The organism is Paenibacillus sp. FSL R10-2778, assembly GCF_038593035.1.
Taxonomy (GTDB): Bacteria; Bacillota; Bacilli; order Paenibacillales; family Paenibacillaceae; genus Paenibacillus_AQ; species Paenibacillus_AQ odorifer.
On sequence record NZ_CP151956.1, the window covers coordinates 1095624 to 1153294 of the forward strand.

Below are 57671 nucleotides of genomic sequence, written 5' to 3' on the forward strand. Positions count from 1 at the left end.
AACCTTATTATCTGTTATTTATTGCAGCGTTTTTAATCTACTCATTCTCCGATAACACGCTGTCGACGGTCCAATTTATTATTCCGTTCTGTTGGTACCTGAACTGCCTGTATCGATCTTCACAGCCAACCGATTCCCCACAAAAAGAAGTGATACGATGAGTCAAGTGAATATGTTCGATGTCAATTTTGATAACTATGATTTCATGGATTTGCTTGATTACATTGATAAAACCATTCAGGAGAGGAATCAGTCTTATATCCTCACTTGCAATGTAGATCATGTGATCAATCTTCGTAAGGATAAAGAATTTCAAACGGTATATTCGAAGGCAGGCGCAGTTGTTGCTGACGGAATGCCACTGATCTGGGCATCCAAAATGCTAGGCAAGCCGCTTAAGCAGAAGGTATCCGGCGCGGATCTATTTAATCGATTGGGCAACGCCTTTGAGCAAAGGAAGTACCGGCTGTTCTTCTTAGGCTCAGCTGAAGGCGTGGCGGAACGGGCAGCGATGAATTTGAAAACAGCACATCCCGGAATAAATGTGGTTGGCTGTTATTCTCCATCCTATGGATTCGAGCACAATGAGGAGGAGAATGAACGCATTATAGAAATGCTGACAGAGTGCCAGCCAGATATCGTGTTTGTTGGTGTAGGAGCACCTAAGCAGGAAAAGTGGATTTACCGCCACTATACCTCTTATCAAGCTCCGATATCGATCGGAGTGGGAGCGACCTTTGATTTTCTGTCAGGCTCAGTGAAACGAGCGCCTAGCTTCATGCAAAAAACAGGGTTCGAATGGTTCTGGCGGCTTAGCCAGGAGCCGGGCCGGCTCTGGAAAAGATATCTTGTGGACGATGCACAATTTCTACTTTTATTACTTAAGGAACTGCGTAAGCGGGATAAGGTGAAGGAAGGAGGCTTGGAATGAGTGTATTTACGCCCCCATCACTTAGGTTCATCAAGACAGTTGGATTAATAGGGGGGACTGCTGCTGTAGGTGTCTCTCTTCCGCTGATCATCGGCTTCTCCAGTGCGATGCTGAGTTCATCGAACAGTCTGCAGGGAGCCATTCTCTCAGCCATCCTATTCCCAGCTTTCTTGTTAGCTATACTTAGACCGAAAATGCTGGTTGCTTATACCTTGCTAATCTGGGCCGTAGCTCCAGAGCTGCGCCGCATTGCTGACTGGTCAGAAGGAGTGTATCACTCTGTATCCTTGCTGAGCTTAGCTCCCTTGTTAACCGGTGTAACCTTGATCATTCCGCTGCTGAAGGAGATTCATAATATTCAAAAAGCCTCCACGCGGATCATGTTAATGTTCGCAGTTGCGCTGGGTTATGGTGCTTTAATCGGTCTGGCTAAGAATGGCATGGGTTCAGTTTATGACTTAGCGAATTATATTGTGCCACTGCTGTTATTGCCGTACTTTGCCGTCACGAAGTTCAAGCCGAAGGATATCGATCGGTTGCTTACCGCTTTTGCCAATATTGCAGTCCTAGTAGCCATTTACGGGATTGTTCAGTATTTGACGGTGCCACCTTGGGATGTGTTCTGGATGAAACATGCGGATATGATGTCCATCGGAAATCCGTATCCATTGGAAATCCGAGTGTTCTCTACGCTGAATTCGCCCGGACCGGCTGCAACATTCTTAGCGTTTGCTTTAGTTCCGATGATACTGGAGAAAAAATGGCGGGGAACATTGCGCTGGATCGGCGTTCTGCTAGTTGTAATCTGCCTGCTGACTACTTTGGTACGTGCGGCATGGCTGATACTCCTGGTGATGCTGCTCATGTACATTGGAACCTCTCCTTCTAAGGGAAAGTGGAAAACCTTGATCCAATTAGTTTTTGTGGCTGCTGCGTTGTTCTGGGTTGTGCCGAAATTGCCTGGTGCCGAAGGACTGGTTGCTCGGGTAGAGACACTTTCTTCTGTTCAAGAAGATCACTCTTATAATGAACGGCTAAGCTTATGGCAAAACATGCTGCCGATGGTTGCCGCCAATCCAGTAGGTCAGGGAATTGGTAGTGTAGGCCAAGGGACTAAGCTTGGTAATGACGGCGAGCTTGGAGAGTACGGAATTATGGATAACGGAGTTATCGCTTTACTGCTTACCTTTGGTGTTCTGGGTGCTGTTTTCTTCTTCGGAGCTTTAGGCGCAGTTGTCAAACAGATATTCGCTAGAGTAATCAGCAGGGACCAATTGCAGCCCTACGCCCGACTTGCGTTAGCTACTTGGACCGGTGCGATTGTCAGTCTAGTTTCAGATAATGGGTTTCCCGGACTCAAGGGATACTTAATCTGGATGCTGATCGGTCTTGGCCTCAGCGCAAGGGAGATTACTCAAAGTAGAAGGAAGGGAACACCGTATGCAGCAGTTGAATGCAAAATCTCTCCCCGCTAGAACAATCTGGTCATCTTTTAGACTGTTCGCCAAGAGCAAGGACAACAGCTCGGCAGCCGTAAAAACTATGTTTGTCAGTGTCATGATCCTATTGATTAACATGTTAACTGGTGTACTGACCGCACGTTATCTTGGACCGACAGGTCGTGGGGAACAGACGGCAATGATTAACTGGTCACAGTTTCTGGCGTTTAGCATGAGCTTTGGCATTCCTTCAGCTCTCATCTATAACGCTAAGAAAAATCCGGAGGATGCCGGAGTGCTTTATCGTATGGCATTGCTGCTCGGTACCATTTTTGGAGTCATAGCGATGATTATAGGTATCGTGGTCTTGCCTTATTGGCTGAAATCCTTCAGTCCGGAGGTCGTGACCTTTGCTCAGTGGTCTATGATTCTGTGTCCGATTATAGTGATCTCTCAAATTAACAATGCAGCTTTTCAATTCAGAGGCGAATACAAGAGGTTTAATTGGATTCGCTATCTAGTGCCGTTGCTTACACTGACGATGATCGGGATATTGATCGCGCTGGATCAGATGAATCCATTTACAACTGCAGTTGCCTATCTTCTTCCGGGAGCGCCGCTGTTTATCGGAATGACGATTTCCTTGCTTCGTACCTATAAGGTGAAGATGAGAGGGGCCTATCAGAATTTAAAAAGATTGTTTACTTACGGACTTGGTTCCTACGGCAATGACTTGCTTGGCAATTTCTCTACCTATATCGATCAGATCGTAATTGCCGGTTTGTTAAGACCTGCTGATTTGGGGCTGTATGTAGTGGCTGTGAGTCTATCACGAATGGTTAATTTTTTCTCAAGCTCAATTACGATCGTGTTGTTTCCTAAGGCTTCTGAGCTGTCCAAAGAACAGGCAGTTGAGTTAACATTCAAAGCCTTCCGAATAAGTACGACCTTCACCATGCTTGGCGGAGTATTCCTGATGCTCTTAGCCCCTTTAGTAATTCCGTTGATGTACGGCAAAGACTTCAATGCGGCATTAACCGTGTTTCGCTTATTGCTCCTTGAAGTGACCATTAGCGGAGGGACGATCATTCTGGCGCAGGCCTTTATGGCGTTAGGCAAGCCAAAAGTGGTTTCGATGCTTCAAGGTTTCGGCTTACTTTTGGTTATCCCAATGTTGTTCCTGCTCATCCCTAAATTTGGCTTACTCGGAGCAGGAATAGCGATGTTGTCATCAGCAATCCTGCGATTTTTCTTCATTGTTCTCAATATAAAGTACACCTTAAAAGTTAAACTTCCGCGGCTGCTCATTACCCGGGAGGACATTCAGTGGATGAAGACGACGATGAATTCTTACATTCGCAAGAAACCTATGGATATGAATGGATAATGCGAAAGATAAAGGAGGAAACCTTCATGGATTCAGTAAAAAGCGTGGTAGGCGGCCAAGGCAATTATCCAATATCGGCTGTCATCATCGCTCAGGATGACGAAGTTCGAATATCTAAGGCCATACAATCCTGCAGGTTATTCGCCGACGAGGTGGTTGTGATTGACGGAGGCAGCAAAGACGGGACAGTACAGCTTTCTGAAAGCTTGAATTGTCGTGTATACGTCAACCCTTGGCCCGGATATGCGAAACAGAGGGAGTTCGGAGTAGAACGCGCGGTTCATGATTGGGTCTTCCTTATTGATACTGACGAAGTGGTCAGCGACGAGTTGGCCGCGAGTATTCTTGAACTGAAACCGGGGCTTATGGATCAATCGGTTGCCTATTCTATCTACCGGATCGGTGATTTTATGGGCAGATGGCTGGATCGTGGCGAATATCTAGTGCGCCTTTACAACCGCAAAGCGTATGGCATTCGAAATAGCTTGGTGCACGAGATGCCCGAGGTCTCTGAAGAGCGAACCATACGTTTGACAGGAACCCTCTGGCATTATGGTTACCGCAGTATTAACGATCATGTGGCACGTTTCAATAAGTACACTGACTTGGAAGCTGAAAGTGCGTATGCCAAGGGCAAACGATTTCGGGTCAGTCATCTGCTGTTAAGACCACCAGCCCGTTTCCTGCAAAAGTATTTCTTACACGGGTTGTTCAAGAAGGGAATGTCAGGTTTCGGAGTATCCGTATTCTGGGTCATGTATGAATTCATGGTCGGCTTCAAGCATTATGAATTAATTAGATCGGGAAAGCTGACTCAGCACAATGCGAAGACGAGTCAGACCGAGAAGGAGAATAAAGGAGAGAGAAGCTATGCCGTACAGTGACGGATTGAACATTATGACGACAGGCCTTAGCTGGCCGTCGCTACAGCCGGGTGGGCTTAACACGTATTTCAAATCCGTTTGCGAGCAACTCTCCTCACGTAATCGGGTGCATGCGCTGATTTGCAGTCAAGAGACGCCTGCTACCCCTGAGGAATTGATTATTCACAATGCCGGAGATCCAAAAGATGGGATCTGGAAACGTAAGGATGCTTTCCAGCGTAAGGCGGCCGATCTGATGGGAGAGGGCAGTGGCCGTATAGATATTTTATACACTCACTTTGCTCCTTATGGTATTGGTCCAGCCCTGGAAGCAAAGAAACGTGGGATTCCTGTAGTGATGACTTTTCATGGCCCATGGAATGAAGAAATGAAAATCGAAGGCCAAGGCATTAAGCACCGGGTCAAAACAACCATCGCCAAATCCATTGAACATAGAGCCTATAAGCTTGCGGATAAGTTCATCGTGCTTAGTGAGACGTTCCGCGATATTCTCCATAAGCTGCACGGAGTGCCACTACACAAAATTATTGTGATTCCAGGCGCAGCTAATGTGGAACGTTTTATCCCCGCTACGAATCGATTGGCGATTCGCCGAACCTTGAATTTACCTGAGGGAGCAACAACCGTGCTGACTGTCCGGCGGTTGGTCAATCGGATGGGACTACTCCAGCTGCTTGAAGCCTGGAAGCAAGTTGCGGAGCGATTCCCGAATGCAATTCTGCTGATTGGTGGTAAAGGGCCGTTGCGGGGGGAACTGGAAGAAAAGATCGCCGACTATGGCTTAAGCAACAAGGTAAGGCTGCTAGGCTACATTCCTGATCATGAACTGGCCTCTTATTATCAGGCAGCGGACATGTTCGTGGTTCCCTCACAGGCATTGGAGGGCTTTGGTTTGATTACCGTTGAAGCCTTATCTTCAGGATTGCCAGTGATGGCTACACCGATTGGCGGCAATAAGGAAATTTTGCAAGGCTTCCGGCCGGAGCTGCTATTTAAGAGTTCAAGTAGCGATCACATGGCTGAAGGCATGATCCATATGCTTAGCAATCGAAAACTGCTTCCGAGCCGGGATGAATGTAGGGAGCATGTACTGGAGAGATATACCTGGGAGCATGTTACGGATCAAGTAGAATCCGTGTTCCTACAAGCTTTAGGAGAGGAGGTGACCACGTAATGCTTAGAGTGGCCTATATAGATCACACTGCTAAATGGAGTGGTGGAGAAGTTGCCCTGTTTAACATCCTTACCCATATTGGAGAACAGATCGATCCCCTGGTAATCCTGGCTGAGGATGGTGCCCTGGCTGAACGGCTACGAGAAAAAGGGATGGATGTCCGTATTATTCCGCTGGATGAGAGCATCAGAAGTCGTGGTAGAAATGCAGTCAACTTGGGAGCACCTGCTGCAGCCTTCAAGCTGTTGGCTTATGGCCGCAAGCTTGCGCCGCTTTTAAAAGCGGAGAAGGTAGATTGCGTGCACACCAATTCCCTGAAATCTGCATTATACGGAGCCATCGCTGCAAAAATAGCGGGCGTTCCATTGATCTGGCACATCCGGGATCATATTGGAGCTCCTTATTTAAAGCCAATCGTTGCCAAAGGTATTCGTTTGCTGTCGCGTCTGCTCCCCAATGGAGTCATCGCAAATTCACATTCTACGCTGAATGCTTTGGAGCTGCCGCGTTCCAAAAAAACGCTGGTCGTATACTCCGCTTTTGCTAAAGCGATTGGTAATGGAATCGGTATGCGGGACCAGAAGGATTTTAACGTACTGCTAGTTGGTCGATTGGCGCATTGGAAAGGTCAGCATATTGTGCTGGAAGCCGCAAAAAGCTTTAAGAATGAACCTCGTGTGAAATTCTGGCTGGCCGGAGACGCTCTGTTTGGAGAAGAGGCCTATAAGCAGGAATTGCTGCAAAAGATAAAAAACGACGAGCTTACTAATGTAAGCATGCTAGGGCATGTGGATGATATCCAAGGCCTTATGAATACTGCTGATTTACTGATTCACACTTCGGTAACTCCTGAGCCTTTTGGCCAAGTTATCGTTGAAGGAATGGCAGCGGGATTGCCGGTGATCGCCTCCAATGAAGGCGGGCCGGTAGAAATTGTAGTTCAAGGTGAGACAGGGCTACTGATAGAGCCTGGTGACGCGGCGATACTGGCAGACTCCATTAAATGGATGCTGGATCACCCAGAGGAAAGACGGCGGATGGCGGACAATGGGATGAAACGAGTGAAAGAGCATTTTGTTATCGAGAATACGGTCAAGGACATCGTTGACTACTATAAAGGTTTGTTGGCGGGCACCTGACAGATGAGATGACGCGGTAATTCTGAAGATGATGCTCCATAAAACTTTGAGGATGATTCACATGAAAATTGCGATAGCGCACGATTACTTAATCCAAATGGGCGGCGCGGAAAGAGTGGTGGAAGTCTTTCATCACATGTATCCCGAGGCTCCAATCTACACAACGGTTTTTAACGGAAGCCGCCTTACTGACAATCTCAAAGATGCGGATATCCGTGCCTCCTGGTTGCAAAAGATTCCCGGGGTAAAGACCAATTTTAAAGGGGTGCTGCCACTTTATCCAATGGCCATCCGTGATTTGGACTTTCGCGGTTTCGATATCGTCCTGAGTTCCAGCAGTGCTTTTATGAAAAGTATTCAAGTTCCTAAACATACGTTTCATCTTTGTTACTGCCATACGCCTATGCGCTTCGCATGGGATTATGACACCTACATGGAACGTCAGTCGAATTCCGGGCTGTTCAAAAAAATGCTTAAGGTATACATGCAGCAGCTCAAAACGTGGGACCAACGGACTTCCAAAAATGTGAATCAGTTCGTAGCCAATTCTTCAGTAGTGAAGACGAGAATTCAGAATTATTATCACCGGGATGCAGATGTCATATTTCCACCGATTAATACAGCCCGGTTTACAAGCTCTTCTACCATTGGTGACTACTATTTAATTGTCTCCCGGCTTGTTTCCTACAAGCGGATTGATCTGGCAGTAGAGGCTTTCAATCGTAACGGTCTTAAGCTTTATATCGTAGGGGATGGACCGGATCGCAAGCGTCTCGAAGGCATGGCTAAGGATAATGTATCGTTTCTGGGCCGGCTAGAAGATGAACAAGTAACTGGAATGATGGCACAGTGTAGAGCATTTATTTTTCCAGGAGAAGAGGACTTTGGAATTACACCGCTGGAAGCGAACGCTGCAGGAAGACCGGTAATTGCTTATCAAGCAGGTGGGGCACTAGATACTATTATTCCTTATGTAAATGGTGTGTTCTTTCAGCATCAAGAAGTGGAGGATCTACTTAAGGCTATTTATGAGGTAGAGTCCTACGCTTGGGATATCGATCAAATTATGGAGCACGCACGTAAATTCGATGAGCAGGCGTTTATGGTTAAGTTCAAGCAGTATGTTGAGCAGGCGTACGTCAATTTTCTAAAAGGAGGATGATTATATGAAGCTGACAGTAATCGGTACTGGGTATGTGGGTCTTGTATCTGGCGTGTGCTTTGCACTGGGCGGACATCATGTCATCTGTGTGGATAAGGACGAGGAAAAGATTAAAAAGCTGAAACAGATGGAATCGCCCATCTATGAGCCGGGAATCGAGGAACTGATTGAACTTAATCTTCGTGAGGAACGGTTATCTTTTTCTGCAGATCTTCAAGCGTCGGTGCGCCGTTCAGATATTATCATTCTTGCTGTAGGTACGCCATCATTGCCTAACGGTGAAGCAGACTTAACCTACATTGAGGGTGCAGCCGCTGAAATCGCCAAAGCGATGGAAGGGCACAAAATTATAATGACTAAATCTACAGTTCCAGTAGGAACAAATGAAAAAATCTCTCAAATGATCTCTAAGTATACCCAACATTCTTTTGATATCGTGTCTGCACCTGAGTTTTTACGTGAAGGGTCAGCGATTCGCGATACCCTCCATCCTGATAGAATTATCATTGGCCTTGATAATCCAGAGCTGGAACCAACGATGCGCGAGCTTCATAAGGGTTTCACAGAAAATGTATTTGTAACAGATATACGCAGTGCTGAAATGATCAAATATGCTTCGAATGCATTTTTGGCCACGAAGATTTCTTTTATTAATGAGATCGCCAATATTTGTGAAAAAGTGGGAGCTGATGTAACCGAGGTAGCACAAGGAATGGGTATGGACCAAAGAATCGGGTCATCCTTCCTGCAGGCTGGCATCGGTTATGGAGGCTCCTGTTTCCCGAAAGACACTAATGCACTCATTCAAATTGCGGGCAACGTCGATTACGAATTCAAATTATTGAAATCTGTAGTCGAAGTGAACAAGGGACAACGGTTTATGATCATCTCCAAGCTGCATGAATCACTTGGCAGCCTGCGCGGTTCGACAATTGGGATATGGGGGCTTGCTTTTAAGCCTAACACTGATGATGTCCGCGAAGCTCCAGCCAGAGAGATTGTTGAGGCACTGGTGGCTGAAGGGGCAACAGTCAAACTATATGATCCAATCGCAGCTACAAATTTCAGGCAGCAATACGATCATCCGCAGCTTCGCTGGTGCAATCTGCCAGAGGAGGCGGCTGAGGGCAGCGATGCCGTATGCCTCTTGACCGATTGGAGCCTACTGAAGGACATTGATCTGCATCAGCTGGCGAAAAGCATGCGCAATGGGGTGCTGATTGATGGACGCAACGTGTATTCCAAGGAGCAAATCGAGGGTACCGGCCTCGTTTATCATTCTGTCGGTCGCCCGCAGATGGGTGGATTGAGCGGTTATTCTGCTAGTGTAGCTGGAGCGGTTTAATCGAAGTTATATTGATTGAACTTGTGTTTTTTCTATTTAGGGATGAGCCGTGACTCCAGAGAATGTTTGGACTTCCAGCCGCTGTTGTCTGCAGATTTCCTGATTTTAACCGCTGATAGCGGTAGAAATCCGCAGACAAAGGCGGACGCTATCGCTCTTACAGTTCCAAAATTCCCCTCCGTCACTCCGTTCCCTTATCTTAAGTTTCTAAGCAATTTATAAAGTTAGGTACTCTGATTATATACCGCAGTAGCATTTGTAGTTGTCATTGTCTCTGTCTCTGTGGTGGCAACTAGTCTTGCTCTTGTAGTTGCAGTTGTTCTTGCAGTTGCAGTTGTTCTTGCAGTTGCAGCTGCCTCCCCCGGAGCAGAAGCAAATCTTTAGAAAAACGTGCTTGCTTCCGGCTGGTACAGCCCGGTACGCACGGATCAAGTATTAAGAAGAAGTTGGTTAGGTTAAGAACGGAAAGGGAATTTGGAACTGTAGAAACGGAGTGTTCGCCCGAAAGATTTCCGTAGGAAAGCTAGCTTCGAAAGCATATGCTATCCTCGGATTTCTACCGCGAGAAGCGGTTCAATAAGGAAATCTGAGGATAACAGCGATCGGAAGTCCAAAATCCCTTGGAGTGGTTTCTACCTAACAAATTTTTTTAGTGCATCCGCTCGAAATAAGGCTAAGTGGAAGCTGACGTTTTGATAACAATTCAAATATGCTCGATTTCCATAATTCAAGGAGGGTTCATTCTATGAAAATGGTACTTCTATCAGGCGGTTCAGGTAAACGGTTATGGCCGTTGTCCAACGACTCACGTTCAAAGCAATTTCTAAAGGTACTTGAAAGCCCTCAAGGTGAACCAGAATCCATGGTACAACGTGTCTGGAGACAGCTGGAGGAAGCAGGGATGGCAGAATCATCTTATCTGGCCACCGGCCGTGGCCAAGTAGAAATGATACAAAGCCAACTGGGAAGTCATGTGCCGATTATCGTTGAACCGGAGCGTCGGGATACTTTTCCGGCTATCGCCTTAACAGCTACCTATCTTTATTCAGTGGCAGGTGTTTCTCCAGCGGAGACGGTAGCAATATTGCCTGTTGACCCTTATGTAGAAGCATCTTTTTTCGATACCATAGCTATGCTTGAGGGGACCATGCTGGAAAGTGGAGCAAATCTGGCTCTTATGGGTGTTGTTCCTGAACATGCCTCAGAGAAATACGGATATATTATTCCTACCACCGAAGAGGCGGGGGAAAATGGTTTTATGAAGGTGAGTCACTTTCAAGAGAAACCTGACCGCATACAAGCAGAACAGCTCATCGAGCAAAATGCCTTGTGGAATTGCGGAGTGTTTGCCTTCCGCTTAGGGTACTTGTTAGATATTTTGCAGCGTAAAGGGTTGCCTTTAGGATATGAAGAATTGCAGAAGCAGTATAAGCTATTGTCTTCCATCAGTTTTGATTATGAAGTGGTGGAGAAAGAAGAACATATTGTGGTGCAGCCGTATGATGGATTCTGGAAGGATCTTGGAACGTGGAATACGCTGACAGAGGAAATGAGCAGCAAGCATGTAGGAAAAGGTTTTGTGACGGCGGATTCTGAGGGGACTTGCTTGATTAATGAGCTGGACATTCCGATTACGGTAATTGGTGCGAAGGATCTGATCATTGCGGCTAGCCCGGATGGGATTCTAGTTACCCATAAAGCTGAGAGCCCACGGATTAAAGAAGTGCTGAAGACCTTTGAACAAAGACCGATGTACGAGGAACGCCGTTGGGGTCATTACAAAGTTATTGATTATGTGAAATATGATGAAGGCAATGAAGTGCTGACCAAACGGATTTTTATATCCGAGGGGAATAATATCAGCTATCAATTACATCGCAAGCGTAGTGAAATTTGGACAATCGTCAGCGGCGAAGCAAGTATTGTGCTGAATGAGAAAAAACATAATGTGAAGGCTGGGGACGTGGTACGTATACCGGAAGGAACGAAGCACGCGATCCTTGCTTTGACGGATGTTGAGTTTATAGAGGTACAGACGGGGTCTGAATTAGTAGAAGAAGATAACATACGTATTACTTTAGACTGGAATGATATAGAACTACAACAATTCATTTCATAGGTCTAACCTATCTATTTAACCAATTCAAAATTTCTTGAAACAGGTAAATTGACTCAATTATCAAAAAAAGTCATAAAAACACTAAATATATCATTAATTGTCGTCGATACTTACGGTAAGAGAGATTATTTCTCTTAAATTGAAAAGGCAAACCTATCGAAAGGTAGGGACGCAAAGCTATAGGGCCTTCGAAAGAGTGGCAGCCTGGCTACCGAAAGGGAGATTATTTTGAAAGCTTACCGTACGTATCGATTGTTTGGTGCATTTCTGTCACTCGTCCTGTTTCTGACTGCACTTCCGCTTGCTGTTGGAATTTCGCCGTCTGTTGTCATAGCTGCTTCAAATTCTGGAACGCCAGTTACCCCAGGTGCCTCACCTGAAGCCGTAAAGCTGCTTAACTATTTTTACTCGATCTCAGGAAAAGGTATTATTGCCGGTCAACATGACTATTTAGAAAGTCCAGATGAAATTAACAATATGCTGAAGGGAACCAGCGGACAATATGCGGCTCTTCACGGTTATGAAATGGGTGCGATCAGTGGTCAGTCCGAAGCAACGATGGCTTGGCAACGTCAAAATGTGGTGAACAGCGCCATCAACTGGAATAAAGCGGGCGGGATCGTAGCTATGACTTTTCATGCTAACCTGCCGGGCACCTCTTATGACTGGGATAATGTGAAAAAAACACTTAGCCAGAGTGAGTTCGATAGTTACGTTACACCGGGTACCAAGCAATATAACAATCTGATCGCTGAGCTTGATAAGGTGGCCGTCTCTTTAAAAAGCTTGCGCGATGCCAACGTTCCGGTGCTTTGGAGACCCTATCATGAAATGAACGGGAACTGGTTCTGGTGGGGGAAGAAAAATAACTTTTCTAAACTATGGAATATTATGTATGACCGTTTTGTTAACGTTCATAAATTAAATAATTTGTTATGGGTATGGAGTCCGAATGCTCCCAATGTTTGGTCAGATCCTTATGCGCTAACTTATCCAGGTGCTGATAAAGTAGATATTCTGGCAGCAGATATATACGAAAATGATTACCAGCAAAAATACTATGACAGCTTATTGAGTCTAGCCGCAGGCAAACCGATTGCGATCGGGGAGAATGGTGAAATGCCTAATCTGGAGAAGCTTCAGCAATCGCAAAATAAATGGACGTATATGATGAGCTGGGGAAAAATGCTTTACGAGAATAACAGTGCAGACACAATCAAAACATTTATGAATAGCAACTATACCCTGACCAGAGATAAATTAAATACTGGTCTGGCACCGACACCTAGCGCCGCACCAGCGCCGGCACCTTCCGAAGAAGAGGGGGAGGCAGCAATTCCTCTCGCGAAGGGGCTTGCAGGAGAGTATTACAACAACATGCAGTTGTCGGGAGCAGCAGCTCTTAACAGAACTGATGCAATAATCGATTTCAATTGGCGGCAAGGCTCGCCGGATGCCGCCCTCGGGATTGATCGGTTCTCCATACGTTGGAGCGGTAAAATCAAGCCATTATATAATGAGCAATATACATTTTACACTACCTCAGATGATGGTATCCGTGTCTGGGTGAATGGGGAATCCGTGATTGATAGTTGGACTAAGCAAAGTGGTACTGAGCGTAAGGGCACTATAACGCTGAAGGCTGGCCAGCTATATGATATCAAGGTGGAGTATTACGAGAATGAAGGCGATGCGAGAGTCCGCTTGATGTGGGAAAGTGCTAGTCAAGCTAAAGAGACAGTTCCAGCAAGTGCACTTTTTCTTCCGGATGTCTCCTGATTGATGAAAATTAAAGGTCGATCCTTAGTGGCTCTGCGTTATTGCAGAGCTACTAAGCTATAGTCCTCATTAGGTCAGAAGACGATTGTCCGATAACAGGTATGTTTTTAACACCTGTGGAGGCAGTACAGCTACCGAAAGGAGGATTTATTTGCGTAAATATTATAAGAAAAACAGATTGTTGTTTACTATGTTACCGGTGTTTATTATTTTTTCCTTGCTGCCTTGGGGAGAGGTTAAAAGTCTTCCGAAGGCTATGAGTGTTTCTTCCTCTCTACCTCCGGCTATACCAAGCAATCCTTCGGCTTCTGAAGAAGCCAAGCAACTGCTGAGTAATTTGGTAAATCTACGTGGCAAAGGGATCTTGTCCGGCCAGCATGATTATCTAGAAAGTCCAGATGAACTGGTTCATAAGCTGAAGAATACTTCGGGACAAAATGCTGTTCTACATGGTTATGAATTAGGGGCGATTAATAATCAATCCGAAGAGACGATCGCAGAACAGCGGCAAGCTGTTATAGACAGTGCAATTGAATGGCATCAAGAGGGTGGCATTGTAGCCATGACCTTCCATCAGAGTTTACCGGGAACCTCTCCAGAGTGGTCCAATGTAAACAGAAGTCTCAGTCAAGAGAAATTTAATGCTTATGTTACACCTGGGACAGCTCAGTATAAGAAGCTAATCTCAGATCTAGACGAGGTTGCTGGATATTTGGGTCAGCTGCGTGATGCCGGAGTTCCGGTCTTATGGCGACCTTACCATGAAATGAATAGTGGTTGGTTTTGGTGGGGGAAAAAGGACAATTTTTCAGAGCTGTGGAGTATTGTCTATGATCGTTTTGTAAACACACACAAGCTAAATAATCTACTGTGGGTGTGGAATCCGAATGCGCCGAATGAATGGTCAGATCCATATGCTGCATATTATCCCGGTGGGGATAAACTCGATGTTCTGGCTGCGGATATCTACAATAACGATTATAAACAGTCCTACTATGAGGATCTGCTCGCATTGGCCGAGGGTAAACCTATCGGAATCGGGGAGAGTGGGCAACTGCCGAACCCGGATGTATTAACTGAGAAACAAAATAAATGGGTCTATATGATGACCTGGGGAAAATTACTGACAGAAAATAATACGCTACAGTCAATTAAAAGCTTTATGAAAGACTCGTTTATAGTATCAAGAGAGGACTATGTTCTCACAACAGGAGGTCCTTCGATAGCACCCGTAACTCCGATAACCCTAACGGGTTTAACTGGAGAATACTATAACAATACTGATTTAGAGGGAGAAGCGGTACTTATCCGCAATGACCGTAAGATTGATTTTAATTGGCATGGCGGGTCTCCTGCCTCAGAGATAAATGAAGATCACTTTTCTGTACGCTGGAAAGGGAAACTCAAACCCAAATTCAGTGAAAAATATACGATTTCGGCATCCTCTGATGATGGAGTCCGTGTCTGGATTGACGGAAAGCTGATCATCGACAATTGGAAAAATCAAAGTGCAACCCTTCATAAAGGAAGTATCCCGCTCACAGCCGGAACGCTTTATGATATCCAAATTGAATATTATGAGAATGAAGGAGATGCCAATCTTCGTTTGCTATGGGAGAGTTCCCGCCAGAAGCAGCAGGTAATTCCACAAGGGGCATTGTTCCTTCCTTAATCTAATGAAATGATAGGGTAAGACATTCCGGAAGAAAGAGAGGACCTATGGATGGGAATAACGAGGAGAATATCTAATAGAAAAAATAAGATATCTGCAAACAAACCATTACTGTTATTACTAAAATTCGCCGCATTAACCGTCTTGTTTCTGTTGTCTGTCTCTGTCTTCGGAACGAATAGGACAAACGATTATAAGGTAGGTGCCAATATACCGAGACTATCTGCAGGAACTGATGCTGCAGCAGAAATACCGGATGGTACTGTGATCTGGAATCTGGGACAACATGATGGCTCAGCAGCTGAATTCGCTGCGAGTGGCACTTCTGGCAGCAAGAAGGAATTTAATGTTACTTCTTCGGTGCTCAAATCATCGGCTCTTCAGAGCTTGCCTGCAGGCTTGAATGGAAAGACCCAGCCGGAATTAACGATCACCTATCAGCTAAATAAGATCCCGGAGAATGGGGTCTTATTTAGCGTAGGTATTCTGGATGCTTATAAATCCGTGCCGCAAATGAGTGTGTTCTCCAATCATCAATTGTCGGGGATCATTCAAATTGCGGGCGTTGCTGGCACAGAAAGCGAATATAACTTTCAAAAGACCTATGAATTATATATTCCCAAGGAGCAATTGAAGATAGGAACGAATGAATTGAAGCTGCAAACGGTTCGCTGTTTATATTGCAGTGACAAAGAAGACGAATATTCCTGGTGGACTTGGGATAATCTCCGTTTAGAATCTCTTAACGCTCCAATTTCTGAGCCTATCCATGGCAGCTATACACTGACGGGAACAGTAGTGAATAATAAACAATTTTATTTCGATGAAGGTGCAGTTACGCACTTGCCTTATGTTATCAAATGGCTAGGGATGGCTTATAGCGGGAATGTGATGCGTACTAGCTGTGCCAGTGATGTCGGGAGATCCTGCTCGGATATGATGGAATATTACAAGGTATTGCAGGATTACAACATGCAGGCGGTTGCTTTGTATTTGCATACTGGTGATATTAAGCTTAAGGCAGATGGATCGTTGCCTGCTGACGCGGAGAAAAAGCTGACAGATTATTTTGAGCAATATAGCCCCTATTTTCAATATTATGAGGTAGATAATGAGCCGGGATTATTCAATCGTTCTAAGGCAGTGAACCTGGCGATTGCGGACTGGCTGAATAAAAAGGGCAAGCAAATCGCGCCCCATTTACAAACTGTTGCTCCGGGCTGGGCATATTGGCCGAGCTACAGTGAGGATTCTTGCGGTAATCAGAAGGGAACTGGGAAGGAATGTGGAGATCCGGATGGCTGGGAACGTGATCCAGAGCAACGTATGGAGCTGGAGAAGGTTACGGATTTGACCAATGGACATTCCTACGGCGACTCTTATATTTTTAGTAATGGAGGAAGCTTTACTGAGAATTTGAAGACCTTCACTGGTGCAGACAATGGACTCGGCAAAAAAATGCTGACCACTGAATTTGGTACCTCGGACAGTCATGTGGATGCCTATCAATACGGGGCAACGGAGCGGACAGCGGCTGTATTCGACCGGATCATGCGTGCACATATTGGTTATGCGGATATGTTTGTGCAGCATGCTGCTTTTTTTAAGGATTTCAGTTTATTCAAATACGGGTTTAATTTAGAAGAGCATGATCCGGCGACCACAGAGATTTATTATACAAAAGAAAATGAGGATTCACGTGTCAGCATCATGAGAAGGCTCAGTCTTGCCTATGCTACACATGGAGCTCCGCTAACTTATCAAATTGCCAACAAAGATGTGTTAGCCGACAAGCTGGTATATGTTCGGGCCGTGGATACTTCTACATTGAAGCCTCTTGCGGGAAGCGGAGCGACCTCAAATAAGGTGCTGGTTAATTTCGTTAACTTTGAATCTACTCCACAAACTGTGAGTGTAAATGTGACTATGCCGAAAAACGGGGTGTATGAAGGGGAACGTTTTGGAAACGGGGATACGTATGAAAAAGCAAGAAGTTATGTAACAGGTAAAAAGGCTACTCCTACGTTAACCTTTACGGAGACCCTTGCTCCAGGTGAGGCTGTGCAGTATATTATGCAGCCTTCCTCTGAAGTAAAGCCGTCGGCACCTAAAGGATTCAAAGCCGCAGCAACAAAAGGTTTAGCTGTAAAATTAAATTGGTTGGAGGCACCAGGAGCAAGCTATGAGCTGCTTCGCGCTGAAGGTAGCGGCGGGGAAATGAAGGTGGTGGCCACCGATGTGAAGCTTACAGAATATACGGATCATAATTTACGTGAAGGGACGTTATATACCTACGCGGTAAGGGTATCCGGCTCTAATTTACTGTCCGATAAAGTTCAGATTACAGCCACTGGACTGGTTCCTCTGGATCGTACTAAATGGAAGGTATCCTCAAATGTGAATACGGCAGCATCAGCTCCTAGTCTGGCTATCGATGGGGATCGGCGCACGCGCTGGGATACGGGAAAACATCAGGTTTCCGGTGAGTATTTTCAGATTGATCTGGGTGAAGCACATGAAATTGAAAGAATAGATTTGGATAGCACGTTATCACCGTTTGATTACCCAAGAGACTATGTAGTCTATATTTCTGACGATGCTCAAAACTGGAAAAAACTCACGTCTGGTAAAGGTACGAAAGAGCTTACTAAGATATCCTTTTCTAAAGTGAAGACGAGGTATGTCAAAATTGTGCAGAACGGAGCCGGCGGGAATTATTGGTCTATTCAAGAGTTACAGGTGTACTCCAGAGAATAAGCAATTATTTGAATTTATATAACTGTTAATAGAGCATACTAAATAACCTCAGCGGGATCATTCTCCCGCTGAGGTTATTTTTGTGCTTTAAATAAAATGGAGGCCTGACATATAAGGTAAAGGGATTGCCTCTGATTCCCCCAAGGAATCAGAGGTGCGAAGCGGCCTCGCTGGATCAAACAGCAGCGAGATCAGCTCCTTGTCGTCGTCCACAGACGACAAGTCGAGGCTACGCTTGAGGCATACTTCCGTCTGCCGCAAAAGCGCTTCCCGGTCTGCGATGCAGACCGTCCCGCTGTTCGCGCCGGCGCTTAAGGAGGCGCCGGCGTCCCGCAGAAGCGCGAGCAGGCTGCGCTCCTGCCACGGCACAGGCACTTGCAGCGTGCCAACGCCGCCGCACAGAGCCGCCTTGGCCAGCAACGCCGCTACCGCTTGCGGCTGGCCGGCCCATTCCACCGCCGTCGCTGGGCTCGGCGCCGGCACATCCGCCGCGGGCACAGCCATCGCGGCGAACCCCTCGATGCTGCCGTCCCGCACGGCTACGAGTGAGCGCTGGGACAAGCCCAGCACACCCGCGTAAGCCTCGGCATCCAGCAGCAGCGCCAGCTCACCCGGACTGTACACCTGTCCGGCTTCGCGTTCATTCAGCAGCCGGTTGACGGCGAAGAAGTCGCCCGGCTGCATTGGCCGCAGCGTCCATTCTTCCCCTGCTGCGGCAGCAAGTGCGTGAGCCGAGCTTGCGTTCAGCTCGGCCAATTGCGTACCGCCGAACGGTACGCATCCCGCTCGGGTATACAGCGAGCGGTCACCCGAGACAAAGATAAGCGATGCGCCGGCATTCGCAGCATGGGTCTGGCATAGCTGTAGAAGCTGACCGGCTAGTCCCTGTCCGCGATAAGCAGGATCTGTGCAAACCGCGCCGATGGAGAACACGTTCAGGAGAGCTTCTCCAGTGCGGATCGTGGAGGGCACTAATCCCATAAAAGCAGCGATGTTACCGTCTTCGGCAACGGCTGCATAAGAGTGAGTGTAACCAGGGCTAAAAATCAGCGGAAACAGCTCTTTCATAGAAGTGTCGCCAGCTTTACGAAAGATGGAATGGGCTAGAAGAGCGGCTTGCTCCAGCTCCGCAGGTTTAATTAATCTCAATTGCATATACAGTCAGCCTCCTTATATGTAAATACGAGTAGGGTAGAAAGGAATTATTTTAAGTATAAGCCCCAGCGGATGAAATCTTCAATCCTGCTTATATTATTCAATGTCTCAAAAGGAGGTGGATAAGGGTAATAACGTACATAAATAAGGAAGCTTATATTTTAAGCTAGAAGCGAAAGGGAAGTGAATAAACGGTGACCCAACTTGCAGATAATATCATATTATTGCTGGCAGCTCTCTTACTTGTAGGTGTGTTTTCCACCAAATTCTCCACTAAATTTGGAATGCCAGCTCTAGTGCTTTTCCTTGCTGCGGGGATGGTACTGAGTCAATTTATCTTTTTTAACAATGCTTCCTTAACACAAATGGCCGGGATTTTTGCGCTGGTTGTTATCTTGTTCGAAGGTGGGATGCAGACTAGTATTAAGGATATCAAGCCTATTATTCGGCCGGCATTATCCTTATCCACGGTAGGCGTATTGTTAACGACAGCTATCGTTGGGGTGTTCGCTAAGCTGATTCTTGAGGTGTCATGGGCAGAAAGTTTTCTGTTCGGAGCTATCGTGGGTTCGACTGATGCGGCTGCGGTCTTTTCGGTATTAGGCGGTAAGAATATTGACAAACGACTGACCTCGACACTCGAAGCGGAATCAGGCAGCAACGATCCTATGGCGGTATTTTTGACAGTATCGCTGATCGAATGGATTCAGCATCCGGATATGGCGATATGGGGACTTGTGCTGTCCTTTATATGGGAGATGGCAGTTGGTTTGGTGATAGGGATTGTACTTGGTAAAGTCGCAGTATATCTTATCAATCGAATTAACCTGGATTCTACGGGACTTTACCCGGTATTGGCAATTGGATTTGCTGTCCTAACCTACGGCTTATCTGCACTCGTTCATAGCAGCGGCTTGCTGGCTGTCTATGTAATGGGTCTTACCCTTGGCAATTCCGAGCTGATGTATCATCGAACCATTATGAATTTTAGTCATGGCTTTGCTTGGATGATGCAAATATTTATGTTTATATTGCTGGGTCTACTGGTATTTCCACAGGAGCTGGCAGAGGTGGCTTGGCAAGGTATATTGCTGTCCGTCATTCTGATGGTTGTGGCAAGGCCAATAGGAGTGTTTATAAGCTTGCTCTTTTCCAGATTCTCTATTCGTGAAAAAACACTAATTTCTTGGGCCGGCCTGCGCGGAGCCGTTCCAATTGTGCTGGCAACCTATCCGCTGCTAGCTAATCTTCCCCACGGCCGACTGTTCTTCAATGTGGTATTCTTCGTCGTGCTGACCTCAGCAGTGATTCAAGGAACAAGCATTTCACCGCTGGCTTCCCGGTTGAAGCTGGTGGGGCAAGAGGATTCAGCACAGCCATCCCTGATGGAGCTGGTCGCCCTTGGCAAGACGGATTCCGAGTTCAATCACATAGGAATTGAACCTTACATGCCCATTGCCGGGCAGAAAATCTCCGATATCGGACTGCCAGATGATATCTTATTTACTGCTATTATCCGGAATAAAAGCATTGTCACCCCCCATGGCAGTACCGTCATTGAGCCAGGGGATACTGTATATGTCTTAAGTCCAAAGAGCAAACGCGATGAGATGAGGGCTTTTTTCCGGAGTCAGAAAGGGAAGACGGCGGAGGAAAATATATCTTTGATTTAAGTCTAGAAAGAGGACGTTATCCAGAGTGTGACAGAGATAATAGGCGTTATAACAAAAGTTATGCTAGAATCGGCAACATGCAAATCTTCAGAGTGGTTGCAAAAAGCAAAAGGATGTGTTAAATTGTATATAGATTTAGAACGAGTCTAAATACAATATGATAAATTAACCATAGGAGGTTTTATTAATGAGTACACAACTAAAGAGCCAAACTGAACTGCACGCTGCTTTGAACCGCCAGACCGCGAACTGGTTCCTGCTTGGGGTAAAGCTTCATCATTATCACTGGTATGTTAGCGGATCCCAATTCTTCACGCTGCATGAGAAGTTTGAAGAACTCTACAATGAAGCTGCTGGTTATGCAGATGATTTGGCTGAGCGCCTGCTTGCTATTGATGGACAACCTGCCTCCTCTATGAAACAATATCTGGAGCTTTCCGATTTACAGGAAGCTCGTGGCGGCGAAGATGCCAAGGGTATGGTAATGGAGCTGGTTAGAGACTTTACAACTGTTTCTAAAGAACTGCAAGCTGCGATTGCTACTGCAGAAGAACTGGCTGATCAACCCACTGCGGATCTGCTGATTGGTATTAGAAGCAGCATTGAGAAACATGCTTGGATGTTGAATGCTTTTATCGCCTAAGACAACAGTCTTATAAAGGATAGAACCACAAAGAGCGCCTGCGTATAGGATACGCAGGCGCTCTTTATTTTGCTGGTGGTTTTACTTCTGAACACAACTATTTAATAAACACACCCCCGAAGGGGACTACCTCGCGTAGAAATCGTTTAACAATTCCATCATCGTTATTATCTCTTTCGAATCGGCGGTTCTGACGTCCTGCCTGAAACAGCACAGGCCCGTGACCTGTCATCTTCCAGTGATAGCTCATATGCTGGCTAGCCAAATGGTTGCCGTAAACGGTAAGCTCCAGCTTGGCATTCTCAGGGTAAGCAATAATGCTGCCTGCATCGACATAAAGGGGGTTGGTTGGATGCAGTACAGCTTCACAGACCGTACCCTCCGTCAGTATACCGATCATGCCATTGCCCGAAAATTTCACCTTTACAATATCCCGTGTAACGAGCACATTCTTCATGCTTAGCACTCGGGTCTCCAGTGAAATACCTATACTGTAGAAGAAGAGATGCTTAAAGTCGTACAGCAGATCGCTTTTGCCATCGAGCTGCAGGATTTTTATGCGATAGCCTGGTGGAAGGGCTGCAATGAAATGGCACGGGCCAGCCATGTCGGAACGAATCAACTTTCGCTTGCGGTATATGCCTTTCACATCCATAAATCTGTCTGCTCGTCCTGAGGAAGGACCTTGATAAGCGATGATTTGCTGTGGATGCAGGACATGAACCTCTTCCTTCTTTCCAAGGGTGAAGGCTACGGCTTGTCCGCTCCCACTGTCGCTTTCATCTTGGATATCGATGTTCATAGTTCATCTCCCTCATGCTGTGACTGTTATCTTCAATAAATACGTAAGACTAACGCAGACGGTCGCCTTTTCGAGAACGGTGAAGCATGCTGAAACGAATGAAACGAATCAGTATAAAATAACCTAGGATTAGTCCAATCCCTGTAAAAATAGTCACTTTGATTTTATGATAATATTCTTCGCGTGCCGTCCGGTCATTTTTTAATTCATCAACCATCTGTGTCAGTTGGCGATTCTGTTCCTGCAGGTTTTCGTTCTGTATCCGGTAAGCTTCTATCTCTTGCGTGGTATTCGCGAGCTTATCTTTTGCCTGCTGAAGCTCTTCAGCGGTTTGCTGAAAACCTTCCTTTAATTCATTCACTTCGTTTGGCAGCTCGGAGAAATTTTTAACTCCATTATAGATATCACTGAATATATTAGCTTTTGCTACAGGAGCTGGCAGGCATACAGTAAGCGTCAGCAAGAACAGGAGCGAATATAACAGCTGTAGATATGCTCGGGATTTATGTTGCTTCATCTATATAATCACCACCCAATTTAGGCTTGTAGTTCTTTTATTTTAACACAGCTTGACAGCTTCTGACAGCGTACGCCATGGGACTGGTAATGCTTATAATGAAAGTAATTTTTACCTCCTTAAGGTTTTCGTTTACTCATTATTAAACACGATCAGTCCGTGATTATCTCGATTGAGAAGAGGTACTATTTATCGTATACTTTGGACGAAAGGGGCTGCTGTCGATTGAACAAATGGCTTAAAACAATATTGCTTCTGATCGGATCTGCTTTTTTGACCAGACTGATCCCATTTTCATCTTTGTTTCGGAATTTAGACACGATGATTCATGAATTTGGTCATGCGCTGATGACCTTGTTGCTGTCTGGTAGTGTGCTGAGGATTGAATTATACGCAGATCATAGCGGTGTAACCTATTCAGCCATTCAAGAAGGGGGTAAGGCAATATTAGTTTCCCTCTCAGGTTATCTGCTAGCCTCCTTATTTGCACTTCTGCTCTTCTATTTATACAGTAAAGGACGCCATGATTGGGGCCTTATCTTAGCTACGGGTGTGGCGTTGATTATGCTCCTGCTATACGTACGAGGAAGTTTTGGCATGATGTGGTTGGGCGGATTTATTGCGCTAAATATTCTAATGCTGGTGGGTTGGAAGAAGGCCAGTAAATATTATTATTTGTTATTGGCCTTTTTAACCTTGGAGGAGTCTGTAATGGGAAGTTTATTTCTGGTATACGCGGCTGCTGTATCCCCGACCCGTGCAGGAGATGCCAGTAATCTGGCAAGAATGACCCCCATACCCGCAATATTTTGGGCCACACTGTTTTTTATATTTTCTCTGTTGTGTGCCAAATGGGCACTGGGACTATTTTTCAAGCGAGAGCGAATGCAGACTAAATTAGGGAGTCGATGAGAAAAAAACATAAAATTTTCGTCATAAAAAGACAAAAGGGGTTGTTTTTACAAGAGTCAGTCTACTAAGCATGTAGAATGACTCTTTTTTTGTCGATAATATAGAACCGAACATACATTCCATGACATGGAGTTGTCCGCCATTATTGGTACATTAATAGAAGACCCAAAAAAAGAAAGAGGTGGAAATAATGATAGAAAGTATTCATCCCGTATTCACATGGAGTCAAAATCGTATTTTTGCAGGCGGCAATCGTAAGGTTATTTTGCTTGTCGAATGGAAAGGGAACATACCTGCAGAGCACAGCCGACCCAGCAGTTATAAAGTGGTTGCGCGTGAAATTGAGCTGCGGGTTTGGCTTGAACCCCATGTAACTTTTAAGCGTTCGTATGGGTGTGAGTTTGAAGTCGGTGAAGGCAGATCGCTACTTCTTAAGCTTGGCAAAATAAAAACGGGGCAACGAAAGTTTATTGCTTTGGAATTCAATATCTCTACTACTATTGCAGGTAGATATGAAGCTCTTTCCTTACAGTGGAAATATAAAAAACCAACTGTAGAGCGTGTTCAAGAGCTTCCAGTAAAGGTTCTTGAGCTAGAATATACCCATCATACTCAGGTTCTGAGTGAAACCTGCTGCTTTCACGTAGAGAAACATCTGGAATTGTTAAAAACAGCTGAAACGATTGAGGAGGCAACTACGTTGCAAAATGAAGGACAACATAGTCAAGCTCATGAAATGCTTTGCCGTCACGCAGATAAATTACTATTACTAGCCGTGCGTTCTGGAGATCCTTTACTACTTAAAGAGGCCGAAATGTTGTATAAACAGATTGGATTCGAGTATCAGAAGCGGGGGAAAACTGCTACTGGAAATTGATATAGGACATACAACTAGAAGATGCATATTGACGAAAAAAGACCTATACATAAATTTGTTTTGTCAGCGGGTTCGGCGGAAAATAATCAGAAGAATTGTAATATAAAATGTGGTAACATAGTAAAAAAGTTCTATCACACTATTACTTTTTTTCATAAAATAATGGGTCTATTTAACCATAAATCAAGGGGAACTGAATATGACAGACCGATTAATCCGACTGATGCGCATTATTACACTTGTTCAAGCCAAGCCAGGGATATTAGCCCGTGAATTGGCGGAACGCTGCGGCAACAGCGAGAGAACGATATACCGGGATATGGACGCGCTTAGCGCCATGCATATTCCTATAACCCACCTTGGACATGGAAAAGGCTATGCTTTTATTGGCAATTTTGCACTTTATCCTTTGGATTGGTCGGAAGAAGAGGCGTCTGCGTTTTCGCAACTACGCTATATTATGGAAGATATTAAACCCGTTCTGCCTATCGATTTTGAAGGCGCTTATGAAAAAGTAGTTGCAGCTGAATACAAGCGAAAGGCGGAGCGGGAAGAAACGATAGAACGTGCAAGAAGAGAAGCAGGTACAAGCTGGTTGGAAAGAAGCGGTGCACAGATGGAGCATCAATCTTTTTTAACACCTATATTGGAGGCTTTATTAAAGCAGAGGAGTATTCAAGCGAATTATTGTGAGAATGCAGTGGAGGAGAAAGAAATAACCATCGATCCTTATTGTTTAGTCCCACTGGAAAATCGTTATCATCTCATTGGATTTTGCCATCATCAGGGTGTTATTCGTACATATCATATCAACGATTTTTCAAACGTGAAGCCACTAAACCGCTGCTTCTCAAAGGAATCATTTGATTTGCAAGCTTTTATGAAGCAAAAATGGTCACTTGACCGCGACAGTTTGCAGGTAGAGTTTAAAGTGAAATTTTCGGAGCGAATCATGGAAGGGCTTAAGAGAGAGGATCTGCCCTATAAGCCGAATAAAGTAGACCGTCAAGCTCGGTGTTGTTATTTTAAAGTCGCGTTGGAACAAGATATTGCGTTTGTCCGCTGGATTAAGAGATTCGAAGAGGATGCTGAAATCATAGAGCCGTTATATTATCGTGAAGTGCTCAGGCAGCAGTTGGAGAAATGGATATCACAATATAAATAAGATGGATTCTCACCTTCAAATGAAATATTCGTTTGCATATATTGTTACAAATCAAAAATTATAGAATATTTCTCTTGTTTGGTGAGTCTTTTTATAATATCATCATACATTAAATAACATAATTATAATTTATAGGGTTGTTATTATTCTCGAATTTGACCTTTGTTCAATTTTATATAGAAGAAAGGTATTCTCAAAATTCATTTGATTCTTAAAAATGAATATATTAATCCGGGTGAGGTTCCTGGGGGAGTGGGTTATCCATTATGTTGAATGTACTTGGCTTTAACGTGAAGAATTAATATCATTCTTGTTAGGTGTCTTTGCAGCCCTATTTAGGGGTGTCAGAGGCATCTTTTTTGTGTGCAAAAAGCCAAAATCATCGTTGTATATTGTCTAATTATAACAATATATAACTAAACATATCCAAACACAACTGTAGTTGTAGAAAAACGAAAAACTGTATGCTAGAATAGCATCTAAATATATACATACGAAATTGGGAGGAATGGAAATGTTTAAGAAATGGGCACTCTCCGTGATGGGGATATTGGCAATCCTTCTGGTTGTGAATTTGTCTGCAGGTTCAGGTGTAGAGGTGCAAGCAGCTACCAAGAAGACCGAAATTATTGTTTCCGCAGCGGCTAGTTTGCAAGACAGTCTGGATAAGATTGCTCTCCTTTATGAAAAGAAACATCCCGATATTGATTTGGTTTTTAATTATGCAGCATCCGGCACTCTGCAAAAGCAGATTGAGCAAGGGGCCCCGGCGGACCTGTTCTTCTCTGCAGGTGATAAACAGATGAATGCACTGGTGGAAGGTGGACTTGTCTCCGATCATAAGGTTCTGCTTAAGAATCAATTGGTTGTAGTTGTACCCTCAGATTCAAAGGTTAAATTAACTACGATTACTCAACTTACGGATAAAGCTTTTAAGAAGGTCGCAGTGGGACAGCCTGAATCTGTGCCGGCGGGTCAATATGCGCAGCAATCGCTGACAGCGAAAAAGGTATGGGATCCGCTGCAAAGCAAACTCGTATTTGCCAAGGATGTGCGTCAGGTTCTCTCTTATGTAGAAACAGGAAATGCCGATGCCGGTTTTGTCTATAAGACAGATGCACTTACTTCAAAGAAAACTAAAATCGCTTTGACGGTCGGTCCACATGTACACAAAGCCATTAATTATCCGGCAGGCATCGTGAAGAGCTCGAAGAATCAAAAGGCAGCTAAGGAGTTGTATAGTTACCTTCAGAGCAAGGAAGCTAATGATATCTTTGTAAGTTATGGCTTCCTGCTTCCTTAAATAGAAATTACGAGTAGAAGCGGGTGGAATAAGGTTGGAAATAAACTGGACTGATTTCTTCGCCCCGGTATGGCTTTCCGTAAAAATATCTGTGATTACCAGCATGATTGTATTCATTTTGGCAACAGCTGCTGCGAAGGCCATGGCAGGCCGGAAGTTTCCTGGCCACAGCTTGGTAGAGACTATAATGCTGCTTCCGCTCGTTTTGCCGCCGACGGTCGTAGGATTTGTGCTTTTAGTTATTTTAGGCCGACGAAGCTGGATCGGCAGATGGTATGAACAGATGACGGAGCAGACGATCCTGTTCACATGGGGGGCAGCTGTTATCGCTGCTGTAGTTGTAGCTTTTCCACTCGTATATCGCACAGTGAAGGCGGGTTTCGAAGGGATAGAAGCAGATCTTGAAGATGCAGCGCGGGCACAAGGGGCAAGTGAACTGCAGGTACTGCGCTATGTCACGCTGCCGCTTGCGGGCCGGTCGCTGGCAGCCGGTTATGTTCTTGGCTTTGCCCGCGGTCTTGGGGAGTTTGGTGCTACCATCATGGTAGCTGGCAATATTCCGGGCCGTACGCAAACCTTACCCACAGCGATCTATGTTGCGGTAGATGGAGGCAATATGACGCTCGCGTGGATGTGGGTATGCTCAATTATTGTTATTTCAGCCGCTATGCTGATGTTTGTGAATCGGCGTTCTTAAAAAAAACACCAGACAGCGATTCTCCGGTTATGGGAGAGTTGCTGTCTGGTGTTTTTGGTTTGAAGCGGGCGGTTGAGCAGATGCTGAGCAAGTGGAAACCCGGCGACTTTGATGCAGCTTTTAGCGCCGCTAAATTTTGATGGAGTCTGTGAGTTAACTGCATTCTATACAGTTATTCGGTCTGCACAAGGGAACGTTCTAGTTTTAATTGTATTCTATACAACTAAAACTAGAAAAGACGCCTATGAGGTAGTAAATCAAAAGAAATAGGTGTACCAAATACAGTTATATACAATTTGCTAGTTGTTCGAAGTAATATAGTTGTACGAAATACAGTTAAACGCTTCTGCAGATTGCTTCCTTCTTCTGTCTGCGACCATTAAGTCTCATAAATTATCGTACCAGTTTCCGTGAGATCATATCCGTGAATGGATCCAAGCTCACTCTGGAAGGCTGGTGAACGCAAAATATCAATCACGGCAGCGATCCATTGCTCATGCTCCGGTTTTTTTATCATCACCAGGTCGTAGCACTCCTGAATCATAGGAATAAAATCAACGCCGTCGACAATCTTGGCGGCTTTCTCGGTGCCGATGGCTACATCAGCTTCTCCCCGGGCCACTTTACCGGCAACTGCCAAATGGCTGTTCTCCTCGTTCATATAGCCTGATAGGCTGGCTGCTGGAATGCCATGCAATCGAAGCTGTTCATCCAATAATACGCGTGCACCTGAGCCTCGTTCTCTATTGATCAGCGTGAGTCCATCCTGCTCTAAGTGAGACCATTCCTGAATACCTCTGGGATTCCCTTTTTGTACGTATAAACCAGCACTTCGGGTTAGCAGGCGAACTACAACATAAGAACATCCGACGAGTATTTTACGGATATAGGGTAGGTTGTATTCTCCAGTATCCCCGTCGAGTAAATGTGTGCTGACAATGTCCGATTCCCCTTTATACATGGCAATCAGGCTGTCTAAACTCCCGGCATAAGAACGAAGAGGACGTTCAGTAGGCAGAGCCCGTTCTAAATAGGTAGCTAGAATATCCAGTGACATATCCTGACCTGTAATCACCAAGCTGTGTCCTACAGCTTTAAGGTGAGGAGAGTGTGCTGGCATTTGAGCTGGATTTGTACCGGAAAAGGCCAAGGGGATTGCTGGTGGAGTCTGGCCCATTATAGTAGTAGGGTTAGCGGTAGACACCCCACTCCGTGTATTTTGTTTGTAAGCTTCCAAATCGGATTGATCCACGCGCATTTGTTTTCCTACACGGTAGGAGGGGAGCTCCCCTTTTTTAATTAGATCATATACTTTTAATTTTGATATTTTTAATAAGCGGGCAATTTCCTCTGTCGTATAGGATGTATTATCGGACATCACAAAAGCCTCCAGAACTTCATATTAGGACAAGACTACCCTATTTTGAAGTCCTGTGCAATTAGGCTATTGTTGTTTCCCAGCCTGCTGTGTACTGGATAATTTGATCAACTCAGAGACAGTGACAAATCGAAAGCCTTTCTTTTCTAATTCGGGCAAAATAATTTTAAGCGCTTCTCTAGTTTGTGACTGCCCGTGCACATGATCATGAAACAGAACGATGTCTCCATTACGTGCATTTCGAATGACCTTGTTCGAAATGCTGTATACCCCTGGGCGATTCCAGTCACGTGTATCTTGATGCCAGGACCATAATATGGGCTTCAAGCCCATATTGTTAGACAGATCTACTAAGGTCTCGTCATACATGCCGCCTGGTGGTCTGAACAGTGAACTATGTTTACCGGAGACTTTTATAATCTCTTCTTCGGTCAATTTTAGCTCCTGCTCAAATTGGGCTTCATTAATAGGTCTTTTAAAATAAACGTGATTGTAGGTATGGTTAGCTAATTCATGCCCCTCAGCAATCACTCGTTTCGCTACCTCTGGATAGGCTGCAATTCTTTTTCCTATCGCAAAAAAGGTGCATTTCGCATGGTATTGATTCAATACCTTTAAGATTTGATCGGTTTCAGTAGGGTCAGGACCGTCATCGAACGTCAATGCAATCACTTTTTGGTTAGTATGTACTTCCCAAATCATGTCTCCTCTTTTCTCGTAGTAGTCGCGGTTTTTGCTTGGACTGCCTAGAGCAGAGTTCGTGAAGCATAAAAAGAGTGTAAGGGTGATCATCATAATTTTGCTGCGAGTTTTCATCATTTCACCTGTTTTTTTTATTTTAGAGTGCTCCTTTTGGGGGTCGGTATATTCATAGTTTAAGTTTTGTATAGACAACCAGTCTTTTTTGGTGCTCTTTCTTCTTTCTACTATCCTTCATGTACAGGTTATGAGATTCATTTTGGCTTCTGATGATTACATAGTTATCGACATGCCCGTTTATAATTAAATTAGCTTTTGTATTTTGATGTGAAAATAGTTATGAAAATGCCTTATAATGAAGTACTATATACAGACATTTGGTTAGGGGGGGGAATATGACACTTATTGAAAAAAGAGAACACCGGCAATATCCGGAGATTACCCGCCTTGAAACGTCGAGAGCTGCTTATGAGCGTGATTATTCACGCCTGATTCATTCGCCTACTTTCCGTAGGCTACAAGGTAAATCACAAGTATTCGGAGCAGGGACGGGTGATTATTACCGTACGCGTCTGACTCACTCACTTGAAGTTGCGCAGATTGCCCGTGAGGCGGCGAAAAGTCTGCTGCGATCGTATCCAGAAGTGGAAACCACTAAGGCGGAGAATCCGGGTCTTGTTATCGATCCAGAGGTAGTGGAATGCGCAGCTATCGCTCATGATTTTGGCCATCCTCCCTTTGGACATAAAGGGGAAGAAGTGCTGGATAATATTTTGGAACAGCTTATTGAAAAGAAAACTAACGAAGCTGCGCTGCAATCAGGCGCAACGGGTGTGGATCGGCTGCTGATCCAGGAGCAGATGAAGCAACGTTATGAGCATTTCGAAGGCAATGCCCACAATTATCGGCTGATTATGTTTCTGGAGAAGCGTGAAAATATTGATGGCCTAAATCTGTCGGATGCTGTGCTGCTAGGCATAAATAAGTATCCTTTTCCCGGCACCTCGCTGAAGAAGGGGATGTACCTGCACGAATGGGGATATATTTCGGAGATCCGCAAAGAGTGGGGAATACCAGCAGGTAAGAAAACGTTGGAGGCTCAGCTTATGGACCTTTGTGACGATATCGCTTATTCTGCACATGATCTGGAGGATGGGATTAAAGCCGGAAAGATTGAAGTGCATGAACACTTTATGCATGATTCTTATATCCAACGGTTAATCGTAGAGAAAATCACCACGCTCGAGGATTTCTTCTGGAAGGGCTGGGAAGAGGAAGGCATTCGCGCGAAGGTCGAGGAAGTGCTCAGTTCATTTCTTCGGGTTTGGAAGGAAAAAATGCCAACCTGTGAAAACGACTATTCCCGCACTCGACGTGAAGTTAAGGCTTATTGGGTAAGTACCTTTGTCGCAAGCTTGGGAGTGATCCAAGATGGAGACTGGAAGAAGGTCACCTTTATAAAGGAAGGAAAAGAAGATGAAGATATGCTGCGGACCGTCAGTGTGCTGAAAAGCTTCGCATGGGTCACTATGATCCGTGATTTGCGTGTGCAGCGGCTGCAGAAACGTAGTGAGTGGATTTTGCGCCGACTATGGGGAGCATTTCTGGATCCACAGACCTCTAAAGCCATTATTCCATCGGATTGGCTGCAGCGCTTTGAGAAAGATCAGAAGCAGGCAAAGCCGATTTGGACTTGGGAGCATATGGTGATTGATTATATCGCAGGGATGACTGATGCTTTTGCAGAGAAAATATATAATGAGCTGTACGGACTGAAAGTCGGCTCGATTTATGATTTGGATTAGAGGCTCTTAGACAAGTAGTCCCTGCTGTTCATTTAGGATGATCTAAATGAACAGCAGGGGCTATTTTTATAAGGATTATTGATTTAAATACCACTCATATGCAGTTTTTTCAAGATTAACCACAAATTCTTCTTTCCCGTCTATATAAGCTCCAATATCCTCTGGAAATTGTTTGGCAAGAGTATCTTTTAAATCTCCGTACTGTTTAACCGCTTCCGGATGTGATCGAAGGTAGTCTCTTACAGCCAGATGACGACCGATATCTATCTTATTATCCATTTGGAAGACATGAACATGATGGGTTCTGCTATCTCCGCCTTTTCTGAAATATCTTCTGCCACTGATACCGAACTCACCCATACATTCATAACCAAGTGCTGTCATTTGCTGGTTGAACCCATCTACAGCTTCGATATTTCGTATTACAGGCATTATATCTATGATTGGTTTCGCTTTGAGTCCGGAAACAGAAGTGCTGCCAATGTGGTGAATATCAACGAGGGCATCAGCAAAGATATCTTTAATCTTCTGAGCTTCTTCGTTGAACATTAGACTCCATTGTTCGTTAAATTCTGTGACCGTGACCTTCATTGCACTAACCCTCTCTTTATGGATAACTTTGGATTTTCTTATTATAGAACAGATGTTCCTGTTTTGTAAAGCTTATTATTAATATTGCCGGTCATAATCAACAAGATTTAGAGAAGGTGTGCCTGATGATAAGTAAGACTTCACATTTTCGGTAAAAATATTAACGATCCGGTCAGCGTATTGATCTGTAATTCCAGCGGAGTGTGGAGTGATAATAACCTGCTCCATAGACCAAAGCGGATGATCCTGCGGAAGGGGTTCGGTCTCAAAAACATCCAACCCAGCACCACGGAGTTGTCCGCGATTCAATGCATCGATCAGCGCCTCTGTATCGGTAGTTGCGCCCCGGCCAATGTTAATGTAATAGGAGCCTTCTTTAAACGCGGAGAAGCTGGTGGCATTAAATAAATGCTTGGTCTCATCGGTAATAGGAAGGGTATTGATGATGAAATCGCCTTGACTTACAGCTTCGGATAAACGATCTGTTGTATAGATTTGATCAAAGTCTGCGACTGGCTTACCGGAACGGCTGACACCGATAGTCTTCATCCGGAAGGCTTTAGCAATTCTGGCGGTTTCACTGCCGATCGCTCCAGTTCCAGCTATTACGGCTGTTTTACCGAACAGCTCGCTTTCACTGCCATCAGATTTCCAAATACGGTTCTGCTGATTGCGTACAGCTGTATGCAAATTACGGGTGAAGAGAAGTATGAACCCGAAGATTACCGCAGAAATAGGTTCGGCATGAACTCCGCTCCCACTGGTTAGCAGGATTCCTTGTTGTTTAAGACGATCGAGAGGAAGCTTCTCAATACCAGCAGACCAGGACTGAACCCAGCGAAGGGAGGACTCGGGGCGAAGGAGTGTATCCGAAATACCTTTTGCCCAGCCAATTACAATTTCTGCTTCTGCAAGCAGCTGCAAATCCGGATTTTTTGCGTCTCCTTGTGTAAATGTATAGCCTGGGGCAGCCGCTTTGATCCTTTCCTGCTGCTGAGATGTAAGTGGTTGTAGACATACTATAGACTTAGTCATGATGTGTTCCTCCTACTTTGTGGTTTAATGGATATGGATCATGTTATAGGTTAAGAATACCAAATCTATTGGAGAAGGTGAAATTGACCATGGATGCTAAAGCATCAGAGAACGAATCAGAACGGCTTTTTTTAGCTGTGAAATTACCTTCTGAGCTGCAAGAAATAGTGGCGCAGGCATGTTCAAAGCTATCTGAAAATTTTGATTTTGCTAAATGGACAAATCCGCAAGATTATCATATTACCCTGCAATTTTTAGGAGATACCCCAAAGGCCAAAATTCCAGATTTAGTGAAATCCTTGAGGCAGACTGCGGGGCAAGGCAGACCCTTCAATCTCTCTTTGGACAAATGGGACACATTTGGTCTTCCAGCTTCCCCAAGAGTCCTGTGGATAGGGGTTTCCGGCGAAATAGAGGCATTAAATCAATTAGCTGCCAGAGTGCATTCAGCGACGTTTCCACTAGGTTTTTCAGGCGAATCCAGGGCCTATAAACCGCATCTTACCGTGGCTCGAAAGTACCGGGGAAAAAATTCATATGATGATAAATTGCTGGAAAATTTACTGAAATTGGATGATGATTGGAACCTAAAAAACTATCAGAGAGACTGGACGATTGATAGTTTTGTGTTGTATGCTACCAGAATGTATGCCATTCCTATGTATGAAATTATTGAAAAGTTTACAGTTTAAAATCGATAATAAAGTTTTCAAAGCTTCCGTTTTCGGTTACATACAATAGGAATGTGCCGTGAAATAGGAGGAATATCATGTTAATTTTTAAACAAAACCGCTATATTGCGTTGCTCGTTGGCGTTATACTAGTGTGTTTCTCTGCCATAAGCTTATTGCAACCCGAACAAGTTGCGGAAGGGAAGATGGACAGGGTGCAGATGGATAAGTTGCAATCCACTAGCCGTGCATCCGTACTTTCTCTTTTGCAAGATGAATCGAAGTCTAGTATAACGAGTAGCATTACGAGGGGCATTACTGAAGTTACACAAGCCAATAAGCTTAATAACACATTCAGTCTTTTAAGTTCCGCTTGGAAACCGGCGAAGGGTGTGGAATGGCTTAGTGTAAAAAAATTAAAACAAAAAAACACAAAAAACACATCGAACGTTTCCATTATTCGGGTGAAGGCTGATGTAGTACAATCCAAGCCAGCTGCGCAAAAAGCGTCGCAATTGGCGGAAACAGCAACAAAGAGTAGTCAGGCGACAGCGAAGACAGTCTCGGCTTCTCAGAAACATCCCCTCACAACATTGTACTTCTCTCGGACAGAGCTATTAAGCCAGGAGCAGCAAAGTAAAGCAACCCGGCGCTACGCTGTATCCGAAGAAGAACTGCTTCTGCTACAAAAAATTGTAATGGCAGAGGCGGAAGGTGAACCGTACAAGGGCAAGGTGGCAGTTGCCAACGTTGTTCTGAATAGGCTGCGGTCAGCCAATTTCCCCGACACGATATATAAGGTTATTTATCAGAAGAGCCAGTTCAGCCCTGTAGCTAACGGGCGTCTTAACCGTGTGAAGCCTAACGATGATAGTATTAAAGCGGTGAATGCTGCACTCTCCGGAGTAAAGGAAGTTCCCGATAATACTTACTTTTTCTTGTCGCTAAAACTTGCACAGGATCTGACCGTACATCATACACAGACTTATGTTAAAACCATTGGCAATCATACTTTTTATAAATAAATTTGGTGGATCTGTGAACCTCAGTGCTATATAGGGTAAACTAAACTATATGAATCTGGAGGTGGAAGATAACCATGAAAATCACTTATTATGGACATTCAGCTCTGCTGGTAGAGACGGGGAACGTAAAGGTTATTATTGACCCTTTTTTGTCAGGCAATCCGAACTCCGGTATTTCACCTGCCAATATTTCAGTTGATGCCGTTCTGCTTACTCACGGCCACTCTGACCATTTTGGAGATGCTGTCGAAATTGCCAAGCAGAATGATTGTCCGATCTTTGCGGTGTTTGAGCTTGCCGAATATTGCCGGATGAAGGGTGCACAAGTAAAGCACATGAATATAGGTGGTAGTCATACCTATGCCGGGATGACTGTGAAATTTACGCAGGCATTTCATTCCTCATCCATTCAGGAGGGCGACTCTTGGATTTATGCTGGACAACCCGCGGGGATTTTGTTGACGATTGAGGGCAAGACGATTTTCCATGCGGGGGATACCGCGCTATTCAGCGATCTGCGCCTCATTGGAGAAAGGAATGCGATTGCCCTGGCAGCTCTGCCTATAGGTGATATGCTAACCATGGGACCGGATGACGCCTTGCTGGCCGCACGCTGGCTGCGGGCGGATAAGGTGATCCCGCTACATTACAATACATTTCCGGATATTGCTCAGGATGGTGCTGATTTCTGCGATCGCCTGCACCAAGAGGGAGTAGAAGGTTTCCCGCTTAAAGCTGGTGAGAGTGTAGAAATTTAAACCAATCCGATTTTATATTAAAAAAAGCAGGTAGCCGGGGGAAATTCCCTGACTACCTGCTTATTCTTTAAGGTGTAATACATACAGGTTCTTCATTACGTGCTTGCGCTCTAGAGCCTCTAATTTCAGTTGCCTCGCTTACGGGGTTACCTAACATCTTCAGAACAGTAGTCGCACAGCTTTGCGGTTGATGTTTATCTGGAGCGAGACGTCGTCTGCGTTGCTCTTCCAGAACTGAATATTCACGAAGCATCATAGTGAACCATTTGTTCACTACTTCCGAGTCGAGCACCTCTGCCAGCCCAAGCTCTACGAAATATTGGCAGTTTTTCTCTTCCTGACCTGGAATAGCTTTATAGAAAAGCATCGGAATTCCTTTGGCCTGACCTTCTGTGCAGGTCATCCCTCCAGGCTTCGTGATCAGCAGGTCTGAGGCATCCATCAATTTATTGATTTCACTGCTATATCCCAGAATTTTAACATTGGGATGATTAAGCAGCGGATTGGACTTCATTTTGGCGATTAGCTTCTCATTGCTGCCCATACAGAACACGAGCTGAATATCATCCATTCTGGCGGTGAGGGAATGCATAATCTCTTTGCCGAACATTAACCCCCAGCCTCCACCCATAATGAGTACGGTTGGGATATCAGCCAATCCCAGTTCCTTGCGCAGCAGCGTCTTGTTGGAGCGTTCCCAGAACTTTGGATGCACTGGGATGCCAGTGACGGTTACTAGCTCTGGAGCGATCCCACGGCCTGTCAGAATGGATTTGACGCGTGGGGTAGATACGAGATAACGATTGACCTCGGAATTTACCCAGCTCCCATGTGCATCATAATCTGTAATTAATGTATACAGAGGCACATTTAATCCACGACGCTTTAGTCTGGAAATGACCGCAGCCGGAATGGGATGAGTGCAGATAATCAAATCAGGCTTTAGCTGTTCGATCACCTGTGAAGCATGTGTATAAAAAATCCGGTGAAGCGCCATTTTAGTCAACGGGTTCAATGATTTATGATATTGTGTCTTATACATCATGCCGACCAGCTTAGGCTGGCTGCTAACTGTTTTGCGGTAAGCGGAAAGAATCCAAGGGGCGACCGTCGGGTTAAGAAATTTCCCCAGCTCGATGACTCGGCACTGGACATCCGGATTCAGCAGCTTTATTCCTTCGGCCAGAGCATAGGCTGCTCCTGTGTGGCCCGTACCGAAGCCTTCCGAAAACAGCAGTACTCTTTTCTTTCGCATAAGTTCACCTGCTACTTTCCTTTTCTATAGAGATGCTTTCCTTCTTCTAATTATACTAGGAAATCTATACTATACTCACATTATACAAGTAAGACGTAAATAGAAAGTTAAAACCCTGCAATAAATAAAAAAATAAAAGGTTCGCCCAAAGTATTGCAAACTAGAAAACAACATGATAAAGTAGTGAATGACCAATTGACCGGATTAGTAAAGTGGTCAGAAGTCAGCGGGAACGATATTTTCTGGAGAAAGGAAGTGTGCACAGGTGGCAGTGGTGGATCGAAGACAGCAGGTGCTTCAGGCCGCAGCGAAATCTTTTTCATTATTTGGCTATAAGGCAACTACAATGGATCAGGTTGCTAAAATTGCAAATGTCGGTAAGGGAACCATCTACACCTTTTTTACAAACAAAGAGCAATTGTTTGACGAGATCCTGCGCGATATGATGATGGAAATGAAGACGATAGCTGAACGGGAGATCAGGCGAGACAGACCTTTCTTTGATAACTTGCATCGTGTGCTGGATGCTCTGCTTGAGTTTCGAAGTGAGCAGGAGCTATTCATAAAACTTTCCCAGGAAAATCGCGAATTCGGTACGCCGCAGGCTGGAGAAGGACTCGAGAAGATCGAGAACGTAGTTTTAGAATATTTAGAACGGGAGGTGCAACAAGCGCTCCAACAGGGAGAAATCAAACCTTGCGATCCCAAAATCGTCTCGGTAGTCATGTTCAGATTATATATTGTATTGACTGCTGAACTGAATAAAACACATACTCCCTTGGACAAGGAACAGATCAAGATGTATTTTCATTTGTTTCTCGCCGAAGGATTGGCACAGTAAGGGTTGATTCAGGATAGGGATGGCGTTCTCAGCATCACTCGATTCGCTTTCCCTTAACAATTCTCAAGATGATTAGGCATTGAAGAAGAGCCGCAAGGCATTTTTTTATACCCTGAATTGACCGAATGGGGAAAACAGTCATTTAGTGTTACGTAATATTTCGCAAACAAAGCATTTTAAAGAGAGCATAAGCTCATAAGGAGAGAACCAGAATGAAATCATTATCCGTATTTACCAAGGATCTTGGCGCAGCCCTTAGAAATCCGAAGGTGCTGATTCCAATGATTGCTATCCTATTTATTCCGGTGATGTACAGCGGATTCTTCCTGAAGGCATTCTGGGATCCGTATGGCAAGATGAATGAACTTCCGGTTGCTGTGGTCAACCAGGATGTCGGCGCTAATTATGAAGGCAAGCAACTACAAGCCGGTAATGATCTTATAGAAGAGTTGAAGGTAACCGACGGCTTCCAGTGGAACTTCGTTTCCCTTGAAGAAGCGGAAGCAGGAATGAAGGACAATACTTATTATATGTCGATCATTGTTCCGGAAGACTTTTCTGCTAAAGCTACTACTCTTATGGATGATGAACCACAGCCGGCAAAAATTATTTATGAGCCAAATGAAGGTTATAACTTCTTGGCTGGTCAGATCGGTGGTACGGCTGTAGCAGAAATTAAAAATAAAGTATCTGCTAAAGTAACAGAAGCTTATGTGGAGTCTGTATTCAATCAGATTACAGAAGTATCTGATGGATTGGGCGAAGCCGGAGATGGTGCTTCCAAGATCGCTGATGGCGCTGGTAAGCTAGATGACGGAGCCCTGAAGCTGAAAGATAATCTACTTGTACTGACAGAGGGTACAGGTAAACTTCAAAATGGTGTAGAACCCCTTACACAAGGCGTGACTGATTTGAATGCAGGTGCTACAGCGCTTAAAACAGGATCAACCACGTTGGCAAGCGGATTGCAACAATTGTCTACTGCACATACGCAACTTCAAGACGGTGTTGCACAAAGTTCTGCCGGCAGTAAGCAGCTTAGTGACGGCTTGAAACAAGCTGTAACAGGTGCTACACAGCTTCAGGCGGGAACACAGTCTGCTGTGGATGGTACTTCTAAACTACAAGCAGGAACACAATCTATAGTTGATGGCAGCGCGAAGCTGGAAGCGGGCTTAACTTCTTCCGTAGATGGCAGCGCGAAACTGGAAGCGGGTTTGCAAGCTTCCGCCGCAGGCAGCACGAAGGTAACTGAGGGTGCTAAAGCGGTAGCTCAAGGATTGCAGCAATTGGCACAGGCTAGTCCTGAGCTGGCACAAAATCCAGCGGTACAGAAGCTGCTGGCAGCTAGTGCAGCCGTGGCACAAGGCAGTGAGCAACTGCAACAAAGCCAAGAGCAGCTGGCACAGGGTGCTACTGCACTCCACAGTGGGCAAGAGCAACTGGCACAAGGTGCAACTCAACTGCACTCGGGTTCACAGCAGTTAGCTGCTGGTGTAACTCAGTTGCATGATGGAGCTAAGCAATTAAATGCTGGTAGCACACAGCTGTTGACAGGACAACAAAAACTGGCACAAGGCGCATCTGCACTTGTAGCTGGTGGCGATAAGCTGAATGCAGGAATGCAACAATTTGGTGCGAAGCTTAAAGAAGCTGCAGCTGGAGGCAGCAAGCTGGCTGAAGGCGGTAAAGCACTTGGTGATGGTACCTCAAAACTGCTTAGCGGTGTAGGCGAACTAGGTTCCGGTATCAGTGCGGTAGCAGATGGTTCGAAAAAACTGGCTGATGGCGCAGGCGAGCTGAAAGATGGTATGGATGATCTGAAATCTGGTTCAACAGAACTGGCAACTAAGCTTGGCGATGCTGCTGAAAAAACAGGCAGTGTGAACAAAACAGATGCAATGATGGAAATGTTCGCACAACCAGTTGTGGTTGAGGATAAAGTTGTGAATCATGTTCCGAACTATGGTACAGGTTTTGCTCCTTACTTCCTCTCCCTTGGATTGTTTGTAGGTGCTTTGATTTCAACAATTGTTATTCCAATGCGTGATTCGGCTGTCCTTGGTGCTAGCCGTATGAACCGTTTCATCAGCCGTACGCTTACCTTCACAATCATGAGCTTCATCCAGTCTATGCTGGCTGCTGTGGTTGTATTGTACGGACTTGGACTGGAAGTACAAAGTAAACCGCTATTCTTCGTATTTACATTCTTAACAAGCTTAGTTTACACATGGGTAGTTCAAGCGATTGTTACTTGGATGGATCAACCGGGACGTTTCGTTGTTATCGTTATTCTTATCTTCCAATTAACAACTAGTGCCGGAACATTCCCACTTGAATTGATTCCTAACTGGATGAAATTCTTTAATCCACTGCTTCCAATGACGTACACAGTTAGTGGTCTCAAAGCAGTAATTTCTACAGGTGACTTCAGTGCAATGTGGGGAGATGTAGGTATCCTGGCAATCTTTGGTCTTGGATTCCTTGCTCTTACCTTCGCTTACTTCATGACACGTAGCCGTGAGAATGAAGTTGGAGTGAATAGTGAACAAGTTTTGACTGTATAAACTGATAAATTTTTTGAAAAAAAAGTATAAAAAAGCGTCTCCTCTGGGAGACGCTTTTTTTGATTTAAAATCATAAAAACCCTTTTTCTTGCAAACATATTAGAAGGAGTGAAAAATCTTGTAACGCTTTCATTGCATATGCACTTATGCGTTATTTATGTATAATTATGCAACGTGAAGTTTTTTTAAACTTTTACTCGCTAAAGCTGTGATGCAAAAACAATTGTTAATCAGCATCATAAAAAAGTTTAAATTGCGCTGATGATACCTCGGTGATAAAATAATAGCACTAATCTGGATTGAATAATTATTAAGATTTTCATGTGAAAAATTTTCCTAACACATTGCATACTTTATAATAGAAAGGTTGCGTTCGATGAAACACACTGAACTGCCCGTAAAACAGGGCCTGTATGATCCCCAGTTCGAAAAAGATGCTTGCGGCATGGGATTTGTAGCTCATATTAAAGGCACACCGTCTCACAATATCGTAAGTAATGCTTTGACAATGCTCTTTAATATGGAGCATCGGGGAGGCCAAGGTAGCGAACCCAACTCTGGTGACGGAGCAGGTATCATGCTTCAAATTCCGCACCGTTTCTTTGCAAGCGAAGCTCAGAAGCTAGGCTTTGCTTTGCCGGAACAAGGCCATTATGGCGTGGGCATGATCTTTTTATCTCATAACGATGAAGTTCGGGCGCAGCATGAAGCTCTCTTAAGCAATATTATTGCTGAAGAAGGTCAAATAGTACTCGGCTATCGTGATGTGCCTACCTATGATGAAATGCTTGGCAAGACAGCGAAAGCTGCTAAGCCTTTTGTGCGTCAAGTATTTATCGGCCGCTCGGCTTCAGTCACGAATGAGTTGTCTTTTGAACGTAAGCTTTATGTAATCCGCAAACGTGCAGAGCTTGCCATTCGTTACGGTGGTGCAGAAGAGGATGAATCCTTCTATATTCCAAGCTTGTCGTGCCGTAAGATTGTATACAAAGGCATGCTGACTACAGAACAAGTCGGACAATTCTACCTGGATTTGCAGAACGAAGAGCTGGAATCAGCGATCGCGTTAGTTCACTCCCGTTTCAGCACGAACACCTTCCCAAGCTGGGAACGTGCGCATCCCTACCGCTTTATGATCCACAACGGTGAGATCAATACCTTGCGTGGTAATGTGAACTGGATGCATGCGCGCCAGTCATTGTTTAAGAGCGAAGTGTTTGGTGAAGATCTGAATAAGATCAAGCCTGTTATTAACCCGGATGGATCGGACACTGCAATGTTCGATAACACCTTTGAGTTTCTCTATTTGAGCGGACGATCCTTGCCACAGGTAGCCATGATGATGGTTCCTGAACCATGGAGCAATCATGATAGTATGGATGCTGATAAAAAAGCATTTTATGAATATCACAGTACTCTAATGGAGCCATGGGACGGGCCTGCTGCAATGGGCTTTACCGATGGGATACAAATCGGCGCTATTCTGGACCGTAACGGCCTGCGTCCTGCTCGTTATTATGTAACGAAAGACGATATGATTATTTTATCCTCAGAAGCCGGTGTACTGGACATTCCAGCAGAGGACATCCTATATAAAGACCGCCTGAAGCCTGGACGCATGCTGCTCGTGGATACGAAGGAAGGCCGCATTATCTCCGATGAGGAAGTTAAATCGGCTATCGCCTCTGAGAAGCCTTATCGCCAGTGGCTGGATGAGCATTTGATCAGTCTTGATGAGCTTCCGGATGCACCTGAACTGCCAAATCCTAAGCATGATAATGTACAACAGCTACAGCAGGCTTTCGGCTATACTTTTGAAGACTTGCGTAAGGTGCTTGAGCCAATGGCATCTACTGGTGCTGAAGCTGTCGGTTCCATGGGTTATGATGCTCCGCTCGCCGTATTTTCGGACCGCCCGCAACGTCTCTATAACTATTTCAAACAAATGTTTGCTCAGGTAACGAATCCACCCATCGATGCCATTCGTGAAGAGCTGGTTACATCCACAACGACTACGATTGGACCAGAGCGTAATTTGCTTAAACCGGAACCGGAAAGCTGCCGCCAGATCTCGCTGCAAACGCCAATTCTTTCAAACGAAGATTTTGCTAAGATTCGCCATGTTCGCCGTGCAGGCTTCAAATCGATGTCTATTCCAATTCTTTTCCCGGCTGAGCTTGGGGCAGAAGGATTACGCATCGCGCTTGAGCGCATGAACGAGGCTGCTGACCGTGTTATGGCAAAAGGGCATAACATTCTGATTCTGACTGACCGCGGTGTGGACAGTGAGAATGCTGCGATTCCAGCTCTGCTTGCGGTATCGAGTCTGCATCACCATTTGATCCGCCAAGGAACACGGACGAAGGTTAGTATTTTGCTGGAATCCGGTGAACCACGTGAAGTCCATCATTATGCGCTGCTGCTCGGTTATGGTGTGAGTGCAGTAAATCCTTATCTGGCTTTTGAAAGCTTGGATGACATGATCGGCCAAGGCTTATTGCGGGGAATCTCGCATGAAAAAGCAGTGAAGAACTATATTAAAGCTGCGACTAAGAGCGTAGTTAAGATTCTTTCTAAAATGGGAATTTCGACGATTCAATCTTACCGCGGTGCGCAGATTTTTGAAGCTGTGGGTCTGAACTCTGAGTTCGTGGATCGTTACTTTACTTGGACACCTTCCCGGATTGGGGGGATTGGCCTGGAGGAAGTGGCAACTGAGGCGCTTATCCATCATAACCGTGCTTTTACAGAAAAAGACGGAAATGATAAGGTGCTTGACTCCGGTGGCGATTATCAATGGCGTAATGATGGGGAAGAGCATCTATTCAATCCACAGACGATTCATCTGCTTCAGCACTCTGTGCGTAGCGGGAATTATGATATGTACAAGAAATATGCTGCCCTTGTTCAAGGAGAAAGCGAGAAACAATTGACGCTTCGTTCCTTGTTGCAATTCAAGTCAGCCTATGAACCGATTCCACTGGAAGAAGTAGAATCTGCATCGTCCATTATGAAACGGTTTAAGACGGGTGCAATGTCCTTTGGTTCCATTAGTAAGGAAGCACATGAGACACTGGCCATTGCGATGAACCGTATCGGTGGTAAGAGTAATACAGGTGAAGGCGGCGAAGATCCAGCCCGCTATATTCCGGATAGCAATGGTGATTCACGTCGCAGTGCGATTAAACAAGTAGCTTCTGGACGTTTTGGTGTTACCTCGAACTACCTAGTTAACGCTGATGAGATCCAGATTAAAATGGCTCAGGGTGCTAAACCAGGGGAAGGTGGACAGCTTCCGGGACGTAAAGTTTATCCTTGGGTCGCTGAAGTACGTGGCTCAACAGCAGGTGTCGGTCTGATCTCACCTCCACCGCATCATGATATTTACTCTATCGAGGATTTGGCAGAGCTGATCTATGATCTGAAAAATGCAAATCCACGTGCAAACATTAATGTTAAGCTCGTATCGGAAGTTGGAGTGGGTACGATTGCTGCGGGTGTAGCCAAAGGGCGCGCTGATATTATCTTGGTTAGTGGCTATGATGGAGGTACAGGGGCATCGCCGATGAACTCCATTCGTCATGCGGGTCTTCCGTGGGAGCTTGGCTTGGCTGAAACCCATCAGACATTGATGCTCAACAATCTGCGTGACCGTGTAGTTCTGGAAACAGATGGTAAAATGCTAAGCGGCCGCGATTTGGCTGTAGCTGTATTGCTTGGGGCCGAAGAGTATGGTTTTGCCACTGCTCCGCTAGTATCTGTTGGCTGTATTATGATGCGTGTCTGCCAAATGGATACTTGTCCGGTTGGTGTAGCTACACAGAATCCGGATCTTCGTAAGAATTTTACCGGTGATCCGCAGCATGTAGTTAACTTTATGACCTTCGTGGCACAGGATCTACGTGAAATTATGGCAAGTCTCGGCTTCCGTACAATTGAAGAGATGGTAGGCCGTACCGATTGTCTAGACGCAACTCAGGCGTCGAAGCATTGGAAGAAGAAAGGCATAGATTTGAGCAGCCTGCTGCATACACCGGAATTACCGGAAGGAAGCACACGCTTCCGCAGTAAATACCAGAATCATGGTCTGGAAGAGACACTTGATGTTTCGCAGCTGCTCGACCTGGCAGCACCTGCACTGGAATCAGGTACGGCTGTTGAGGCATCACTGCCAATCACGAACGTTAATCGTGCCGTCGGAACTATCCTTGGCAGCGAGCTGACCCGCAAGTATGGGGCCGCAGGTTTGCCGGATGATACGATTCGGCTTCATTTCACCGGTTCTGCTGGTCAAAGCTTGGGTGCATTCGTGCCTAAGGGAATCACGCTTACGGTGGAAGGAGATTCCAATGACTATGTAGGTAAAGGATTGTCGGGTGGTAAGATTATTATCAAGCCATCTCCGAAAGCTACCTTTGCTGCTGAGGACAATATCATTATCGGAAATACTGCATTCTACGGTGCAACAGGTGGAGAAGCTTATATTAACGGTATCGCTGGTGAACGTTTTGCCGTCCGTAACTCCGGAGCGAAGGTTGTTGTAGAAGGCGTGGGTGACCACGGCTGTGAATACATGACTGGAGGCCGAGTGGTTGTCCTTGGTGAAACTGGCCGTAACTTTGCGGCAGGGATGTCAGGCGGCATCGCTTATGTCTACGACCCAGATAGAACCTTCATCGGCCGCTGCAATCTCGAAATGGTACTGCTCGAGAGAGTGGAAGAGTCTGAGGAGATCGAAGAGCTGCGTGAGCTGATTATCCGCCATACCAAGCTTACAGGTAGTGCGGCTGGCGCACGGGTACTGAATCAGTGGGCAGATAGCTTGCCGAACTTCGTTCGTGTCATTCCGAAGGATTACAAACGGATGATGGAGCAAATTCGCAAGGTAGAACAAACCGGATTGACCGGAGAAGCTGCGTTGATGGCTGCATTTGAAGCAAATATGCGCGAGCTTGCCCGTGTTGGCGGTTAAACTGTTGTACTTGAATGAAATAGGAACTAAGTGAATAAGGGGACCTGACTCTTCCTAATACCGGAGAAGTCAGGTTCCTTTTTTTACTGGTAGACTCTTATCCTCTAGTGATTTTCGGAAAAAAGGGTATATGTGGTAAACTAGGTTATAGATGAAAGGAAGTGAGACTATGTCGAATACAGAAATATTGATGGAGCCTGTTGCCCGCCTGCAGGGAGTCACCAAAAAAATCGGCTCGAAAACGCTGGTGAGCGATTTAACGCTGGACATCCCGCCTGGACAAATCTTCGGTTTTTTGGGACCCAACGGAGCAGGTAAGACTACTACAATACGGATGATGGTAGGATTGATTTCCATTAGTCGTGGAGACATCTTGATCTGTGGCCGTAGTATTAAAAACCATTTTGAAGAGGCTATCGCAAATATAGGGGCCATTGTAGAAAATCCAGAGATGTACAAGTTCCTCACCGGTTATCAGAATCTGCGCCAATATGCACGGATGGTGCCAGGGGTAACAAAGCAACGGATAGATGAGGTTGTCGAGCTAGTCGGACTAGGTCAAAGAATTCATGACAAAGTTAAGACCTATTCGCTAGGTATGCGTCAGAGGCTGGGAGTGGCTCAAGCACTGCTGCACAGACCCAAGCTGCTGATTCTAGATGAGCCAACCAACGGGCTGGACCCACAAGGGATACGCGAGCTCCGAGACTATTTACGCCGTTTATGTCAGGAAGAAGGAACAACTGTATTCGTCTCCAGTCATTTACTTTCCGAGATGGAGCTCATGTGTGACAGCGTAGCGATTATCCAAAATGGACGACTGGTGGATGTGAAGCAGCTGAAAGGGGTAGGCAATACTGTAATGCCTCTGGGAGAAACCTTGTTCGAGGTTGATAATGCTGAGGCTGCGTTAGCCCTCATTGGACGTGGAGTATTTAAGAGTGGGGGACTTGTGCTTGAGGCAGAGCGTGAGGAGATTGCAGAATTAAATGCCAAGCTAGTGGCAGGTGGGATTAAGGTGTATAACATCAGAACCCTTGCCCGTACGCTGGAGGATCAATTCTTAGAGGTTACAGGAGGTGAAGGAATTGGGTGAGTTTACAGCTCTCATACATAATGAGAATATCAAAATATACAGCCGTGTCCGCACATGGATTATGCTGCTTATTCTTGCAGTGATGAGCGTGCTGCTTCCTGCGCTTATTTATTTCACAAGCGAAGGCGATTCATCGCTTATGGGGCTTTGGGACAACTTTCAGATGACGGTGAGTATTGCGTTCTTCTTGAATACAATCTTTACCGTTGTAGTGGCTTCTGACTCCGTAGCGGGCGAATTTACCTGGGGAACCATTAAGCTGCTGCTGATTCGCCCGTGGAGTCGCTCCAAGATCCTGCTCTCGAAATATATTTCCATGGTGTTATTCAGTTTGCTTAGCACCGCAGTATTGATTGCTTTTGGGTTTGGTGCTTCGTTAATCTTCTCCTCATCTTCGGGAGATACGATGTCATCCATTACGGCTTGGAGTCCAGCGGAATATTCCTTCCTAGATCTCCTATGTCGTTACATTGAGCTTTTCCTGACTGCTGCTCTGGCTTTCATGGTATCTAGCGTATTCCGCGCAAGTGGGCTGGCTATTGGATTATCCTTATTTATTATGTTTGCCAAGAGTATTTTTACGGTTATTTTTAGTCCAGAACGGTTTGAATGGGCCCAATACTTGATCTTCACACATATGGATCTAAGAGGCTACCTATTGTCGGATACGGGTCCGGGGGGCTCAACACTTGGTTTCTCCATAGCTGTATTAGCGGTGTACTATATCCTATTCCTGGCCATTTCCTGGATTGTCTTCCGTAAAAGGGACGTTGCTTCATAGAAATAAGTCTAGCCGGCTTCAAGTGTTCCTTGAGCTTTGGAGGAGCGCTTGGCTGCCTTGTCCTTTTTCATATTACTTTTGGGCTCACCTGCTTTTTCAGAGGTGGGCTGTTCTTGCATGGCAATGGAGCCATTCAGGAGGCTGCCTTCCATAATGCTAAGTGCTCCTGCTGAAATATTGCCATGCAATTCTCCGGTTCCGGTCATAATGAGTCTGCGATCAGCCGTAACATCCCCGTATACTTTGCCGGCAATCACGATTTCTTCCGCTTTAATACTGGAGCGCACTGTTCCTTCTTCTCCTACAGTCACGACACCACTGCAAATAATCTCACCGCTAAAGGTACCCTCAATCCGCAGGTTTGTATCACATTGCACCTTACCCTCCAGTGTTCCTCCATGCCCAATTAGGGAATCGGTAGATTTAAAGGGGACACGCTGCTGCCGTTTGTTCCACATTTATAAATTCCTCCTATTTTGAAATTAAATGCAACCCTTTAGGGTTTGACATACGCTAAAGGGTTGACTGTTTTATTCTGCTTCACAACCTGAAAATGAAGATGAGGACCTGTGCTTCGGCCAGTGCTTCCAAGCAAGCCGATTTTCTGCCCTTTGCTAACCTTGTCTCCCGCAGATACGATCATTCCGTTCAAATGCATGTACCAGGTTTCCAATCCATTTGAATGCTTAATCACGATGTATTTTCCGCGTGCGCCCATTTGTTCCGCAGTAATAACCTCGCCATCTAAGGCAGCATATACAGGATCACCGATGTTCCCAGCAATATCGACACCGGAATGGAACGCAGACAAACCTTTGAATGGATCTGAGCGGTAGCCGAAGCTTGAAGAAATGACTTTGGACTCGGTAGGCCAGAGCGGTACAGCGTTAAGTTTAGCCTTTTCTGCACGGGCCTTTTGAGCTTGCAGATTTGCCTGTACGTTATTTTCATGCTCTGCCTGTGTGATCGTCTGTGTGATACTTTCCACCATTTCATCAAGCATCCCGTGAATCTCCTCAAAGTCATCCTTAGTTTCTTCCACCAAGCTCGTAGCGTCGTTCTGATACACCGCGATGTATTCTCCACCAACCTGCGGGGTGAGTGTTTTTGGAAGGGCTGCGGTGATGGCCCCAAAGCGGAAACTTATGGCGGATAGAGAAGTGGAAGATGAGTTCTCTTCTGTACTCTGCTTAAAGGAAGTCTCTTTAGGAACAGGAGAAGAAAGACGGTTCGATAAACCTAATGTTGAATTTGAAGTGGCCGATCCAGCTTTTGATTTTTCTGTTGCGGATTTCTCCGGTTGAGATTCATTCGTGTCTGTAGCGGCAGCAGCACCTTTGCTTTTGTTAATCAATGCTTGCAGCTCCTGTTCCAGTGCATTTACACTCTTCAGCTTGTCTTTAATGTTATCTGCCTCTTCCGAAAGTTCGCTGACCTGGCTACGAAGCTGTGTTAAATCTTTATCCTTGTCGGCGACCTTCATTTCCATGCGGAGATTGGTTAGCGATAGTGCGGCTGCCTCGGCTTCTAGCTGTGAGATGGACTGAGAGGCATGGAAATGCATAGAGGTGACCAGACTGGAGATAGACAGGGCTGCTGCTGCCGGTAAGGCGAACGCTAGCGGTTTGGAGATGTGGAGCTGTTTGACTGGACGTCCGGCATCCCTTACGACAAGCAGCGTAATCCGTTTATGATCTGGCTGACTCTTCATGGCTTCTCCTTTCTGCGGCTTATGGCAGCCGCTTGCGATACCTGAGGCTAACGACTTTTCTTCCATTAGGCTCATCCGAATTGTCCTACTACTCTATGTATTCCATATCTTTCAGGAACATGACAACGGTTTGTTTGAATAAAGAAGGAGAGTTACGGCAAAACCTGTACTAGAGTCATCGCAGAGAGTCTATTGCATCTGTTTTTATTAATTGAGGGGGTAGAGAATTGAAGATTTTCGCGATAATTCTAATTCTTTTTATCATACAGATTGCATTGATTGTATTTCTGGAGTACCGACGCCCGCAAAGGGCTATAGCATGGTTGTTTATTTCCTTCTGTTGTCCACCGCTCGGTCTGGCATTCTATTATTTTCTAGGTCGTGACTACAGACAGAATAGAAAATTGAACAAAAGATGTACTTCACTGTTCCGGGAAATCCGTTCGTATGTCACTGGTAAGATTAAGGTAGTAAAACATGCGTCGGATACTGGAAACGCTCAGTTTGAGAATAACGAGGGTTTATTGGTTTTGCTTGCAAAGCTCTCGGAAGGGCCTATTACAGGCCATAACAAAAGCAGAGTGCTGTCAACTGCAAGAGAAGCTTACGACGCTATGCTGGAAGCCATGGAAGAGGCAAAAGAGCATATCCACATGCAATTTTATATTTATCGTGATGATGAGATCGGAGAACAGTTTCAGGACGTTATGATTCGAAAGGCGCGGCAGGGAGTAAAGGTGCGTTTGCTTTGTGATGGACTGGGCAGTCATCGATTAAGCCGTAGGTTTATTCGAACCCTGAGAAATGCCGGGGTGGAGTTCCACTTTTTTTTACCTCCGATTAGTTCTTTACTGGATCGTCGGTTTAATTTCCGCAATCATCGGAAGATCCTAGTGGTGGACGGATTGATTGGTTTTACGGGGGGAATGAATATCGGTGATGATTACTTAGGAAAGGACGCCAAGATGGGGTACTGGCGCGATACCCATCTGCGTTTAGAAGGAGATTCTGTTTATTATATTCAGTATGTCTTCCTGAAGGATTGGAGACTGGCCTCTGGTGAAGGTATGAGTCATCCTCGTTTGTTCCCTGAGCACTCTTGCAAGGAGCAAGAGGCCGTGCAGATTGTAGGAAGTGGACCGGATGCTGCGATCGATGCTTCTCAGGAGATGTATTTTGCCGCTCTTTGCTCTGCTAGGGAACGGATCTGGATTACTTCACCGTATTTTATTCCGGACCCTGCGATTTGTCGTGCTTTGAAGAGTGCAGTCCTTCGTGGAGTGGATGTTAGAATCATCATTCCGGCGAAGCCTGATAATAAGCTTGTTTATCATGCTTCTTTGTCTTATCTGGAGAATTTACAAGATGCAGGCGTGAAGTTCTATCGCTACACCAAAGGATTTATGCATGCCAAAGTCATGATTGTGGATGATCTGCTGGGTACGGTGGGAAGTGCGAATCTGGATATGCGCAGCTTCTATTCTAATTTCGAAATGACAGCGGTTTTGCTGCATCCTGAGACGATAGCAGAGCTAGTCGCGGGGTTTGAAAAGGATCAAAAGAACAGTGAATTCATTGATCCTGTAAAATTTAAGGAGAGAGGGAGAATTGTCAAACTCGGTGAAGGGCTATGTCAGTTGTTATCACCGCTGTTATGACCGGAAAGAGGACTAAATCTGAATTTTTCGAAGGATAGTACGTGTTCCATTCATTATTAGAGCATATTTTGTGATATAATAATTGTATAAGAAGAAATGTAAGAAAGTATAGATTGTAGTTATACTTCCGAATGTTTCAAAACTATACTGTTAAATTGTAGGGGGAGTTCTATGAATGTGAGTCCACAAATGTTTACCAAAGAGGAGCAGAACAAACTGCAGAAGACCGGTGCCCATAAAATGGCTAAGTTCGCGCAGCGTATGATCATGTTATCCGTAGGGGCCGCCATGATGGCTGTTGCACTTGAGATATTCCTAGTACCTAATCAAATGATTGATGGCGGGATAACCGGTATCTCCATTATTTTATCACATTTATTTGACATTCCTCTGGGTATATTATTGACACTGCTCAACCTTCCGTTCCTGTTAATCGGTTATAAGCAAATCGGTAAGACATTTGCCTTATCTACCTTATATGCGATTTTACTTATGTCTATCGGCACTTCAATGCTGCATCATGTAGAGGCCTTTACAGTTGAACCGATGCTTGCTGCCGTGTTTGGCGGTATCATTCTAGGTGTAGGTGTTGGATTGGTTGTACGTTTCGGGGGATCTCTAGACGGTACAGAAATTGTTGCGATTTTGGTAGCCAAGAAGCTTCCCTTCTCTGTAGGTGAAGTAGTTATGTTCTTCAACCTGTTCATCTTGTCCGGAGCTGGATTTGTGTTCGGTTGGAATAACGCGATGTTCTCCCTGATTGCTTATTATATTGCATTTAAGGTTATTGACATCACCCTTGAGGGTCTGGATCAATCGAAATCAGTATGGATTATCAGTGATAAATTCCGCGATATCGGGGAAGCTCTGACAGAGCGTCTTGGACGTGGTGTTACTTATTTAGATGGAGAAGGCGGATTTTCCGGTGAGAACAAGAAAGTGATCTTTGTAGTTATCACCCGTCTGGAAGAAGCTAAGCTTAAAACCATTGTTGAAGATTGGGATTCTGATGCATTCATCGCAATAGGTAACATTCATGATGTTAAAGGTGGCCGCTTCAAGAAGAAATCCATCCACTAGCGTAGCTCTTAAGTATTATTAACTGAAAGAAGGTATTTTTACGGATAAAAAAGCAATAAATACGGTGAACAAAGCTCGGCCTGCCGTATTCTTATATAGTATACCTTCTGTCCTTGAGTGGGACGCCAAATAAGCTCGTAGCATGTAGTTGATGCTGCGGGCTTATTGCTGTTTTTAGGCTCTTTTTTCTATGGGATTGCTCTTTATGGGAGCTTAGCGATGAGCTGTTCAACGGGCTGTGGGGGCACTTTCTCTAAAAGATCTCCCATACGCAGAAGGCGTTCCTCGATATTGAGCAGATGAAAATTAGAGGGAGATACATTTTGCTGAACCTCCTCCCAGAGCAAGGGTGTAGAAACTGTAGCAAATGGTCTTGCGCGTGGTGTGTAAGGTGCAGCTAATGTTTTGCCGCTATAATGCTGAAGGTAGTCAAAATAAATTTTATCTCCGCGATTCTTTTTTAGACGTTCCAGGGTGAACAGGTTGGGATGCTTTTCGGTGACATAACGACCCACAAAATGCCCGATTTTCCGCAATCCATCAAAAGTAACGCCAGTCTCGATAGGGACGATGATTTGCACCCCGGTAGCACCGGAGGTTTTGGGTACAGAGGAGAGGCCAAGAGAGGTTAAGACCGCCCCAACGATCGCAGTTGCTTCCATGATACGAGGTTCGATCTCAAGTGACGGATCAAGATCAATCATCCACTCACAGGGCAGCTCGCTGCCTACATAATGCAGGGAAGGGTGGAATTCCAAAGCAGCCAGATTCCCCAGCCAGATCAGCTCAGGTAAACCTTGCAGCTTGATATAGTTAATATTCTCGTGTACAGCGGTTTGGACAAAGGCCGGAAGAGGATCAGGCGCATTTTTCTGATAAAAGGACATTCCAGTGATGCCGTGCGGATAACGAATGACGGTAAGCAGCCGGTCTCGGCAATAACGCAGCAGATAGGGAGAGAGTGCAGCGAGCTTTTGCAGATAAATCCGTTTGGTAATGCCACATTCAGGCCAGAGCAGCTTTTCTGGATTAGTGATGATGATTTCTTCTCCGTCTATGGTAATTGTACCTTTGATCGCTGCCGGCATCGGGGAAACTCCTTTCTGTGATAGGAATGAAGGTATTATGTGTCAGTCGGCTCCTTTTCATGAAAAAAATATTCCCAAAGTGTCCCTTTTGGATGATCATAAGACTTATAAGGATATACGTTAATGAGAAAGGGGAGTTTGCTGATTTTGGACGGGATCGAGCACACTGTTGTTCGGGTACAGGCAGGCGAGGTAGATTCCTATACCTTGATCGTCGAGGCTTTTCAAAAGCCGATTTACCGCTATTGCTGTCGGCTGCTTGGGAGCCGTACTGAAGCGGAGGATGCAGTACAGGAAATTCTGGTAAAGGCATATCAGCATATAGGCACATACCGCCCTATCGCGAGCTTCTCTTCATGGCTATATAAAATTGCCTACCATCATTGCCTCAGTCTGATCCGCAAACGTCAAAGCCAAATAAAGTTTATGGCGCTTTTTCAACCAGATCCGCCTGCAGAAAGCCCGGAACAGTTGATGGACCGTTACATATTTAACGAACATCTGACTTTTGCCCTCGAGAAGCTGAAGACAGAGGAGCGAAACCTGTTAGTACTTAGAATCTTTGAGGAACAGAGCTTCCCGGAGATTGCGGAGATTCTGGATAAGAATACTGATGCTGTGAAGAAAAAATACAGGCGAACGATTACGAAGCTTGGCAAAATGCTGAATGCTCAGAAAGGGGGAACGGAATGGTGCGGCAACGAGGCTTTGTTGAAGAGAAAATGATCAAGAAAATGGATGCGGTAGGGAGCTGCGAAGAGCTGGATGTAAAAGCAGCTGTTATGAAGCGGGTAAGAGCAATTCATGAACAACAGAATAGGATTGACGGTGAAAGGACGAACATCGTTATCGAGCTGAAGCCGTTCCCAGAACCGGAAGATCCTATTATGCAGAAGCAAAAGGAGATGCCCCAACACCCGTCTAGGTTTAGAAAAAGAGTGCTCACAGGAGTCTCCGCGGCTGTATTGCTAGGGATTATCGGGTTGGGTGCTTTTCAGCTATCTGCTGATGGAGATTTATCGGAACAAGGTAGCCAGGTTACAATTGATATCTCAAAATCCCAAGGTGGTATTATTACACTAGTGAACAGCGGAGGGAAGGCTGTTGTGAAGACGGTGCATAATAATACGCCTGATCCGACAACCTTGCCTGCGATAGAGAAGTATCAGAGCTTATCTATGACTTATAAAGAGCAAGTGCTTGCTCGTTTAAACACTGGGGAAATGGCTGCTTATTATGTGAAGGATGCTGAATTAAATAAGCTGGAGTTAGGGTTAGGCTATGGAAATCAATTGCAGTTTGCTTTTATTTCGCCGGTGTATTCGAAATATCAAGACTTCGTAAAAGAATTAAAAACGGTTGGCGATTTCTGGCCAGGGTTGCCTTCCTCGTTAGCTGATGGTTATGAATTCGAGCAAGGAACTTTTAATGCAGCTCCCCTATACAAGTCGCTAGACACAGAATATGAAGAAATCCTTGAACAATTTCAAAAAAAGGCTACAACCGATAAAACTGGACAAAACTTGTTTATGGAGAAGATAGCTGCAAATTCCATAGATAATACTGAGGTTACCTACCACAACGGAGATCAAAGAATTACACTATCCTTAAGGCAGAGTGTTTTTAAGGGTTATACCATGCAAGTGACTATCTTGGAAGGCCAGACTGCTGAAAAATGGTCTGTGACAGGTACAGGTAAAGAGGCAATATTTGTCGCGGCGGGTACTGGAAAAGGGAAGAATGCTTGGTCTTCTCAGAATCGATTGTATTGGTATGATGAAGCCACCCAGATGGTTCTTTCTCTGAGCGACAAGCAGGAGAATAAACTGACTTGTGAGCAATGGCAAAAGATTGCCACCAGTTTTATTCACTAGCTACTGTTCTAACTGTACATTATGAGAAGCTGTCTCAAAAGTAGTGAATTCTACTTGGGAGGCAGCTTTTTTATGGAATAGGGGAATAATGGATTTTACTGTGCCATGTGACGATATGCCACGCGTAGAGTTCTATGTTAATGGTTGGGGCGGTGGGCGATGTGCTATGTATGATTTTCGTGCGGCTTGCAGTAGATGATTTGTGGAATTAGTGGTATATGTGACGGTGGACTATGGGCGATACGTTCTGTGGACAGAAATATCTGAGGTTTAGGGAGAGATTCCCCAATTGTTCTATAAGTGCTCACTTATTGCATCATTAGGAGCATCACTTGATGCGTCACTTGTAATGTTAAGAACAAAAAAGAGGCTTTCCCAAGCAACTATTTCATGGCTTTTGGGACAGCCTCTTTTTTGTGAGAAAATGTCCCTTTTTCTAATGTTGGATTGTTATAGAAGTGTAGTTAAAAAACAGGGGTGAAAATACATTTACCTTATTGAAGGAGAGGATGTTAGAAATTGAAGCTCCATTCTGATTTCAAAAAAACAGTTATCGCGTTCTCTGCAGCAATCTTGCTGGGAACAGGAGTGGCCGGGGGTGTGGATGTACCCGGCTTGTCTCTTACAATTGCGGCGGCATCAGGAGCGCAGGTTGCATCACAAACCGATCAGAAGACCCAAAAGGAATTGCAGGCACTCGTAGCTGGAGTGAAGGAAGGTACGCTTTTGGCCTACTACGTACGGGATAAAGTCTCCAATCCACAGGATGCGATCAGCTTCTCTGGCAAAGGGTTTGTTTTTAAGGACTATAAATCCTTTGCTGCGAAGTTTAAAGCGCTAAAGGGTCCGTCTATTCCGCAGCCCGGAAATCTTCCTAAAGGCTTCACTCTGGCGAGAGCCATCATCTATCCACCGGCTGTAGCTAATGATTCAGAGCTGTATTTGCAACTAGAGCAGGAATTGAAGGCAGCAGCGGTTGCTGGTAATTCTAATAAACAGTTGTTTAGTAAAATCATCAGCTGGAACCAGACGAATTTGTCTATGCAGCTGTATGCGAAAGGAAAAGCCAATTTTAGCATTGTAACTGGGTCGCCGCCATCCAAACTTCCGGAAGGAGCGGTACCTTTTGTAAGAGCTTCGGAATCTAAGAAAGAATTAACGGTCAACGGCAGAAAAGTAGTACTTACAACTGATTCCGCTAAAGACGCAAGCTTTAACACAAAGCTAGTATGGCTGGATAACTCAGGCACGATACAATATACCCTTTCAGACAATCGGGCCAGTACGCTGACGACAAATGAAATGCTGGCGGTAGCTAAAACCATGATCAAATAACCAAGGGGCTAAAGGAGGATATTATAATGATGATTAAGAAAAGCGCGGCGATTACAGCCTTAAGCTTATTAGTATTGATAAGTGCGGTGAGTGGAACAGCAGGCGCAGTGCCTGCGGGGAGTAATAATAAAAGTAAAGCTACCGTACCCGTTGAGCAGAATACGCCCATATCTTCAACGATTGAAGCTTTGATTGCCAAAGAAAATACAGTTCCCTTACAAGCAGGCGAACTTAAGATCCTGTATGTAAATGATAAGAAATCTAATCCACATGAAACCTTGAGTATAAGCTATATGCCATATAGATTCAGTTCTATAAACGAAGCGGCGCAGAAGTTACTTTCATTAAGCGGGAAGTCACTCCTGATACCTACTTCTCTACCAGAGGATTATAAGTTACAGGATGTCGTTTTAAATCCAGTGATTCCAATGTTTTTTAGCTCAGAGTATAAAACCCTTAGGGATCAGTTAAAAGCTAAAGCCCAAGCTGGTGGTAAAAAGGTGATTTCGCAAAGCTTGAAGTGGAGCAATACAGAAACCTCTATCACCTATCTACGAAATGGAGAGAGGTTGAATTTAAGATCTGCACCCGCATACACGCTACCGGAAGGGGTGACTTTGGCCCAGCTGCCTGGGGATCAGGATGAGAGCTTGACCCTCAACGGGGTTGAGGCGATTTACACAGTTTTTGGTCCTCATCACGGTGATCTTAAAGTCCAGCTGGTATGGTCCAGTGCTGATGGAAGTGTCGATTATACACTTACGAGTACAAAAAATACTGCGCAGACAAAGGCAGAGCTTGAGGCCCTTGTAACAAGTTTTACAGCACAATAAGAAACGTCCTCCCATTTCAGATTGGGAGGACGTTCTTTTATCCTTTTTGCTCTATTGTGCATGCCTCCGGGGGAAGATCCACTTTAGCTTGAGTAACAGGCTGACGCAGAGTGCCCGAGGTGTTCCATTCCAGAAAATGAACTTTGAAGACGAGCTCCGGCTTTATCCAAAAAGCACCCTTGCCTCGCTGTGGAACATCTGCAAAGGGCATCCGATCCAGCTTAAGGCGGTGTGCCTCCGCAGTTAAGTCGCGTTTATCCTGCACAGTCAATTTTCCCGGACCGGCATGTCCGATATAATGCAAATTTCCTTTATCATCATAAAGACCAAGAAGCAGTGCGTTGACGATACCGTCACGGAACGTCACACCCCCGGCTACAGCTGTAATATCAGAACTGATTTTGCGTTTCTGCCAACGTTTATCTTTTCCGCCCGGAGCATAAGTGCTGTTGATGTCCTTGCAGACGATTCCTTCCAAGCCCTGGTTCTGAGTGGCGGCGAACAGTTCTGTAGGATCGGTATAACTTGGCACAGCTTGAACATGGGGATGCGGCAGCAGAATGTCACTTAACAGCTGCTGCCGCAAGAATAATGGTTGATCCATCGTCGATTGGCCATTATAAAACAGAATATCAAAAATCATATAAATGACAGGAACCTGATGCCTAACGACGGAAATTGTGGAACCGTTTTTCAAACTGTCCCTCCGCATCACCTCATGAAATGAGGGTTTGCCGTCCTTGAGCGCGATAATCTCACCATCAAGAATCACGGAGTCAGCCTTGCAGTAAGCAGATACATCAATAAGTTCTGGATATTGCGTGGTACGGTAATTGCCACGTCTGTTAATAAGCTGAGTAGTGCTTCCATCGTAATAGGACAACATCCGTACGCCGTCCCATTTAATTTGTGCGATCCACTGGTCACCTGCTGGAAGCTGCCCAGCCAGTATAGGTTCAAAAGGAATAATGGGCTGAAGCTTCATCCGCAGAGCCTCCTAAGATACGGTTGTTTTGCTTTTCGTGCTGCGGCGTTTCGGTTTTGGTGTGATGACTGGAGCCGGCCCGGAGACCTCGTTTTGCTGCT

General features: G+C 45.1%; 48 protein-coding genes and 1 riboswitch (2 of these 49 cut by a window edge). Of the genes, 35 read left to right on the forward strand and 13 right to left on the reverse strand.

What is annotated here, in order from left to right; translation table 11 throughout:
• The 13 genes from NST40_RS04730 to NST40_RS04790 all read left to right on the forward strand — a co-directional run.
• Positions 1–161 carry the 3' end of an O-antigen ligase family protein gene (locus tag NST40_RS04730; RefSeq protein WP_036676609.1) on the forward strand. 1186 nt of this gene lie to the left of the window's left edge, so the window shows 161 of its 1347 coding nt (coding positions 1187–1347); the start codon falls outside the window, past its left edge; the stop codon is at positions 159–161.
• Positions 158–931 carry a WecB/TagA/CpsF family glycosyltransferase gene (locus NST40_RS04735; RefSeq protein ID WP_342410446.1) on the forward strand — a complete coding sequence of 258 codons (774 nt, stop codon included), beginning with the start codon at positions 158–160 and terminating at the stop codon, positions 929–931. The genes NST40_RS04730 and NST40_RS04735 overlap by 4 nt, the downstream gene beginning before the upstream one ends.
• Positions 928–2406 (forward strand): O-antigen ligase family protein, encoded by a 1479-nt coding sequence (locus tag NST40_RS04740; RefSeq protein ID WP_076129265.1) that lies wholly within the window; start codon positions 928–930, stop codon positions 2404–2406. The genes NST40_RS04735 and NST40_RS04740 overlap by 4 nt, the downstream gene beginning before the upstream one ends.
• A complete protein-coding gene (locus tag NST40_RS04745; RefSeq protein ID WP_076129264.1) occupies positions 2372–3757 on the forward strand; it encodes an oligosaccharide flippase family protein in 1386 nt (461 codons plus the stop codon). Before NST40_RS04740 ends, NST40_RS04745 begins: the two co-directional genes overlap by 35 nt.
• A gap of 26 nt (positions 3758–3783) precedes the next feature.
• A complete protein-coding gene (locus tag NST40_RS04750; protein WP_038568901.1) occupies positions 3784–4641 on the forward strand; it encodes a glycosyltransferase family 2 protein in 858 nt (285 codons plus the stop codon).
• Positions 4628–5815: a glycosyltransferase family 4 protein gene (locus NST40_RS04755; RefSeq protein WP_036676596.1), complete on the forward strand. Its 1188-nt coding sequence runs from the start codon at positions 4628–4630 to the stop codon at positions 5813–5815. The genes NST40_RS04750 and NST40_RS04755 overlap by 14 nt, the downstream gene beginning before the upstream one ends.
• Positions 5815–6954 (forward strand): glycosyltransferase family 4 protein, encoded by a 1140-nt coding sequence (locus tag NST40_RS04760; protein ID WP_036676593.1) that lies wholly within the window; start codon positions 5815–5817, stop codon positions 6952–6954. The genes NST40_RS04755 and NST40_RS04760 overlap by 1 nt, the downstream gene beginning before the upstream one ends.
• Before the next feature lie 61 nt (positions 6955–7015).
• On the forward strand, positions 7016–8116 hold the full coding sequence (locus tag NST40_RS04765; protein ID WP_036676592.1) for a glycosyltransferase: 1101 nt from the start codon (positions 7016–7018) through the stop codon (positions 8114–8116).
• 4 nt (positions 8117–8120) lie between these two features.
• Positions 8121–9461, forward strand: a complete 1341-nt coding sequence (locus NST40_RS04770; RefSeq protein ID WP_076129263.1) for a UDP-glucose/GDP-mannose dehydrogenase family protein — start codon at positions 8121–8123, stop codon at positions 9459–9461.
• Positions 9462–10206: 745 nt separating this feature from the next.
• Entirely contained in the window at positions 10207–11580 is a 1374-nt protein-coding gene (locus NST40_RS04775) for a sugar phosphate nucleotidyltransferase (RefSeq protein ID WP_076129262.1), read from the forward strand.
• 136 nt (positions 11581–11716) lie between these two features.
• Positions 11717–11796, forward strand: a riboswitch (cyclic di-GMP riboswitch).
• Positions 11797–11808: 12 nt separating this feature from the next.
• Entirely contained in the window at positions 11809–13359 is a 1551-nt protein-coding gene (locus tag NST40_RS04780; RefSeq protein ID WP_081387493.1) for a glycosyl hydrolase, read from the forward strand.
• A 151-nt stretch (positions 13360–13510) separates the two neighbouring features.
• Complete coding sequence (locus tag NST40_RS04785) at positions 13511–15031, forward strand: glycosyl hydrolase (protein WP_342410448.1); 1521 nt, start codon at positions 13511–13513, stop codon at positions 15029–15031.
• Between the two features lie 51 nt (positions 15032–15082).
• Complete coding sequence (locus NST40_RS04790) at positions 15083–17788, forward strand: discoidin domain-containing protein (RefSeq protein WP_342410450.1); 2706 nt, start codon at positions 15083–15085, stop codon at positions 17786–17788.
• 87 nt (positions 17789–17875) lie between these two features.
• Here the strand turns inward: NST40_RS04790 and NST40_RS04795 are convergent, their stop codons facing one another.
• A complete protein-coding gene (locus tag NST40_RS04795) occupies positions 17876–18943 on the reverse strand; it encodes a GNAT family N-acetyltransferase (protein ID WP_342410451.1) in 1068 nt (355 codons plus the stop codon).
• Positions 18944–19137: 194 nt separating this feature from the next.
• Between NST40_RS04795 and NST40_RS04800 the strand changes: the two genes are divergently transcribed.
• Together NST40_RS04800 and NST40_RS04805 are read left to right on the forward strand one after the other, a co-directional pair.
• On the forward strand, positions 19138–20616 hold the full coding sequence (locus NST40_RS04800; protein ID WP_076137164.1) for a potassium/proton antiporter: 1479 nt from the start codon (positions 19138–19140) through the stop codon (positions 20614–20616).
• A 187-nt stretch (positions 20617–20803) separates the two neighbouring features.
• On the forward strand, positions 20804–21259 hold the full coding sequence (locus tag NST40_RS04805; protein WP_342410452.1) for a DNA starvation/stationary phase protection protein: 456 nt from the start codon (positions 20804–20806) through the stop codon (positions 21257–21259).
• Positions 21260–21356: 97 nt separating this feature from the next.
• Here the strand turns inward: NST40_RS04805 and NST40_RS04810 are convergent, their stop codons facing one another.
• Together NST40_RS04810 and NST40_RS04815 are read right to left on the reverse strand one after the other, a co-directional pair.
• Positions 21357–22061, reverse strand: a complete 705-nt coding sequence (locus tag NST40_RS04810; RefSeq protein ID WP_076276836.1) for an AIM24 family protein — start codon at positions 22059–22061, stop codon at positions 21357–21359.
• Positions 22062–22110: 49 nt separating this feature from the next.
• On the reverse strand, positions 22111–22578 hold the full coding sequence (locus NST40_RS04815; RefSeq protein WP_076276837.1) for a hypothetical protein: 468 nt from the start codon (positions 22576–22578) through the stop codon (positions 22111–22113).
• A 225-nt stretch (positions 22579–22803) separates the two neighbouring features.
• Between NST40_RS04815 and NST40_RS04820 the strand changes: the two genes are divergently transcribed.
• The 5 genes from NST40_RS04820 to modB all read left to right on the forward strand — a co-directional run bounded on the left by NST40_RS04820 (position 22804) and on the right by modB (position 27532).
• Entirely contained in the window at positions 22804–23490 is a 687-nt protein-coding gene (locus tag NST40_RS04820) for a M50 family metallopeptidase (RefSeq protein ID WP_076218352.1), read from the forward strand.
• 190 nt (positions 23491–23680) lie between these two features.
• Positions 23681–24367 (forward strand): hypothetical protein, encoded by a 687-nt coding sequence (locus tag NST40_RS04825; protein ID WP_076185039.1) that lies wholly within the window; start codon positions 23681–23683, stop codon positions 24365–24367.
• A gap of 199 nt (positions 24368–24566) precedes the next feature.
• Entirely contained in the window at positions 24567–25532 is a 966-nt protein-coding gene (locus NST40_RS04830; protein WP_076129254.1) for a WYL domain-containing protein, read from the forward strand.
• Positions 25533–26046: 514 nt separating this feature from the next.
• On the forward strand, positions 26047–26835 hold the full coding sequence (modA, locus tag NST40_RS04835) for a molybdate ABC transporter substrate-binding protein (RefSeq protein ID WP_076194200.1): 789 nt from the start codon (positions 26047–26049) through the stop codon (positions 26833–26835).
• A 40-nt stretch (positions 26836–26875) separates the two neighbouring features.
• Positions 26876–27532, forward strand: coding sequence for a molybdate ABC transporter permease subunit (modB, locus tag NST40_RS04840; protein WP_179087456.1), 657 nt, complete (start codon positions 26876–26878; stop codon positions 27530–27532).
• 379 nt (positions 27533–27911) lie between these two features.
• Here the strand turns inward: modB and NST40_RS04845 are convergent, their stop codons facing one another.
• Both NST40_RS04845 and NST40_RS04850 read right to left on the reverse strand, forming a co-directional pair.
• On the reverse strand, positions 27912–28910 hold the full coding sequence (locus NST40_RS04845) for a helix-turn-helix transcriptional regulator (RefSeq protein ID WP_076218350.1): 999 nt from the start codon (positions 28908–28910) through the stop codon (positions 27912–27914).
• Positions 28911–28976: 66 nt separating this feature from the next.
• Complete coding sequence (locus NST40_RS04850) at positions 28977–29726, reverse strand: polysaccharide deacetylase family protein (RefSeq protein ID WP_076129284.1); 750 nt, start codon at positions 29724–29726, stop codon at positions 28977–28979.
• A 278-nt stretch (positions 29727–30004) separates the two neighbouring features.
• Here NST40_RS04850 and dgt point away from each other — a divergent pair, with 278 nt between their 5' ends.
• Positions 30005–31414 carry a dGTP triphosphohydrolase gene (gene dgt / locus NST40_RS04855; protein ID WP_076218349.1) on the forward strand — a complete coding sequence of 470 codons (1410 nt, stop codon included), beginning with the start codon at positions 30005–30007 and terminating at the stop codon, positions 31412–31414.
• A 75-nt stretch (positions 31415–31489) separates the two neighbouring features.
• Here the strand turns inward: dgt and NST40_RS04860 are convergent, their stop codons facing one another.
• Together NST40_RS04860 and NST40_RS04865 are read right to left on the reverse strand one after the other, a co-directional pair.
• Complete coding sequence (locus tag NST40_RS04860; protein WP_076218348.1) at positions 31490–32005, reverse strand: GrpB family protein; 516 nt, start codon at positions 32003–32005, stop codon at positions 31490–31492.
• Between the two features lie 78 nt (positions 32006–32083).
• Positions 32084–33040 carry a D-2-hydroxyacid dehydrogenase gene (locus tag NST40_RS04865; protein WP_076129248.1) on the reverse strand — a complete coding sequence of 319 codons (957 nt, stop codon included), beginning with the start codon at positions 33038–33040 and terminating at the stop codon, positions 32084–32086.
• 89 nt (positions 33041–33129) lie between these two features.
• On the opposite strand from NST40_RS04865, the gene thpR reads away from it, so the two are divergent.
• The 3 genes from thpR (at position 33130) to NST40_RS04880 (ending at position 35494) form a co-directional block, all read left to right on the forward strand.
• A complete protein-coding gene (gene thpR / locus NST40_RS04870; RefSeq protein WP_076218347.1) occupies positions 33130–33732 on the forward strand; it encodes an RNA 2',3'-cyclic phosphodiesterase in 603 nt (200 codons plus the stop codon).
• 77 nt (positions 33733–33809) lie between these two features.
• Entirely contained in the window at positions 33810–34736 is a 927-nt protein-coding gene (locus NST40_RS04875; protein WP_076137184.1) for a cell wall hydrolase, read from the forward strand.
• 74 nt (positions 34737–34810) lie between these two features.
• The gene (locus NST40_RS04880) at positions 34811–35494 is read left to right on the forward strand and encodes a metal-dependent hydrolase (protein ID WP_076218346.1); all 684 of its coding nucleotides are present in this window, start codon (positions 34811–34813) and stop codon (positions 35492–35494) included.
• A gap of 67 nt (positions 35495–35561) precedes the next feature.
• Here NST40_RS04880 and NST40_RS04885 read toward each other — a convergent pair whose 3' ends face one another.
• On the reverse strand, positions 35562–36749 hold the full coding sequence (locus NST40_RS04885) for a glycosyltransferase (protein ID WP_076129244.1): 1188 nt from the start codon (positions 36747–36749) through the stop codon (positions 35562–35564).
• Positions 36750–37014: 265 nt separating this feature from the next.
• Between NST40_RS04885 and NST40_RS04890 the strand changes: the two genes are divergently transcribed.
• The 5 genes from NST40_RS04890 (at position 37015) to NST40_RS04910 (ending at position 47006) form a co-directional block, all read left to right on the forward strand.
• On the forward strand, positions 37015–37590 hold the full coding sequence (locus NST40_RS04890; protein ID WP_076129243.1) for a TetR/AcrR family transcriptional regulator: 576 nt from the start codon (positions 37015–37017) through the stop codon (positions 37588–37590).
• Positions 37591–37802: 212 nt separating this feature from the next.
• Positions 37803–40157 carry a YhgE/Pip domain-containing protein gene (locus NST40_RS04895; protein ID WP_076276841.1) on the forward strand — a complete coding sequence of 785 codons (2355 nt, stop codon included), beginning with the start codon at positions 37803–37805 and terminating at the stop codon, positions 40155–40157.
• A gap of 376 nt (positions 40158–40533) precedes the next feature.
• A complete protein-coding gene (gene gltB / locus NST40_RS04900) occupies positions 40534–45129 on the forward strand; it encodes a glutamate synthase large subunit (protein ID WP_076218345.1) in 4596 nt (1531 codons plus the stop codon).
• A gap of 169 nt (positions 45130–45298) precedes the next feature.
• Positions 45299–46225 carry an ABC transporter ATP-binding protein gene (locus NST40_RS04905; RefSeq protein WP_232061156.1) on the forward strand — a complete coding sequence of 309 codons (927 nt, stop codon included), beginning with the start codon at positions 45299–45301 and terminating at the stop codon, positions 46223–46225.
• On the forward strand, positions 46218–47006 hold the full coding sequence (locus NST40_RS04910) for an ABC transporter permease (protein WP_076185050.1): 789 nt from the start codon (positions 46218–46220) through the stop codon (positions 47004–47006). Before NST40_RS04905 ends, NST40_RS04910 begins: the two co-directional genes overlap by 8 nt.
• Before the next feature lie 8 nt (positions 47007–47014).
• On the opposite strand, the gene NST40_RS04915 is transcribed toward NST40_RS04910, so the two are convergent.
• Positions 47015–47464: a polymer-forming cytoskeletal protein gene (locus NST40_RS04915; RefSeq protein ID WP_038568928.1), complete on the reverse strand. Its 450-nt coding sequence runs from the start codon at positions 47462–47464 to the stop codon at positions 47015–47017.
• 38 nt (positions 47465–47502) lie between these two features.
• A complete protein-coding gene (locus NST40_RS04920) occupies positions 47503–48783 on the reverse strand; it encodes a M23 family metallopeptidase (RefSeq protein ID WP_076185051.1) in 1281 nt (426 codons plus the stop codon).
• Between the two features lie 161 nt (positions 48784–48944).
• Here NST40_RS04920 and cls point away from each other — a divergent pair, with 161 nt between their 5' ends.
• Together cls and NST40_RS04930 are read left to right on the forward strand one after the other, a co-directional pair.
• On the forward strand, positions 48945–50375 hold the full coding sequence (cls, locus tag NST40_RS04925; RefSeq protein WP_076276843.1) for a cardiolipin synthase: 1431 nt from the start codon (positions 48945–48947) through the stop codon (positions 50373–50375).
• 240 nt (positions 50376–50615) lie between these two features.
• Complete coding sequence (locus NST40_RS04930; RefSeq protein WP_248547977.1) at positions 50616–51455, forward strand: YitT family protein; 840 nt, start codon at positions 50616–50618, stop codon at positions 51453–51455.
• Positions 51456–51658: 203 nt separating this feature from the next.
• Here the strand turns inward: NST40_RS04930 and ligD are convergent, their stop codons facing one another.
• Positions 51659–52543, reverse strand: coding sequence for a non-homologous end-joining DNA ligase (gene ligD, locus NST40_RS04935; RefSeq protein ID WP_076129236.1), 885 nt, complete (start codon positions 52541–52543; stop codon positions 51659–51661).
• A gap of 123 nt (positions 52544–52666) precedes the next feature.
• Between ligD and NST40_RS04940 the strand changes: the two genes are divergently transcribed.
• From NST40_RS04940 to NST40_RS04955, 4 genes are all read left to right on the forward strand, one after another.
• On the forward strand, positions 52667–53269 hold the full coding sequence (locus NST40_RS04940; RefSeq protein ID WP_342410454.1) for a sigma-70 family RNA polymerase sigma factor: 603 nt from the start codon (positions 52667–52669) through the stop codon (positions 53267–53269).
• Positions 53233–54417: a hypothetical protein gene (locus tag NST40_RS04945; RefSeq protein ID WP_342410455.1), complete on the forward strand. Its 1185-nt coding sequence runs from the start codon at positions 53233–53235 to the stop codon at positions 54415–54417. The genes NST40_RS04940 and NST40_RS04945 overlap by 37 nt, the downstream gene beginning before the upstream one ends.
• Positions 54418–54936: 519 nt before the next feature.
• A complete protein-coding gene (locus NST40_RS04950; RefSeq protein WP_341001256.1) occupies positions 54937–55752 on the forward strand; it encodes a hypothetical protein in 816 nt (271 codons plus the stop codon).
• Positions 55753–55778: 26 nt separating this feature from the next.
• Positions 55779–56585 carry a hypothetical protein gene (locus NST40_RS04955; protein ID WP_342410456.1) on the forward strand — a complete coding sequence of 269 codons (807 nt, stop codon included), beginning with the start codon at positions 55779–55781 and terminating at the stop codon, positions 56583–56585.
• 37 nt (positions 56586–56622) lie between these two features.
• On the opposite strand, the gene NST40_RS04960 is transcribed toward NST40_RS04955, so the two are convergent.
• Positions 56623–57570 (reverse strand): RNA ligase family protein, encoded by a 948-nt coding sequence (locus NST40_RS04960; RefSeq protein ID WP_076276847.1) that lies wholly within the window; start codon positions 57568–57570, stop codon positions 56623–56625.
• Positions 57571–57582: 12 nt separating this feature from the next.
• On the reverse strand, positions 57583–57671 hold the end of the coding sequence (locus NST40_RS04965) for a Ku protein (RefSeq protein ID WP_342410457.1). Its footprint extends 883 nt past the window's final position; 89 of the gene's 972 nt are visible here — the last part of the coding sequence; the start codon falls outside the window, past its right edge; its stop codon occupies positions 57583–57585.

What these genes read in the sequence shown, in the direction of transcription:
- NST40_RS04735 (WP_342410446.1), top strand. Translation starts at nt 158, where the DNA reads ATGAGTCAAGTGAATATGTTCGATGTCAATTTTGATAACTATGATTTC.
- NST40_RS04740 (WP_076129265.1), top strand. Translation starts at nt 928, where the DNA reads ATGAGTGTATTTACGCCCCCATCACTTAGGTTCATCAAGACAGTTGGA.
- NST40_RS04745 (WP_076129264.1), top strand. Translation starts at nt 2,372, where the DNA reads ATGCAGCAGTTGAATGCAAAATCTCTCCCCGCTAGAACAATCTGGTCA.
- NST40_RS04750 (WP_038568901.1), top strand. Translation starts at nt 3,784, where the DNA reads ATGGATTCAGTAAAAAGCGTGGTAGGCGGCCAAGGCAATTATCCAATA.
- NST40_RS04755 (WP_036676596.1), top strand. Translation starts at nt 4,628, where the DNA reads ATGCCGTACAGTGACGGATTGAACATTATGACGACAGGCCTTAGCTGG.
- NST40_RS04760 (WP_036676593.1), top strand. Translation starts at nt 5,815, where the DNA reads ATGCTTAGAGTGGCCTATATAGATCACACTGCTAAATGGAGTGGTGGA.
- NST40_RS04765 (WP_036676592.1), top strand. Translation starts at nt 7,016, where the DNA reads ATGAAAATTGCGATAGCGCACGATTACTTAATCCAAATGGGCGGCGCG.
- NST40_RS04770 (WP_076129263.1), top strand. Translation starts at nt 8,121, where the DNA reads ATGAAGCTGACAGTAATCGGTACTGGGTATGTGGGTCTTGTATCTGGC.
- NST40_RS04775 (WP_076129262.1), top strand. Translation starts at nt 10,207, where the DNA reads ATGAAAATGGTACTTCTATCAGGCGGTTCAGGTAAACGGTTATGGCCG.
- NST40_RS04790 (WP_342410450.1), top strand. Translation starts at nt 15,083, where the DNA reads ATGGGAATAACGAGGAGAATATCTAATAGAAAAAATAAGATATCTGCA.
- NST40_RS04795 (WP_342410451.1), bottom strand. Translation starts at nt 18,943, where the DNA reads ATGCAATTGAGATTAATTAAACCTGCGGAGCTGGAGCAAGCCGCTCTT.
- NST40_RS04805 (WP_342410452.1), top strand. Translation starts at nt 20,804, where the DNA reads ATGAGTACACAACTAAAGAGCCAAACTGAACTGCACGCTGCTTTGAAC.
- NST40_RS04810 (WP_076276836.1), bottom strand. Translation starts at nt 22,061, where the DNA reads ATGAACATCGATATCCAAGATGAAAGCGACAGTGGGAGCGGACAAGCC.
- NST40_RS04815 (WP_076276837.1), bottom strand. Translation starts at nt 22,578, where the DNA reads ATGAAGCAACATAAATCCCGAGCATATCTACAGCTGTTATATTCGCTC.
- NST40_RS04825 (WP_076185039.1), top strand. Translation starts at nt 23,681, where the DNA reads ATGATAGAAAGTATTCATCCCGTATTCACATGGAGTCAAAATCGTATT.
- NST40_RS04830 (WP_076129254.1), top strand. Translation starts at nt 24,567, where the DNA reads ATGACAGACCGATTAATCCGACTGATGCGCATTATTACACTTGTTCAA.
- modA (WP_076194200.1), top strand. Translation starts at nt 26,047, where the DNA reads ATGTTTAAGAAATGGGCACTCTCCGTGATGGGGATATTGGCAATCCTT.
- NST40_RS04845 (WP_076218350.1), bottom strand. Translation starts at nt 28,910, where the DNA reads ATGTCCGATAATACATCCTATACGACAGAGGAAATTGCCCGCTTATTA.
- NST40_RS04850 (WP_076129284.1), bottom strand. Translation starts at nt 29,726, where the DNA reads ATGAAAACTCGCAGCAAAATTATGATGATCACCCTTACACTCTTTTTA.
- dgt (WP_076218349.1), top strand. Translation starts at nt 30,005, where the DNA reads ATGACACTTATTGAAAAAAGAGAACACCGGCAATATCCGGAGATTACC.
- NST40_RS04860 (WP_076218348.1), bottom strand. Translation starts at nt 32,005, where the DNA reads ATGAAGGTCACGGTCACAGAATTTAACGAACAATGGAGTCTAATGTTC.
- NST40_RS04865 (WP_076129248.1), bottom strand. Translation starts at nt 33,040, where the DNA reads ATGACTAAGTCTATAGTATGTCTACAACCACTTACATCTCAGCAGCAG.
- thpR (WP_076218347.1), top strand. Translation starts at nt 33,130, where the DNA reads ATGGATGCTAAAGCATCAGAGAACGAATCAGAACGGCTTTTTTTAGCT.
- NST40_RS04875 (WP_076137184.1), top strand. Translation starts at nt 33,810, where the DNA reads ATGTTAATTTTTAAACAAAACCGCTATATTGCGTTGCTCGTTGGCGTT.
- NST40_RS04880 (WP_076218346.1), top strand. Translation starts at nt 34,811, where the DNA reads ATGAAAATCACTTATTATGGACATTCAGCTCTGCTGGTAGAGACGGGG.
- NST40_RS04885 (WP_076129244.1), bottom strand. Translation starts at nt 36,749, where the DNA reads ATGCGAAAGAAAAGAGTACTGCTGTTTTCGGAAGGCTTCGGTACGGGC.
- NST40_RS04895 (WP_076276841.1), top strand. Translation starts at nt 37,803, where the DNA reads ATGAAATCATTATCCGTATTTACCAAGGATCTTGGCGCAGCCCTTAGA.
- gltB (WP_076218345.1), top strand. Translation starts at nt 40,534, where the DNA reads ATGAAACACACTGAACTGCCCGTAAAACAGGGCCTGTATGATCCCCAG.
- NST40_RS04905 (WP_232061156.1), top strand. Translation starts at nt 45,299, where the DNA reads ATGTCGAATACAGAAATATTGATGGAGCCTGTTGCCCGCCTGCAGGGA.
- NST40_RS04915 (WP_038568928.1), bottom strand. Translation starts at nt 47,464, where the DNA reads ATGTGGAACAAACGGCAGCAGCGTGTCCCCTTTAAATCTACCGATTCC.
- NST40_RS04920 (WP_076185051.1), bottom strand. Translation starts at nt 48,783, where the DNA reads ATGGAAGAAAAGTCGTTAGCCTCAGGTATCGCAAGCGGCTGCCATAAG.
- NST40_RS04930 (WP_248547977.1), top strand. Translation starts at nt 50,616, where the DNA reads ATGGCTAAGTTCGCGCAGCGTATGATCATGTTATCCGTAGGGGCCGCC.
- ligD (WP_076129236.1), bottom strand. Translation starts at nt 52,543, where the DNA reads ATGCCGGCAGCGATCAAAGGTACAATTACCATAGACGGAGAAGAAATC.
- NST40_RS04940 (WP_342410454.1), top strand. Translation starts at nt 52,667, where the DNA reads ATGAGAAAGGGGAGTTTGCTGATTTTGGACGGGATCGAGCACACTGTT.
- NST40_RS04945 (WP_342410455.1), top strand. Translation starts at nt 53,233, where the DNA reads ATGGTGCGGCAACGAGGCTTTGTTGAAGAGAAAATGATCAAGAAAATG.
- NST40_RS04955 (WP_342410456.1), top strand. Translation starts at nt 55,779, where the DNA reads ATGATGATTAAGAAAAGCGCGGCGATTACAGCCTTAAGCTTATTAGTA.
- NST40_RS04960 (WP_076276847.1), bottom strand. Translation starts at nt 57,570, where the DNA reads ATGAAGCTTCAGCCCATTATTCCTTTTGAACCTATACTGGCTGGGCAG.